Annotated in this window: 47 protein-coding genes and 2 pseudogenes (2 of these 49 only partly in view); 43 read left to right on the top strand and 6 right to left on the bottom strand. The window is 63.1% G+C overall.

Features of this window, described 5'->3' with window-relative positions:
* The 5 genes from BMZ79_RS11270 to BMZ79_RS11250 form a co-directional block, all read left to right on the top strand.
* Positions 1 to 570, top strand: partial view of an alpha-amylase family protein gene (locus BMZ79_RS11270; protein ID WP_090639869.1) — the 3' end only. It extends 2,613 nt beyond the left edge of the window; 570 of the gene's 3,183 nt are visible here — the last part of the coding sequence; its start codon lies beyond the left edge, outside the window; its stop codon occupies positions 568 to 570.
* On the top strand, positions 557 to 3,307 hold the full coding sequence (locus tag BMZ79_RS11265; RefSeq protein WP_090639866.1) for an alpha-mannosidase: 2,751 nt from the start codon (positions 557 to 559) through the stop codon (positions 3,305 to 3,307). Before BMZ79_RS11270 ends, BMZ79_RS11265 begins: the two co-directional genes overlap by 14 nt.
* A 298-nt stretch (positions 3,308 to 3,605) precedes the next feature.
* Complete coding sequence (locus tag BMZ79_RS11260; RefSeq protein ID WP_090639863.1) at positions 3,606 to 4,448, top strand: DNA-primase RepB domain-containing protein; 843 nt, start codon at positions 3,606 to 3,608, stop codon at positions 4,446 to 4,448.
* A 326-nt stretch (positions 4,449 to 4,774) separates the two neighbouring features.
* Complete coding sequence (locus tag BMZ79_RS11255) at positions 4,775 to 5,158, top strand: ArsR/SmtB family transcription factor (RefSeq protein ID WP_090639861.1); 384 nt, start codon at positions 4,775 to 4,777, stop codon at positions 5,156 to 5,158.
* Between the two features lie 14 nt (positions 5,159 to 5,172).
* On the top strand, positions 5,173 to 6,174 hold the full coding sequence (locus BMZ79_RS11250) for a cation diffusion facilitator family transporter (protein ID WP_143088931.1): 1,002 nt from the start codon (positions 5,173 to 5,175) through the stop codon (positions 6,172 to 6,174).
* 185 nt (positions 6,175 to 6,359) lie between these two features.
* Here the strand turns inward: BMZ79_RS11250 and BMZ79_RS11245 are convergent, their stop codons facing one another.
* The 3 genes from BMZ79_RS11245 to BMZ79_RS11235 form a co-directional block, all read right to left on the bottom strand.
* Complete coding sequence (locus BMZ79_RS11245) at positions 6,360 to 6,824, bottom strand: hypothetical protein (RefSeq protein ID WP_090639858.1); 465 nt, start codon at positions 6,822 to 6,824, stop codon at positions 6,360 to 6,362.
* Positions 6,825 to 6,829: 5 nt separating this feature from the next.
* A complete protein-coding gene (locus BMZ79_RS11240) occupies positions 6,830 to 7,621 on the bottom strand; it encodes a hypothetical protein (protein ID WP_090639855.1) in 792 nt (263 codons plus the stop codon).
* 148 nt (positions 7,622 to 7,769) lie between these two features.
* The gene (locus BMZ79_RS11235; protein ID WP_090639853.1) at positions 7,770 to 8,102 is read right to left on the bottom strand and encodes a YrdB family protein; all 333 of its coding nucleotides are present in this window, start codon (positions 8,100 to 8,102) and stop codon (positions 7,770 to 7,772) included.
* A 119-nt stretch (positions 8,103 to 8,221) separates the two neighbouring features.
* Between BMZ79_RS11235 and BMZ79_RS11230 the strand changes: the two genes are divergently transcribed.
* From BMZ79_RS11230 to BMZ79_RS11205, 6 genes are all read left to right on the top strand, one after another.
* Positions 8,222 to 8,551, top strand: a complete 330-nt coding sequence (locus BMZ79_RS11230) for a four-helix bundle copper-binding protein (protein WP_090639850.1) — start codon at positions 8,222 to 8,224, stop codon at positions 8,549 to 8,551.
* 308 nt (positions 8,552 to 8,859) lie between these two features.
* Positions 8,860 to 10,149, top strand: coding sequence for an ABC transporter substrate-binding protein (locus BMZ79_RS11225; protein ID WP_090639849.1), 1,290 nt, complete (start codon positions 8,860 to 8,862; stop codon positions 10,147 to 10,149).
* An 87-nt stretch (positions 10,150 to 10,236) separates the two neighbouring features.
* Entirely contained in the window at positions 10,237 to 12,063 is a 1,827-nt protein-coding gene (locus BMZ79_RS11220) for an ABC transporter permease (protein WP_090639847.1), read from the top strand.
* 1 nt (position 12,064) lies between these two features.
* Entirely contained in the window at positions 12,065 to 13,228 is a 1,164-nt protein-coding gene (locus BMZ79_RS11215; protein ID WP_090639844.1) for an ABC transporter ATP-binding protein, read from the top strand.
* The gene (locus BMZ79_RS11210; RefSeq protein WP_090639842.1) at positions 13,200 to 13,958 is read left to right on the top strand and encodes a PHP domain-containing protein; all 759 of its coding nucleotides are present in this window, start codon (positions 13,200 to 13,202) and stop codon (positions 13,956 to 13,958) included. Before BMZ79_RS11215 ends, BMZ79_RS11210 begins: the two co-directional genes overlap by 29 nt.
* Positions 13,955 to 14,839, top strand: coding sequence for a MurR/RpiR family transcriptional regulator (locus BMZ79_RS11205; RefSeq protein WP_256252663.1), 885 nt, complete (start codon positions 13,955 to 13,957; stop codon positions 14,837 to 14,839). The genes BMZ79_RS11210 and BMZ79_RS11205 overlap by 4 nt, the downstream gene beginning before the upstream one ends.
* Before the next feature lie 360 nt (positions 14,840 to 15,199).
* Here BMZ79_RS11205 and BMZ79_RS11200 read toward each other — a convergent pair whose 3' ends face one another.
* Positions 15,200 to 16,096 carry a helix-turn-helix transcriptional regulator gene (locus tag BMZ79_RS11200; RefSeq protein ID WP_090639840.1) on the bottom strand — a complete coding sequence of 299 codons (897 nt, stop codon included), beginning with the start codon at positions 16,094 to 16,096 and terminating at the stop codon, positions 15,200 to 15,202.
* 189 nt (positions 16,097 to 16,285) lie between these two features.
* Here BMZ79_RS11200 and BMZ79_RS35585 point away from each other — a divergent pair.
* The 10 genes and pseudogenes from BMZ79_RS35585 to BMZ79_RS11155 all read left to right on the top strand — a co-directional run.
* A pseudogene (locus BMZ79_RS35585) lies at positions 16,286 to 16,393 on the top strand (short-chain dehydrogenase); the annotation flags it as partial.
* A gap of 46 nt (positions 16,394 to 16,439) precedes the next feature.
* A complete protein-coding gene (locus BMZ79_RS11195) occupies positions 16,440 to 16,730 on the top strand; it encodes an SDR family NAD(P)-dependent oxidoreductase (protein ID WP_143088930.1) in 291 nt (96 codons plus the stop codon).
* Between the two features lie 83 nt (positions 16,731 to 16,813).
* Complete coding sequence (locus BMZ79_RS11190) at positions 16,814 to 17,911, top strand: mandelate racemase/muconate lactonizing enzyme family protein (RefSeq protein ID WP_090639782.1); 1,098 nt, start codon at positions 16,814 to 16,816, stop codon at positions 17,909 to 17,911.
* A 1-nt stretch (position 17,912) separates the two neighbouring features.
* Positions 17,913 to 20,324 (top strand): glycoside hydrolase family 95 protein, encoded by a 2,412-nt coding sequence (locus BMZ79_RS11185; RefSeq protein ID WP_256252662.1) that lies wholly within the window; start codon positions 17,913 to 17,915, stop codon positions 20,322 to 20,324.
* Positions 20,325 to 20,447: 123 nt separating this feature from the next.
* On the top strand, positions 20,448 to 22,748 hold the full coding sequence (locus BMZ79_RS11180; RefSeq protein WP_090639780.1) for a helix-turn-helix domain-containing protein: 2,301 nt from the start codon (positions 20,448 to 20,450) through the stop codon (positions 22,746 to 22,748).
* Positions 22,749 to 22,898: 150 nt separating this feature from the next.
* Positions 22,899 to 24,542 carry an extracellular solute-binding protein gene (locus BMZ79_RS11175; RefSeq protein WP_090639779.1) on the top strand — a complete coding sequence of 548 codons (1,644 nt, stop codon included), beginning with the start codon at positions 22,899 to 22,901 and terminating at the stop codon, positions 24,540 to 24,542.
* Positions 24,543 to 24,939: 397 nt separating this feature from the next.
* Complete coding sequence (locus tag BMZ79_RS11170) at positions 24,940 to 25,839, top strand: ABC transporter permease (RefSeq protein WP_090639776.1); 900 nt, start codon at positions 24,940 to 24,942, stop codon at positions 25,837 to 25,839.
* Positions 25,840 to 25,855: 16 nt separating this feature from the next.
* Complete coding sequence (locus BMZ79_RS11165; RefSeq protein ID WP_090639774.1) at positions 25,856 to 26,758, top strand: carbohydrate ABC transporter permease; 903 nt, start codon at positions 25,856 to 25,858, stop codon at positions 26,756 to 26,758.
* A 161-nt stretch (positions 26,759 to 26,919) separates the two neighbouring features.
* Positions 26,920 to 28,581, top strand: coding sequence for a type 2 periplasmic-binding domain-containing protein (locus BMZ79_RS11160; RefSeq protein WP_090640203.1), 1,662 nt, complete (start codon positions 26,920 to 26,922; stop codon positions 28,579 to 28,581).
* A gap of 276 nt (positions 28,582 to 28,857) precedes the next feature.
* Entirely contained in the window at positions 28,858 to 30,189 is a 1,332-nt protein-coding gene (locus BMZ79_RS11155) for an SGNH/GDSL hydrolase family protein (protein ID WP_177222104.1), read from the top strand.
* 669 nt (positions 30,190 to 30,858) lie between these two features.
* On the opposite strand, the gene BMZ79_RS11150 is transcribed toward BMZ79_RS11155, so the two are convergent.
* Positions 30,859 to 31,614, bottom strand: coding sequence for a DeoR/GlpR family DNA-binding transcription regulator (locus tag BMZ79_RS11150; RefSeq protein WP_090639769.1), 756 nt, complete (start codon positions 31,612 to 31,614; stop codon positions 30,859 to 30,861).
* 244 nt (positions 31,615 to 31,858) lie between these two features.
* Between BMZ79_RS11150 and BMZ79_RS11145 the strand changes: the two genes are divergently transcribed.
* The 19 genes and pseudogenes from BMZ79_RS11145 to BMZ79_RS11055 all read left to right on the top strand — a co-directional run bounded on the left by BMZ79_RS11145 (position 31,859) and on the right by BMZ79_RS11055 (position 53,506).
* Positions 31,859 to 32,959, top strand: a complete 1,101-nt coding sequence (locus BMZ79_RS11145) for an SIS domain-containing protein (RefSeq protein ID WP_090639766.1) — start codon at positions 31,859 to 31,861, stop codon at positions 32,957 to 32,959.
* Positions 32,960 to 32,973: 14 nt separating this feature from the next.
* Positions 32,974 to 33,834, top strand: a complete 861-nt coding sequence (locus BMZ79_RS11140; protein ID WP_090639765.1) for a class II fructose-bisphosphate aldolase — start codon at positions 32,974 to 32,976, stop codon at positions 33,832 to 33,834.
* Between the two features lie 4 nt (positions 33,835 to 33,838).
* The gene (gene pfkB / locus BMZ79_RS11135) at positions 33,839 to 34,768 is read left to right on the top strand and encodes a 1-phosphofructokinase (RefSeq protein ID WP_090639762.1); all 930 of its coding nucleotides are present in this window, start codon (positions 33,839 to 33,841) and stop codon (positions 34,766 to 34,768) included.
* A gap of 60 nt (positions 34,769 to 34,828) precedes the next feature.
* Positions 34,829 to 35,791, top strand: coding sequence for a carbohydrate kinase family protein (locus BMZ79_RS11130; protein ID WP_090639761.1), 963 nt, complete (start codon positions 34,829 to 34,831; stop codon positions 35,789 to 35,791).
* The gene (gene melA / locus BMZ79_RS11125; protein ID WP_090639759.1) at positions 35,788 to 37,089 is read left to right on the top strand and encodes an alpha-galactosidase; all 1,302 of its coding nucleotides are present in this window, start codon (positions 35,788 to 35,790) and stop codon (positions 37,087 to 37,089) included. Before BMZ79_RS11130 ends, melA begins: the two co-directional genes overlap by 4 nt.
* A gap of 12 nt (positions 37,090 to 37,101) precedes the next feature.
* On the top strand, positions 37,102 to 38,067 hold the full coding sequence (locus BMZ79_RS11120; RefSeq protein WP_090639757.1) for an ROK family protein: 966 nt from the start codon (positions 37,102 to 37,104) through the stop codon (positions 38,065 to 38,067).
* A 16-nt stretch (positions 38,068 to 38,083) separates the two neighbouring features.
* Complete coding sequence (gene nagA / locus BMZ79_RS11115) at positions 38,084 to 39,286, top strand: N-acetylglucosamine-6-phosphate deacetylase (RefSeq protein WP_090639755.1); 1,203 nt, start codon at positions 38,084 to 38,086, stop codon at positions 39,284 to 39,286.
* 38 nt (positions 39,287 to 39,324) lie between these two features.
* Positions 39,325 to 40,608, top strand: coding sequence for a Gfo/Idh/MocA family protein (locus BMZ79_RS11110; RefSeq protein WP_090639752.1), 1,284 nt, complete (start codon positions 39,325 to 39,327; stop codon positions 40,606 to 40,608).
* Positions 40,598 to 42,205, top strand: a complete 1,608-nt coding sequence (locus BMZ79_RS11105) for a gamma-glutamyltransferase family protein (protein ID WP_090639750.1) — start codon at positions 40,598 to 40,600, stop codon at positions 42,203 to 42,205. The genes BMZ79_RS11110 and BMZ79_RS11105 overlap by 11 nt, the downstream gene beginning before the upstream one ends.
* A 236-nt stretch (positions 42,206 to 42,441) precedes the next feature.
* A complete protein-coding gene (locus BMZ79_RS11100; RefSeq protein WP_256252660.1) occupies positions 42,442 to 43,716 on the top strand; it encodes an ABC transporter substrate-binding protein in 1,275 nt (424 codons plus the stop codon).
* Positions 43,717 to 43,780: 64 nt separating this feature from the next.
* Positions 43,781 to 44,734, top strand: a complete 954-nt coding sequence (locus BMZ79_RS11095) for a carbohydrate ABC transporter permease (RefSeq protein ID WP_256252658.1) — start codon at positions 43,781 to 43,783, stop codon at positions 44,732 to 44,734.
* Between the two features lie 11 nt (positions 44,735 to 44,745).
* The gene (locus tag BMZ79_RS11090; protein WP_090639743.1) at positions 44,746 to 45,579 is read left to right on the top strand and encodes a carbohydrate ABC transporter permease; all 834 of its coding nucleotides are present in this window, start codon (positions 44,746 to 44,748) and stop codon (positions 45,577 to 45,579) included.
* Positions 45,580 to 45,617: 38 nt separating this feature from the next.
* Positions 45,618 to 46,943 (top strand): ABC transporter substrate-binding protein, encoded by a 1,326-nt coding sequence (locus BMZ79_RS11085; RefSeq protein ID WP_090639740.1) that lies wholly within the window; start codon positions 45,618 to 45,620, stop codon positions 46,941 to 46,943.
* A 14-nt stretch (positions 46,944 to 46,957) separates the two neighbouring features.
* Positions 46,958 to 47,851, top strand: coding sequence for a carbohydrate ABC transporter permease (locus tag BMZ79_RS11080; protein WP_090639737.1), 894 nt, complete (start codon positions 46,958 to 46,960; stop codon positions 47,849 to 47,851).
* A gap of 10 nt (positions 47,852 to 47,861) precedes the next feature.
* Positions 47,862 to 48,689 carry a carbohydrate ABC transporter permease gene (locus BMZ79_RS11075; RefSeq protein WP_090639736.1) on the top strand — a complete coding sequence of 276 codons (828 nt, stop codon included), beginning with the start codon at positions 47,862 to 47,864 and terminating at the stop codon, positions 48,687 to 48,689.
* Between the two features lie 13 nt (positions 48,690 to 48,702).
* Positions 48,703 to 49,860: a hypothetical protein gene (locus BMZ79_RS11070; protein ID WP_090639734.1), complete on the top strand. Its 1,158-nt coding sequence runs from the start codon at positions 48,703 to 48,705 to the stop codon at positions 49,858 to 49,860.
* Positions 49,857 to 51,119: an MFS transporter gene (locus tag BMZ79_RS11065; protein WP_090639731.1), complete on the top strand. Its 1,263-nt coding sequence runs from the start codon at positions 49,857 to 49,859 to the stop codon at positions 51,117 to 51,119. Before BMZ79_RS11070 ends, BMZ79_RS11065 begins: the two co-directional genes overlap by 4 nt.
* Positions 51,120 to 51,722: 603 nt before the next feature.
* Positions 51,723 to 52,574, top strand: a pseudogene (locus BMZ79_RS11060) (RtcB family protein); the annotation flags it as partial.
* A gap of 5 nt (positions 52,575 to 52,579) precedes the next feature.
* A complete protein-coding gene (locus BMZ79_RS11055; protein WP_090639728.1) occupies positions 52,580 to 53,506 on the top strand; it encodes an ATP-binding protein in 927 nt (308 codons plus the stop codon).
* A 340-nt stretch (positions 53,507 to 53,846) separates the two neighbouring features.
* On the opposite strand, the gene BMZ79_RS35485 is transcribed toward BMZ79_RS11055, so the two are convergent.
* Positions 53,847 to 54,365, bottom strand: a complete 519-nt coding sequence (locus BMZ79_RS35485) for an SEC-C metal-binding domain-containing protein (RefSeq protein ID WP_090639726.1) — start codon at positions 54,363 to 54,365, stop codon at positions 53,847 to 53,849.
* Positions 54,366 to 54,569: 204 nt separating this feature from the next.
* Here BMZ79_RS35485 and BMZ79_RS11045 point away from each other — a divergent pair, with 204 nt between their 5' ends.
* From BMZ79_RS11045 to BMZ79_RS11035, 3 genes are all read left to right on the top strand, one after another.
* A complete protein-coding gene (locus BMZ79_RS11045; RefSeq protein WP_371263669.1) occupies positions 54,570 to 55,949 on the top strand; it encodes an MATE family efflux transporter in 1,380 nt (459 codons plus the stop codon).
* Positions 55,950 to 56,237: 288 nt separating this feature from the next.
* Complete coding sequence (locus tag BMZ79_RS11040) at positions 56,238 to 56,666, top strand: YciI family protein (protein WP_090639721.1); 429 nt, start codon at positions 56,238 to 56,240, stop codon at positions 56,664 to 56,666.
* Between the two features lie 2 nt (positions 56,667 to 56,668).
* On the top strand, positions 56,669 to 57,671 hold the 5' portion of the coding sequence (locus BMZ79_RS11035; RefSeq protein WP_090639719.1) for an RNA polymerase sigma factor. It continues 317 nt past the right edge of the window; only the first 1,003 of its 1,320 coding nucleotides appear in the window; it begins with the start codon at positions 56,669 to 56,671; its stop codon lies off the right edge, out of view.

The raw sequence follows: 57,671 nt of genomic DNA, 5'->3' as shown, positions 1-57,671 counted from the left end.
GAGCGGAAGCTCGGCAACGTCGTGCGGGAAGAGCGGCTCGCGATCGGCGAGCGGTCCTATCCGGTCTCGTACGGCCGCCGGCGCATCGCCGAGCTGTTCAAGGAGACCGCCTGCGGCCGCGGCGACGGCCCGGCGGGCGCGGACCGCGTGCTGGAAGCGGCCCATGGCAGGGGCCGGATCGTCTGGAGCCCGCTGCCGCTCGAGCTGAACGAGCGCGACGAGCCGATCGCGGCGCTGTACGCGCACGCGCTGGCCGCCTCCGGCGTCAGGCGGGAGCTGGAGTGGGTGAAGGGCGGCGACCTCGCCGGCGTCTACGGCCGGAGCCTCCGTTTCCAAGACGGGGAGCTGTTCGTGTTCGTATCCGAATACGCGCACGACGCGCAGGTCGAAGTGAAATCCGTCGCGACGGGCGCCTCGTATTCGTTCGTGCTGGAGCGCGAGCGCGCGGTGCTGTTCGCCGCCGACCGCGACGGCCGCGTGACGGCGGTGTACCGTCCGGACGAAGTGGACGTGCTGGCCCTGCCGGCGGACTTGGAATCGAAAGGAGACGATCGCCTTGGCGAACGCTGACAATAGAAGAACGGCCCATATCATCTCGCACACGCACTGGGACCGCGAATGGTATTTGCCTTACGAGAAGCACCACGTGCGCCTGATCGCGCTCATGGACACCCTGATGGACACGCTCGAGCGCGACAGCGAATACCGCAGCTTCTACCTCGACGGACAGACGATCATTCTCGAGGACTACCTGCAGGTACGGCCCGACCGCCGCGAGCGGCTGGAGCACTGGATCCGCGAGGGCCGCATTCACATCGGGCCGTGGTACGTGCTGCAGGACGCGTTCCTGACGAGCAGCGAGGCGAACGTGCGGAACCTGCAGATCGGCCACCAGGACGCCGCGCATTACGGCACGATCGCGAAGATCGGGTATTTCCCCGACACGTTCGGCAACATCGGCCAAGCGCCGCAGCTCATGAAGCAGGCCGGCATCGACAACGCGGTGTTCGGCCGGGGCGTCAAGCCGACGGGCTTCAACAACACGGTGTCGGACGCCGCCTACGAATCGTCCTTCTCGGAGCTGATCTGGGAAGGGCCGGACGGCTCGCGCGTGCTCGGCATCCTGTTCGCCAACTGGTACAGCAACGGCAACGAAGTGCCGACGGACGAAGCGGAAGCGAAGGCGTATTGGGACCGCAAGCTGTCCGACGCCGGCAAGTACGCCTCGACGGGCCAGCTGCTGTTCATGAACGGCTGCGACCACCAGCCGATCCAGACGGACCTGCCGGAGGCGATCCGCCTCGCGGGCAAGCTGTATCCGGACACGGACTTCGTGCATTCGAACTTCCCGGATTACCTGGCGTCGCTGAAGGCGTCGCTGGCGGACAAGCAGCTGTCGGTCGTGCGCGGCGAGCTGCGCAGCCAGCGGACGGACGGCTGGTCGACGCTCGTCAACACGGCGTCCGCGCGCGTGTACCTGAAGCAGATGAACCAAGCCGGCCAGACGATCCTCGAGAAGGTCGCCGAGCCGCTCGCGGCGTTCGCGCACGCGGCCGGCAAAGCCCAATACCCGCATCACCTGCTGAAGTACGCGTGGAAGACGCTCATGCAGAACCACCCGCACGACAGCATCTGCGGCTGCAGCGTCGACGAAGTGCACCGCGAGATGGTCACGCGGTTCGATAAGAGCCGCCACGTCGCCGAGACGATCGTCGACGACAGCAAGCACGCGCTCGCCGGCGCCGTCGATACGAGCGCGTTCGCGCGGCACGGCCAGAACGCGCTGCCGCTCGTCGTGTTCAACACGACGGGCTGGGCGAAGAGCGGCCCCGTGACGGTCGAGCTCGAAGTCGCGCGCGTGTATTACCGCGAAGGCATCGCGCCGAGCGAGATGATTCGCATGATGAAGGAATACCGCATCGGCGAGCGGACGCTCGTGGACGCGGAAGGCACCGCGGCGGCCTATACGATGGAGGATCTCGGCCTGCAGTTCGACTACGACCTGCCGGACGACAAATTCCGCCAGCCGTACTGGGCGCGCCGCGTGCGGCTGACGTTCGAGGCGGCCGGCGTGCCGGCGCTCGGCCTGAAGACGTACGCCTGGGTGAACGGCGCGGCCGAAGCGGCGCCGGCGCCGTCCCTCGTGGCCGGCCCGCGCGCGCTCGCGAACGCGAACCTGCGCGTCGAGATCGCGGAGGACGGCACGCTCGCGGTGACGGACCTCGCGACCGGCCGCGCATACCGCGACCTGCTCATCTATGAAGACGCCGGCGACATCGGCAACGAATACATGTTCAAGCAGCCGGACGGCGAGCCGGCGCTGACGACGAAAGGGCTCGCGGCGAGCATCCGCGTCGTCGAGGACACGCCGTACCGCGCGGCGTTCGAGATCGTGCACGAGTGGGCGATCCCGGCTTCGGCGGACGAGCTGTTCGAGCAGGAGAAGCAGGAAGCCGTCTACTATCCGGAGCGCAAGGCCGGACGGTCGAAGGCGCTCGTGCCGTTCACGATCCGCACCGTCGTCAGCCTGGATCGTTCCGGCCAAGGCGTCGGCGTCCGCACGACGTTCGACAACCGGGCGAAGGACCACCGCGTGCGCGCGCTGTTCCCGACCGACCTGACGGCGTCCGTGCACCGGGCCGACGCGATCTTCGAGGTGGCGGTCCGCGACAACGAGCCGGCCGCCGAGTGGGAGAACCCGAGCAACGCGCAGCACCAGCAGGCGTTCGCGGACGTCAGCGACGGCGCGCACGGGCTCACGGTCGCGAACAAAGGCTTGAACGAGTACGAAGTGCTGCGCGACGGGCGCAACACGATCGCCGTCACGCTGCTGCGCGCCGTCGCCGAGCTCGGCGACTGGGGCGTCTTCCCGACGCCGGAAGCGCAATGCCTCGGGGAGCACGCGACCGAGCTGCTGATCCTGCCGCATAGCGGCGACGGCGCGGCGGCGGGCGCGTTCGCGGCCGCGTACCAGTTCCAGACGCCGTGGACGGCCGTGCAGACCGGCGTGCACGACGGCGCGCTCGCGCCGGAGCACGCGTTCCTGGCGTGGGACGGCGAAGGCGTCGCGTTCTCCTCGGCGAAGATCGCCGAGGAAGGCGACCTCATGCTGCGCTGGTTCAACATGCGGCCGGAAGCGGCGGCGCTGCGCGTGCGGCCGAACGTCGGCCCGGTCGGCGCGGCGTACGCGAGCGACGTGCTCGAGCGCGCCGGCGAGCCGCTCGCGGCATCGGACGCGAACGGGGCGTTCGCGGCGGACCTCGGGCCGTGCGAGATTTACACGGCGGGCCTCGCGATCGCGCCGTAAGAGCTGCGCGAGCCGTTAACGGCATGAAGTATAAACGACAAAAAGGGATGGACCGGCCTGCGGCCGGTCCATCCCTTTTTTGCGTCCCGCACGCCGCGCCGCGGGAACCGAACCCGGCCGCGCGAGCCCGCGCCGCGCCGCGCGGACCGGCGCCTTCGCGCCGCCGGCGGGCTTGGCGGGCAACCGTTCCGGCCGCGCGACCGGTACGGGCGACCACACGCGCGGCGGCCCCGCGGAATAAGATTGGGTAAGCCACAATCGACGCGTGACGTCAGCCTACACAGAGGGATGTGATACCGTGGAGCAGCGCTTGAGCCTGCATGCCGCCCGCATGCGGCTGCGTTCCCGCCAATTCCGGCAGTATATCAAGAAGCTCGGGTGCAAACGAAACCAAACCCTGCATTTCACGCTCGTCCACGATACGATGTCGCGCAAGCCCGCGCCCACCTCGCAGAGCAAGGCGCGGGCGATGACGCTGCACAAGCCGATGATGCGGCTGGAGCGCCGGCTGTCGCAGGTCACGCTGTATACCCGCGCGAAGCGCCGCGTGCCGCTGCTGCAAATGAACAAGGAAGGCTACGCGGTGTTCATGACCGTCAATTACCGGGAACGGGACCGCGGCGACTTCCAAGGGGTCCGCGCCCATTTCATCGACGTCGACCTTAACAAGCTCGTCGAGACGTACCGGACGGGCGAGGAAGCGGAGCGCCGCATGCAGGAGCTGCAGGCCGATCCCGCGGAGCAGATCGAATCGGTGACCGTGACGCGCACGTCGCAGGAGCGCTACGTGCTGGTCGCCCTGCGGGGCAAACGGCGCGTGCGCCAGCTGAAACGGCGCTTTCTCGCCAAGCACCGGGAGCGCATCCGCGGCGCGATGATCGTCGAGACGAAGAACGGCTTCCACGTGTACTGGGCCATCCGCGGAGGGAAGCTCGGCCGGTTCGTGGCCATCCAGCGGGCGCTCGCCCGCAAGTTCAACTCCGATCCCAAAATCACGGACCTCGCCCGCGTCATGCGCGTGCCCGGCTTCCATCACCGGAAAAACCCGGCCAGCCCGTACCTCGTCCGCGTGAAGCGCTGGGGACGGAAGCGGCCGTATACGCAGGCCGAGCTGATCCGGAAGCTGTCCCTAACCCTTTAAGCGGCCGCCGGCCGGGCCCCCGCGGCCCGTTATCCGGGGCGGACAGCGGCGACAATTCTACCGCGGAGAGAAGCCCGGCCTCAGGCCCGCGCAGGCCTGGCCACAGGCGGCCCGGCTTCTCGCCGGTACCGTTTCGCGGATTCGCGGTACGATTTCAAGCGCGCGTTCATGTACGTATCGTTCGCGCCGCGGGACGGATGGACGGGACGGAATAGCGGCCGGCGAAATGGCAAATGCTTGAATGCCGGGCCTTCCTTATGCTACACTCAATATATGAATACTTGCTCATATATTAATCATAATGATTACGATTCGGGGTGACGGCGATGGAAGACCTGATCACGGCGGAAGCGAAGGATAAGGAGTGCTGCGACGTCACGATCATTCACGACGACGTGGTCGCGGAAGCGGCCAAAATCCAGCTGGGCCACGACATGGTGCAGCGGATGGCGAATTTCTATCAGGCGCTGAGCGATCCGACGCGGCTGCGCATCGTGCACACGCTGATCCACGCGGAGATGTGCGTCTGCGACCTGGCCGCCGTGCTGGAGATGACGCAGTCCTCGATCTCGCACCAGCTGCGCTATCTGAAGAACCTCGCGCTCATCAAGCGGCGCAAGGTCGGCCGCCAAGTCTATTACAGCATCGACGACGAGCACGTGCTGACGCTGTTCGAGACCGGGCTCGCCCACGCGTCGCATCAAGCCTAAAGGAGAATCCGCAGATGAGCCACAGTCATCACCATGCCCACGGGCACGGCCATAGCCACGGCCACGGCGACGTCTTTCATTCGCATGCGCCGATCGGCAAAATGAAACAGGCGTTCTTCCTCAGCTTCATCATCCTCGCGGTGGAGGTCGTCGGGGGCTTGATCTCGCACAGCCTGGCGCTGCTGTCGGACGCCGGCCACGTCCTGACCGACATCGCGGCGATCGGCCTGTCCTGGTACGCGATGAAGCAGTCGCTCAAGGCGCCGTCCGAGGGCTACACGTTCGGCTACCACCGCTCCGGCATTCTCGCGGCGTTCATCAACGCGGTCTCGCTCATCCTGATCGCGTTCGTCATCCTGTGGGAGGCGATCCAACGGTTTCAGTCCCCGCAGGAAGTCGGCAGCACGTGGATGTTCATCGGCGCGGGCGTCGGGCTCGTCATGAACCTGTACCTCGGGCTCGGCCTCAGCAAGGAGGACAACGTCAACGTCAAGAGCGCGGTGCTTCACATGCTCGGCGACGCGGCGGCTTCGGCGGGGGTCATCGTGGGCGGAATCGTCATTCACTTTACGGGCTGGTACGTCGTCGACCCGATCCTGAGCGTCCTGATCGCGTTCCTGATCGCCTACGGCGCGATCGGCCTCGTCCGCGACACGATCCGCATCCTTATGGAGGCGACGCCCAAGGACGTCGATCTGAAGAAGGTGGCGGAGGCGATTCAAGGCGTGGAGGGCGTCCGCGGCGTGCACGACCTGCACGTGTGGAGCATCACGAGCGGCAAAAACGCGCTCTGCTGCCACGTCACGCTGGACGGCACGGCCACGATCGGCGGCAGCCAGGCGATGCTGCGGGAAATCGAGCACCGGCTGCTGCATCTCGGCATCGGCCACTGCACGGTGCAGATGGAGGACGACGGGCATCCGCACGCCAAGACGATGCTGTGCGACGGCTCGGAGCCGGCGCACGACCATCATCATGCCCGCGTTGCCGAGACCGCTCACGGTCACGCGCATTAAGCGCCGGGGGCGGCAACGGACGGCGTGCACGGCAGGATCCGCGCGAGCTTGAATGCGGATATGCGCGCTATGGAGGCGGGACATCTCGACGCGGTCGAGGTGTCCTTTTTTTGTATGTTAGCGGGAAGGCAGCCTACGTCTAGGCACGCTAGGGTGAGGGGGATAGCGGGAGCGGCGCGTTCATGCTAGGATTGAATCCTTGCCAATCCGAAAGCAAAATGGTGCCACAGGATATGCTCCACCAGATCGCCTTGATCTTCCTGGCACTCCACGATCAGGATGACCTCCGAGTTTTTCCCCCGCAGCAGATGCTGTCTTTTCTTGATGACTTTGTAGTAAAACCAGTCGATCAGAAACCCTAACAGGAACCCGCCCGCGGTCCCGATCAATCCCCAGTAGATGGGGCCCCACGCCAGCCGGAAGCCCACGCTCGCTCCGACCACGGCGAAGGCGGTCCCTAACGCGGCCCCGGTACTGAGCAGGGAAATGCCGTCTTCGTTGTGCGTGCTGTCGAACAATCGTCTTTCCGCTTTGCGATTCGTCAACGGCACCGCGAAAATCCGTTCCTTGTTCACGCCGTTTTTCTCCAACGAGCTGATCGCGAGTTCCAAGCTTGCCGAATGCTCGAAGGTCGAGAAAATTTGCAGCATGTCGATTAATTCACCACGTTTCCTTTCTTGATCTTAAAGCCCGGCGATTGAAACTTTTTTTTGAGAAACGATTGCTGCTCCCATTCGAACAGTTTATTGTTCTCCACGGTGTTGATATACGAATCGTACACGGCAAACCCCCACATGGACGGCATGTAGAGCAGCCATTGTTTATCGAGCGCGGCCGTAGCGGTTTGAATCTCTCCGAGGAAGAGAAAATGGACGGCGACGAGCGTCTTCGACATGTATAAGAAAATAATGGTCCACACCAGCGAAAAAAAGGCGGTCAGCAAGCGGTGGATATGCAGCTGCCCGAGCCCGGGCATAAACAGCGACCACAGCACCGACATGAACGGCGTACGCTTGTCCAAGTAATTGATTTCAAGCGCTCCGATCGTGAACGTATTGACGGGGGCGTCTTCCCGTTCGGCGAGCAACGACACTTTGTTCATATCCATGCAGGTGCGGTAACTGTCCCAGATGCCGAATAGGTAAACCGGAATATACATTAACATCCATCGGGGTTCCAGGGTCTGCTTCGCCAGTTCGATGTCGCCGCAAAAGGATTGAACCATGGCCAGGTTGATTTTGGCGTTGTAATTGACCACGACCTCCCACATGAACAGCACCAGGCCGCGCAAATATTTGCTCAAGATCAGGTGGCCGAAGCCGGGGAAAGCCGCCGACCACCAGGCGATAATGTACGGGTTCCGCAGGTGGATCTGGGTCGTGCCGGCGATGCTGACATGCGCCTTGTAGCGGCGGAATTTATTTTCGAGATTCCGGTAGTTATCCATAACGGTTACGTCCCTCGCGGAGGATATTGGCAAGCTTTAGCGTTCCGCAACCGAGGGGAATTATTCCACATCGGGGTCCGACGGTTCCGTGGGGGTCTTAATATAGGGAACAACAAAAAACGACCGCGAATGCAGCCGTTTCGGTTCGCTATCCTTTTTTGAGTTTATGCGAGAGCACGACCTCGACGATCGCGACGAGCAGGAACAGCGTCGCGAGCTTCCGCTGCCCCGACCCGTGCAGCGCGGCGGCGGCGGCGGCGAAGACGAGCAGCTGCAGCGCGAAGCGGACGAGCGGCCGGACGGGGGCGCGCGCCTTCGGCGCGACGAACGTGCCCCAGAAGACGGCGACCAGCACCGGAGACCCGATGCCCGCCAGGGTCCGCACCCACGTCTCGGCGCCCTTCAGATGGAAGCCCCAGTAACAGAACGCCGCGAGGGCGCACAGCTCCAGCGCGAAAAAGATCAGATCGACCAGCAGCATGCCATGTCCTCCTTGAAAGGTGGAATTCTTGCAAACCGGACGGAGTTCAGCCGCTTCAATCGGCTCCGGCGGGGTAATAAAGCAATGAAAACGAACCGCCGAAGGAGGGCTTCCGCCACATGTCACGGGAACAAATCGAGCTTTGCATCGCGCAATGCCTGGCCTGCATGCAGGCGTGCAACCACTGCTTCGACGCCTGTCTGCGCGAGGAGGAGGCGCCGATGATGGCGGACTGCATCCGCCATAACCGCGAATGCGCCGATCTGTGCGCCTTCGCGGCGCAGGCGCTGGACCGCGGCAGCCCGTACGCGCGGGCGCTCTGCCGGCTGTGCGCCGACGCTTGCGAGGCGTGCGGCGAGACGTGCCTGATGCACGCGAGCGAGCACTGCCGCCTCTGCGCCGAGGCGTGCTTCGCCTGCGCGAAGGCGTGCCGCGGCATGGCCGCTTGACGGCGCGGGCCGGCGGCCGGGCGCGAGGCGCGGCCGCTACCAGTGTATGACGGGACATCCCCTCGGGATGTCCTTTTTTTGCGCGGGGCATGGCCTCCTCTACGATACCAGCCATTTGTGTACGCAGCGTGAACGCGGGCGGGCCGACAAAAATAAATTAAAATTACCATTTATCATATATAAATAGTTTTTTACCGAATATCCATGTGACGGTAACATGTCGCTGACAATACGGGCCTATAGTTCAGGGAGAGAAGACAACCATACGAGATGCGGCCGCGCGACGGCCCATCGCCTAGGAGGATATCATGAAACGGTTCAATCGGCCCCATCCCCGCAAGCCCGCGCAAGCCGCGCTCGTCTTCGCATCCGCCGCCTTGCTGCTGACGGCCTGCGGCCAGAACGGCGGCGCCGACGACGCGAATCATGCCGCGAACAACGCCGCGAACGCCGATACGTCCGCGAACGCGAACGGACAAGCGTCCGGCGGGAACGGCGGCAATGGCGCGGCCGCGAACGGCGGCGCAAGCGGCAACGCGGCTTCCGGCAGCGCCGGCGCGGCGGAGGATTCGCCCGACGCGCTGTACGCGAAAGCGAAGGAAGAGGGCAAGGTCATCGTCTATTCCACGTCCGGACGCGCCAACGACGCCGCGGAGACGTTCATGAAGCAGTACCCGGGCGTCAAGGTCGAGGTGAGCAAGGTCAAGTCCGACGAAATGATGGACAAGGTCATGAAGGAGCAGGATGCCGGCCAATTCAATCCCGACGTCATCATCACGAAGGAAGTGAGCGGGGCGGTCGAGGAGGAGATGGTGAAGCCTGGCCGCTACATCAAGTATCTGCCGTCGGACATCGCGCCGAAGGTCGACGAGCCGTACCGCACGCAGGCGGAAGGCTATGCCGACTACGTGGAGTTCCGGACGATCTTCTATAACGCCTCTCATTATAAGCAGGCGCCGGTGACCAACTGGTGGGACCTGACGACGCCCCAATTCAAAGGCAAGGTCTACACGGCGGATCCGCTCAGCTCGCCGGCGTTCATGGACCTGTTCACGACGATGGTCAACAACAGCGACGACATGGCGGCGGCGTACAAGGAGAAGTTCGGCAAGGACATCGAGCTGCACGGCACGGAGAACGCCGGCTACGAATACATCCGGGAGCTGTTCGACAACGGCCTGATCGTCCTGAAGGGCAGCGACGACGTCCTCGACGCCATCGGCAAAGCGGACAGCGGCGCGGTCGGCCTCGCGGTGTCGGGCGACGTCTCGAAGAACGAGGAGAACGGCTGGACGATCCAGCCGATCTACGACATCAAGCCGAAGACGGCCGTGCCGGATTCGGGCTACTTCTTCCTGGCGAACAAGGCGCCGCACGAAGCGGCCGGGAAGCTGTTCCTCCGCTGGATGATGGGCGAGACGGACGGCAAGGGCGCCGGGCTCGATCCGTTCAACGAGGTCGGCTCGTGGGTGCCGCGCTCCGACGTGCAGACGAAGAACGACATGCCGTACGAGCAGCTGAACCTGTGGGCGTTCGACGGCGAAGCGCTGTACAATGCCGCGCCGAAGGTGCGCGATTTCTGGATCAAGCAGAAGTAACGGGCAGAAGCATCAAGCAGAAGCAACGAGCAGAAATAACGAGCAGAAATAACGAGCAAAAAGTAACCGGCAGAGGTGGAGAGAGCATTGGCGAACAAACCGGCGCCGGCCGGCTACCGGGGGCGCCCGCTGAACCGGGCGCTCGATTGGCTGCGGCATCCCGTCCACGCGATCGGGACGGCCGCCCTTCTCTTTTTGGCCTATACGGTCGTCTGGCCCGTCCTGCGCATCGCCTGCACGACGTTCGTCTGGCGGCAGCAGGACGTCCGCCTGACGGAGGCGGCGAACCCGGGGCATTTCACGCTGTACCATTGGACCCGCGTGCTGGCCAGCGACATGAGCGCGTCGCTCTTCTATAAGCCGATCCTGAACTCGCTCGCGGTCGGCGCGGCCGTCTCCGCGCTCTCGCTGGCGCTCGGCTGCGGGCTCGCCTGGCTCGTGACGCGGACGGACATGCCGCTCAAGCGGACGATTTCGTTCCTCGCGGTCATTCCGTACCTGCTGCCCGCCTGGATTCTGTCGCAGGCGTGGCTGACGTTCTTCAAGAACGGCAGGATCGGCGGAACGCCCGGCATTCTGCAGTCGCTGCTGCACGTCTCGCCGCCGGACTGGCTGTCGTACGGCTTCGTGCCCATCGTCGTCTCGCTGTTCCTCCACGACAGCGTCTTCTTCTTCCTGATCGTCGGCGCCGCGCTGAACGCGATGAACGGCCAGCTCGAGGAGGCGGCGAGCGTGGCGGGGGCGAGGCGGCTGACCGTGCTGCGGCGGATCGTCCTGCCGCTCGTGCTGCCGTCGATCCTGTCGGGGTTCATCCTGATCTTCACGAAGGCGATCGGCGCATATGGGGTGCCGGCGCTGCTCGGCACGCCCGTCGATTTCTACATGATCTCGACCATGCTCTACTCCAGCATGCGCTCGCGGCTGACGACCGAGGCCAACGTGCTCAGCCTGACGCTGATGCTCATCTCGATGCTGGCGATCTACCTCAATCAGCGGGCCGTCGGGCGGCGGCGCAGCTACGTCACGGTGACGGGGAAAGGCGCCGCGCGCACGCTGACGCCGCTCGGCGCCTGGCGGAAGCCGGCCGCGGCGGCGGCGGGACTGGCCATGGCGGCGGTCGCCGTCGTGCCGCTGCTCGTGCTGCTCGCGCAGTCCTTCATGCTGAAGGAGGGCCACTACGGCTTCGGCAACCTCACGGCGCATTACTGGTGGGGCGGCTCCGACCCCGACATCAACACCGGGGAGAAGGGCGTCATGCGGAACCCGATCTTCCTGCTGGCGCTTCGCAATTCGCTCTATATCGCCGGCGCCGCGTCGGTCATCGCGGCGGTCGCGGGGCTCGTCCTCGGCTACGTCGCGGCGCGCGGCCGGCACACCTGGCTCGGCCGGGCCGTCGACCAGGCGTCGTTCCTGCCGGATCTTATCCCGGGCATCTCGCTCGCGGCGCTCTACATTTCGATGTTCGCGAAGCCGACGCTGTTCATTCCGGCGCTGTACGGCACGATCTCGCTGCTCGTGCTCATTACCGTCGTGAAGGAGCTGCCGTTCACCGTCAAGGCGGGCGGCGCCGCGATGATGCAGATCGGGGCGGAGCTCGAGGAGGCCGCGCAGATCGGCGGGGCGTCGTGGTTCATGCGGTTCCGGCGCATCCTGCTGCCCTTGACCCGCAAGAGCCTCGTGTCCACGTTCCTGCTCGTGTTCATCGGCGCGATGAAGGAGATGGAGCTGATCATCATGCTCGTGACGCCGCGAACCGAGACGCTGACGACGCTCACCTTCTACTATGCCGAGAAGGGCTACGAGCAGCTGACCAACGTCATCCTGATGATCATCATCGCGATCGTCATCGCGGTCTACGCGATCGCGGTCAAGTTCGGCAAGGCGGATCTGACGCAAGGAATAGGAGGTTCGTGACATGGCGGCCATCGAATTGACAGACATCCACGTGCGCCTGCAGCGCAAGCAGGTGCTGAGCGGCATCGACCTGACGATCGAGACGGGCGATTTCATCACCTTCCTCGGCCCGTCCGGCTGCGGCAAAACGACGCTGCTGCGCACCATCGCCGGCCTGCAGCGGGCGGATGCCGGAACGATCGCGATCGGCGGCCGGGAGGTCGCGAACGGCGCGACGGCCTTCCATCTGGAGCCGTCGAAGCGGGGGCTCAGCCTGGTGTTCCAGAGCTATGCGCTGTGGCCGCACATGACCGTGTCCGACAACGTCGCGTTCGGCCTGCAGGTGCGCCAGCTCGGCAAGGCGGAGATCAAGCGGAGCGTGCGGGCCGCGCTCGACGACATGCGCATCGCGGAGCTCGCGGACCGCTACCCGGGCGAGCTGTCCGGCGGGCAGCAGCAGCGCGTGGCGATCGCCCGCGCGATCGTGACGCGGCCGGACATCCTGCTGCTCGACGAGCCGCTCTCGAACCTCGACGCGAAGCTGCGCGTGGAGATGCGCGCCGAGCTGAAGCGGCTTCATCAGGAGCTGAACACCACGATTGTCTACGTGACGCACGACCAGCAGGAGGCGCTGTCGCTGTCGACGCGGGTCGCCGTGTTCTTCGGCGGGCGCATCGTGCAGACGGACAAGCCGCGGGAGCTGTACCGGCATCCGCGCACGCTGGAGGTGGCGGACTTCCTCGGCAGCGCCGGGCTGCGCCTGAACCGGCTCGACGGCGTCATCGCCCGCGAAGGCGGCCAAGCCTGGCTGAGGACGCCGGTCGCGGCGATCCCGCTCGCGCAGAGCGGCCTCGAGGACCGCCAGGAGGCGATCGTGACGATCAAGCCGGAGGACGTCCGGCTGCACGGCCGGCCTGGCGAAGGCCGCGTGGCCGCGCGGGTGGAGGCGGCGTTCCCGTCCGGCGCGGAGACGCTCGTGCAGCTGCGCGCGGGCGAAGCGTCCCTGACGGCGCGCGTCATGGGCGACGCGGAGTACGAGCCCGGCGACGTGCTGTACGCGGACCTGCGCAGGTCCAATCTGAATTTCTACGACAAACGGACCGGCATGCGCCTCGCGCATGTCGCGCCGATTCCGAACCCGATGGAGGAACCGCACCATGAAGATCGACTTTCACATTCACGTTAAGCTGTCCAAGAAAACGAATTTCGAGCGCGAGCATTTCGACAGCATGGTCCGCGAGGCGCGGGCGCAGGGGCTGGACGCGATCACGCTGACGGAGCATTTCAACACGCATCGGTTCGCGGACGTGTACGGCACGCTGGACGGCCTTTACCCGTGCAACGATCACTATTACGATGTGGAGGGCTTCCGCATTTTCACGGGCATGGAGGTCGACGTCGCGGAAGGCGGCCATATTCTGGTCAGCGGGCCTAAGGACAAGCTGCTGGAAATCCGCGAAGCGCTGGAGCCGCATACGGCGCCGGGCGGCTTCATCGGCCTCGGGCGGCTGTTCGGGCTGTGCGAGCCGCGGGGCATGCTGGTCATCGGCGGCCATCCGTTCCGCGCTTCCAACCCGCTGCATCATATCGGCCGGGACCTGCTGCGGCGGTTCGACGCGTTCGACCTGAACGGCAAGGATCTCCACGAGATCGGCATTCAGGAGAACATCGCGAAAGTCCTGACGCTCGGCGAGGAGCTGGGCGTGCCGGTCGTCGCGGGCAGCGACGCGCACCAGCTGTTCCAGGTCGGCTGCGTGCATAATGAATTCGCCGGGACGTTCGAGACCGTGGCGGAGCTGAAGGCCGCCATCCGGGCGGGCGCGTACAAGCGCGTCATCTCGCCTTCGCTCGACCTGCAGGTGCGGGCGGCGAACACGGTGAAGAAGCTGCTGAAGAACAAGAAGGAAGTCGTGTGACCGGCCCGCGCGAAGCGGACGGGGACCGGAAGGGGAAGGCGGGAGTGGAGACGTTGTTCGCGGACAAAAAATTCACGCGGGGCCATCAGCGGCTCGCCGACTATATCAGCAAGCACATGGACGACATTCCGTTCATGGTCGAGGATGATCTGGCGCAGGCGTGCCAGGTCAGCATCTCGACCGTGTCGCGGTTCTGGGCGGAGATCGGCTGCCGGAACATGAAGGAGTTCAAGCAGCGGGTGAAGGACGAGGTGCTGCTGTCGCCGTCCCGGAAGCTGCAGTCGGCCTTCGACAAGGCCGGCGGCGGCCACGGCGCCGGGGCGAACGTGCTGGCGACGGCGGATTACCTGCGGCAGACGGCGGACCGGCTGGACCAGGCGGCGTTCGACGAAGCGGTCGGCCTGCTCGGCCGCGCGGGCTGCGTCCATCTCTACGGGCCGGGGTCGGCGGAGAGCCTGGCGGCGCTCCTGGACTTCCGGCTGACCCGGTTCGGCGTGCAGGTCCGGCGGCTCGACCGCGGCGGCCACGAGCTGTTCGACCGGCTGCTGCACGTCAAGCCGGCGGACGTCATCGTCGTCTTCGGCTTCGTCTCCGAATCGCCGGAGATGGCGGTGCTGTTCGACTTCGCGAAGGAGCGGGGCTGCAGGACGCTGCTCGTGACCGATCTCGTCGTGAGCGCCATGCCGGAGAAGGCGGACGTCATGCTGTACACGGCCCGCGGCGAGCTGTGGGAGTTTCACTCCATGGTCGCGCCGGTCGCGATGATCGAGGCGCTCGTCGCCGCCGTCGGCAAGCGGCGGGAGGACGAGGCGCTGCGCGGCGGCGACGAGCTGCACCGGCTGCGGCGGCAGTACCAGAAGTGGCTGCCGAAGAAGGCGTAGCCGCCGGGCGCGGCTTGATTGAAAGGCAAAAGGTTGTTCAAGGCCGCCTGCGGCTTTGGACGGCCTTTTTTGCGTTTTGGAGCGGGGAGGCCGCGCGGGCGGCGGAAGCGATACGGTGCGGGCGGAGCGGAGCGGTACGGCGAGGAGCTGTGCGGCCCGTGAGGGCCGGCGTGGTGCGGGCATTGGTGCGGCCACGGGTTGGCCGCCGACCTCCGCGCGCCGGCCGTCACGGCTTTCCGCCCGCAGCCGCCGGCCTCCGCGCGCCGACCGTCACGGCTTTCTGCCTCGCGCCTCCGGGCCGCCCGCGCCGACCGTCACGGCTTTCTGCCTCGCGCCTCCGGGCCGCCCGCGCGCCGGCCTTCACGGCTCCCCGCCACGCACTTCCGGGCCGTCCGCGCGTTCGCGGCGCGGGTTGAGCCGGTACTGCTTCGGGCTGACCCCGTAGTAGGCGCTGAAGTGGCGGGTGAACGGGTGAATCGACGGATAGCCGAGCCGCTCGGCGATCGCCGTGATGCTGAGGTCGCTCTCCTGCAGCAGGCGCAGGGCGCGCCGCATCCACAGCCGATGCTGGTACGCCTTCGGCGTCATGCCCGTTTCGCGCAGGAACAGCTCGTGGAAGTACGTCCGCTTGAGGCCGCAGAGCGTCCACCACTGCTCCACCGTTTCGCGGCGCTCGGGGTTCGTCTCCAGCTGCTCCAGCAGGCGGACGATCCGGTAATCCCGGGGGCGGCGCGCATGGACGGCGTTGTGCCAGCTGAGCATCCACGCGTACAGCAGGCTGTTGACCGTTTCGGCGCGGTAGAAGTTCAGCTCGTTGTACAGCTTCACGATATGCAGGAACGCGTCGTACAGCTGCGGATGCGGCTGCAGCGAGAATACGCCGGGCAAGCCGTCCAGCTCCGCGCAAAGCTCCGAGGCCGACTGCTCGGGCAGCCGGAAGGGTTGGGGCGCGTAGATGAACGTCCGATGCGTCGACACCGGGGCGCGGTCGTCCCACAGGTCGCAGTACAGGTTGTGCGAGGCGAGCGGGTGCGACGGCGAGATATGGAACGCGTGCGGCTGGCCGGGACGCAGGAAGACGAGCGTGCGATTGCCGATGGGATAGCGGACGCTGTCGATCTCCATCTCCCCCGGTCCGTCCGTGAAGAGATGGAACGCGTAGACGCTGCAGACGCGCAGCCCTTCGTTGGAGCTGCCGTCGTAGAGGTAGGGCATGGAGTCGCCGACGAAGGGGGTCAGCTCCGCCAACGTTTTCATAAGCAGGATCCTCCGGCGCATGGCATGAGTGGTGGTGAACGATCAGACTAGCGGATGAATCGTCAACTTTTTGGATCGGCGTGCAAATACGGCCGCTACCGTCCATGATACGATAATCGGACAAGGAAAAAAAGCACGCCGCGGGCCGTCCCGGCGCTAGTGGAGGACGGCCCGCGGCGAAAGGAGGGGATGGCCATGCGGTTCGCGGGCCAAATCGCGATCGTGACCGGCGGAGGTTCCGGCACCGGGGAGACCGCCGCGATGCGCTTCTCCGAGGAAGGGGCGTCCGTCGCTGTCGCGGACTGGAACGAAGCCGACGGCGAGCGCGCGGCGGAGCGGATCAATGCGCAACTGCCGGAGGCGGCTGACGGCCGGCCGCGGGCCGTCGCGGCGCGCGGACGTCTCGCGGGAGGACGACGTCAAGCGGCGGATCGAGACCGTCGTCGCGGCGTACGGCAGGCTCGACGCGCTGTGCGACAACGCCGCGGTCATCCGCCCGGGCTCGCGCGAGGACATCGACGATCCCGCTTTCGACCGGCTTTCCTCGCGAGCACCTTTCGGCGTTCGTCACCGGCGTCGCGCTGCCCGTCGAAGGCGGCGCTTCTTTAAGGCGATTGACGATTCGCGCGCTTAACCGTTAACGGCCAGTTTTCTCCCGCGAGAGCGGACGGCCGGATCATTCCCCCATTACACGCATGCGAAAAAGGAGAATCCTTCATGATCATTACCAAAGTCGAAACGTTCGTGCTGCACGTGCCGATCACGCCGCCGATTACCGACGCCATCAACGTTGCCACCCACTGGGGGCTGTCCGGCGTGCGGATCCACACCGACGAAGGGATTACGGGCTGCGGCTACACGGGCACGTGCGCGCAGGGCGACGAGATGATCGTCGACACGATCGACCGCTACTACGCGCCGGAGCTGATCGGCAAGGATCCGTTCATGGTCAAGGAGCTGTGGGACGCGATGCGCTTCGGCAAAATGCACTGGATCGGCCGCGCCGGCGTGACGCACATGGCGCTCGCCGCCGTGGACATCGCGCTCTGGGACATCATGGCGAAGGCCGCGAACAAGCCGCTCTGGCAGTACCTCGGCGGCCATAAGAGCAAGGGCATCAAGGCGTACAACACGAACGGCGGCTGGCTGAACTGGTCGAAGGACCGCCTGCTGAAGGACGTCGTGGCGATCGTCGGGCAGGGCTTCGCCGGGGTCAAGATCAAGGTCGGCAAGCCGGATCCGCGCGAGGACTACGACCGCGTCAAGGCGGTGCGCCAAGCGATCGGCGAGGACCCGATCTTCATGATCGACGTCAACCAGCAGTGGAACGTGAACACGGCGATGACGTGGGGCAAGCGACTGGAGGAGTTCAACCTGTTCTGGCTCGAGGAGCCGCTCAACCCGGACGACATCATGGGCCACAAGAAGCTGGCCGACGCGCTGAACGTGCCGATCGCGCTCGGCGAGCACGTATACACGAAGTACGCGTTCCGCGATTACATCCACAACGGCGCGCTGGAATACTGCCAGGTCGACGTGACGCGCGTCGCGGGCGTGACCGAGTGGCTGCAGGTCGCGGGCCTCGCCGCCGCGTACGACGTGCCGGTCTGTCCGCACGTCGGCGACATGGGCCAGATTCACCAGCATCTCGTGGCGGCGACGCCGGGCGCGTTCATGCTGGAGTACATCCCGTGGATCCGGCATATTTTCGAGGAGCCGGCGACGGTCAAGAACGGCTTGTACGTGCTGCCGGAACGGCCGGGCGCGTCCACGGACATCATCCCCCGCTATTTCGACGAATACCGGGTGAAATAAGATGAGCGACAAGATGAGCGGGATGAAGCTTCGGTACGACGGGCCGGCGGACGGCTGGAAGCAGGGACTGCCGCTCGGCAACGGCCGGCTCGGCGCGGTGGCGCACGGGGGACATGAACGCGAGACGTGGTGCGTGACGGAGATCACGTACTGGTCGGGACAATCCGAGCCGTCGCCGACCCCTTCGCGCGGCCGAGCGGACCTCGACGCGATGCGCGAGCGGTTCTTCGCGGGCGATTATGCCGGCGGCGAGGAGATGGCGAGCCGGCTGCTGCAGGCCGAGAAGGGCAACTTCGGCACGAACCTGCCGCTGTGCGACGTGCGGCTGAGCTTCGGCGCCGGCGCGGATGCCGCGGGCGGCGCGGCCGGCGCGGGCGGCTCGCAAACGGACGCCGTCGGCGGCACGGCGGGCGGCGACGCTGCCGCCGCGCAAGGCGCCGGCTTCGCCCGCGAGCTGTGCCTCGAGGAGGCGCTCTACCGCGCCGGCGGCGAGGCCGGCGGCATCCGCCGCGAGCTGCTCGCCTCGCATCCGGACGGCGTGCTCGCCGCGCGGCTGTGGCGCGACGAAGCGGGCGGCGTGTCGTTCGCCCTCCGGCTGGAGGGCCGGACGGATCGCTTCGCCGTCGCCTCGCCGGCTGCCGGCGCGCTCGCGTTCGAGAGCCGGGCGACGGAGACGATGCACAGCGACGGCGCCTGCGGCGTGCGGGCGCGCGGCGCCGTCCGGGTGGTCGCGACGGGCGGCGCGGTCGCCGCGGACGGGGACGCGATCGTCGTGCGCGGCGCCGACGAGGCGCATGTCTACTTCGCCGTCGAGACGGATTACCGCCAGGACGGCGACGGATGGGCGCGGGCGGCAGAGGACCGCGCGGCGCGCGCCGCGGCGAAGGGCTACGCGGCGATCCGCGCGGCGCATATCGCCGACTACCGCGCGCTCTACGCGCGCGTCGCCGCCGACTTCGGCGACTCCGGCGCGTCGGCGCTGCCGCTGGACGCGCGCATGAAGCGCCTCCGCGAAGGCGGCGACGATCCGCAGCTGTTCGCGCTCTTCTTCCAATACGGGCGCTACCTGACGATCGCGGGCTCGCGGGCCGATTCGGCGCTCCCGATGCACCTGCAGGGCATCTGGAACGACGGCGAAGCGAACCGGATGGCGTGGAGCTGCGATTACCATTTGGACGTCAACACGGAGATGAATTACTACCCGACCGAAGCGGTCAACCTGGCGGAGAGCCACCTTCCGCTCCTGCGCTACGTCGAGCGCCTGGCCGAGGCGGGCCGGGAGACGGCGCGCGCGTACTACGGCTGCGAGGGCTGGACCGCGCACGTCTTCTCGAACGCCTGGGGCTTCACCGCGCCCGGCTGGCATTATTCGTGGGGGCTGAACGTCACGGGCGGCCTGTGGATCGCGAACCAGCTGCGCGAGCATTACGCGTACGGGCTGGACGAACGGTTCCTGCGCGAGACGGCGTATCCGGTGCTGCGGGAAGCGGCGCGCTTCTTCCTCGATTACATGACGGTGCACCCGGACTGCGGCTGGCTCGTGACGGGGCCGTCCAACTCCCCGGAAAACAGCTTCTACGCCGCCGGGGACGAATCGCGCGCCTACGCGCTCTCGATGGGCCCGACGATGGATCAGTCGCTGGTCCGCGACCTGTTCGCGTTCTGCCTCGAAGCGGGCGAGCGGCTCGGCGCCGACGAGGCGCTGCGGGAACGGCTGCGCGCGGCGGCCGACCTGCTCCCGCCGCTCGCGATCGGCGCGAACGGCCGGCTGCGGGAATGGCTGGCCGATTACGGCGAAGCGCAGCCGGACCACCGCCACCTGTCGCATCTGTACGGCCTGTATCCGGGCGCGCAGATCACGCCGTCCGGCACGCCCGAGCTGAGCGAGGCGGCGCGCCGGACGCTCGTCGCCCGGATGCGCGGCGAAGGGCTGGAGGACGTGGAGTTCACGCTCGCCCTCTTCGCGGCCAACTTCGCGCGGCTGCACGACGGCGACCGCGCGTACGACCAGCTCGGCTACTTGATCGGCGAGCTATGTTTCGATAACCTGCTGACATACTCCAAAGCGGGCATCGCGGGCGCGGAGACGAACATCTTCGTCGCGGACGGCAACTTCGGGGGCACGTCGGCCATTGCGGAGATGCTGCTGCAGAGCCATGCCGGCGAGCTTCGCCTGCTGCCGGCGCTGCCGGCGCGGTGGGGCACGGGGCGGGTGACGGGGCTGCGGGCGCGCGGCAACGCGGAGGTCGACCTGGCGTGGCGGGACGGCGAGCTCGTCGAGGCGACGGTCCGGGCCTGCTCGCCGCTGCGGACGACGGTCCGTCTCGGCGGGACGGCGATTCCGCTCGCGCTGGAGGCGGGCGGAAGCCTGCGGCTCGACCGGGCATCCTTCGCGGCCGGGGAGCCCGCGTAAGCACGGCGTCCGCAAACGGACAACCGCGGGGCTTCGGCGCCAAGCGGTTGTTGCGCCCGGGATTGCATACGGCGAGAGAGGCGATATAATGTATGGAGATACGGGTTAGTGGGGGGACGACGCGTGAACAGGCACTCCAGGATTTTCCGCAGCTTCTTGACATCGTATATCGTCATCCTGATCATTCCGAGCCTCGCCGGGTACATGTCGTACCGCACTTCGATCGCCGTGACGCAGTCCGTCTCCATCGAGAACAGCGTGACCCAGCTTCAGAACAGCAAGCAGATCCTGGAGCGCCGGATGGCCGAGGTCGAGGGCTTCACGCGGCAGCTCGCGCTCAATCAGGACCTGTACGTGCTGATGAACCAAAAGAAGGACATCGACGACGGCAACGTATACGGGATTTGGAAAATCATGAAAGAGGTCATGGTCTTCAGCCAGACCAACGATTTTTTGAAGAACTACTACATTTACCTCCGCAACGAAAACGTCGTCCTGACGCCGGGTTCCGCGTATTTCCGGCCGGAGCATTACTACGAGTACGGGCATTACGACGACATGGATCAAGCGCAGTGGCAGCAGCAGGTGCTGGACCGGACGCACAGCCGCGAGATCCTGCCGATGAAGCCCTTTACCATGAACGGCACGCAAACTTCCGTCATCTCGTATATGCAATCGCTTCCACTGGACAGCTTCGGGTCGCAGGCGCCCGCGACGGTCGTCGTGCTCATCGACCAGAAGACGGTCGCGAGCCTGCTCTCCGGGGTGAAGGACCGCTACGGCGGCGGCTGGACGTACGTCAGCAACGCCGAGGGCGATCCGATCAGCATGGCCGGCATCGACGAAGGCGAGATTAAGGCCATTAATGCCGACGGGGCGTTCGACAAGGCGAAGCAGAGCCAATTTTACCGCGACGACCTCGTGATCACGATCCGCTCGGCCGCGACCGGCTGGGTGTACCGGGCGGGCATTCCGCGCAAGGCGCTGATGGAGAACGCGAACACGATCAAGTACATCACGTGGTCGGTGACGGGCGCGGCGCTCCTGATCGGCCTGGCCGTGGGCTGGATGCTGTCGCACCGGAACAGCGCGCCGATCAACCGGCTGCTCGGCGTCGTGCGGGAGCAGTTCGGCAAGGACGAGCCGATCGGGCGCAACGCCTACGACTTTCTGCAGGGCAACATCGCGACGATCATCACGAGCAACCGGACGCTGGAGCAGGAGCTGACCCGGCAGCAGCCGCTCATTCGCGACGCGTTCCTGAAGCGGCTGCTCGCGGGCGAATTCCAGACGCGCGAGGAGATCGAGGCGGCCGCCGCGCAGGCGGACACGGGCCTCGCGCTCGGCCGCGGCAGCGTCGGCATCCTGCACATTCACGGTTACGCGGGCCTTGATTCGGTCGATATCCTGAACGAGCTGAGCGCCGCGCGGCTCCTCTTGAAGCAAAGCCTGCGCGACATCGACGGCCGGATTCTGATGACGGACCTCGGCTCGGACCGGGTGGTCGCGATCTTCCCGGCCGAAGGCGGCGACGCGGACGCGGAGGCGTTCCGGACGGCCGTCCAGGCGCTGCTCGACCCGTTCGCGGCGTACCTGTTCAGCGAGTACAAGATCACGGTGACCGGCTCGTTCGGCGAGCGCTTCGACTCCGGCATGGAAGTGAGCCGCTCCTACGAGCAGGCGAAGGAGACGATGGGCTACGCCGACTACACGCAGCGCAAGGGCATGCTCTGGTACGCGGACATCCGCCAGGAGAGCACCACGTATTATTATCCGCTCGACATGGAGCTGCGCCTCATCAGCACGATCCGCGCGGGCGACGAAGAGGAAGCGAAGCGCATCGTCCAGTCGGTCATGCAGCAAAACACGGAAGACCGCGAGCTGTCGCCGGAGATGGCGAACCAGCTGATCGGGGAGCTGAAAGGCACGCTGCTGAAGCTGCTCGACCAGAAGGCGTTCGCCGAATCCGACCGGTTCGAGGACGCGAAGGACCGGATCCTGGCGGTCCAGCTGGCGGGCTCGATCGAGGCGATCCGCGGCGAGCTGAACGGCATCATCGAGACGCTGTGCGGCATGATCACGAGCAAGAAGAACGATCTGCACATCCGCACGGTCGAGCAGATCAAGCAATTCGTCGCCGAGCAATATTCCGACGCCGAGCTGACGCTGTACCGGATCGCGGAGCAGGCGGAGCGGCCGGAGAAATACATCTCGCAGCTGTTCAAGGAAGTGACGGGCACGAACCTGTCCGACCACCTGGAGAAGGTGCGGATGGACCGGGCCGCGGAGCTGCTGCGGGGCAAGGCGCTTACCGTGGACGAGATCGCTTCGCAGGTCGGCTACAACAGCTCGCACTCGTTCCGACGCGCGTTCAAGCGGGTCATGGGCGTGGCGCCGAGCGCCTACCGGCAGTCGTTCGACTGACGGAAGCGCGATTCGCCGGCCGAACCGGACGAGACCGTCCCGCGCGAGCGCGGGCGATCCGGCGACGAAGACCGCACTCATTCCATTTCGATCCCACCAGCCGTACCCCATCCCATTCGCCGGAAAGGCAAGAAAGGAGCGGACATGCTTATGAAGCTTCGCCTCGGTATCCTCCTCCTCGCGATCGGCCTGCTGCTGGCCGCATGTTCGTCGTCGCCCGAGCAGCCTCCGGAGGAGAAGACGCCGGAATCGGGCGCGATTCCGATCCGCGTCTTCGCGCAGCAGGATGCGGGTCAGAACCTGCAGACGAACGCGTTCTCGAAGTATTTGGAACAAACGTACGGCGTCAAGTTCGACTGGGACGTCATCCCGTACGAAGGCGCCAAGGAGAAGCGCCAAATCTCGCTCGCAAGCGGCAATTATCCGGATACGTATATTTTGACCGCGTACATCGATCAATTCTCCAAGGCGGAGGAGCTCCGTTACGGCAAGCAGGGCATTTTCCTGCCGCTGAACGACCTGATCGACAAGTACGCCCCGCACATCAAGGCCGCGTTCGAGCGGAACGAAGCGCTGCGGGAGCTGAACACGGCGCCCGACGGGAATATCTACGGGCTCGTCAGCTACAGCGAATGCTTCCACTGCTCGTACCCGAACAAGATGTGGCTGAACCGGAAGTGGCTGGACAAGCTGGGCTTGTCCATGCCGAAGACGACGGCCGACTTCAAGCGCGTGCTCGAGGCGTTCAAGAAGGACGACCCGAACGGCAACGGCGCCGCGGACGAAATTCCGCTCAGCGGCTCGACCGAGGACTTCGGCGTGCGCATCGTGCCGTTCCTCATGAACGGCTTCGTCTACGACGACGACCGCGACTATCTGATGCTGAAGAACGGCAAGGTGGACACGGCCGCGAACAAGCCGGAATGGCGCGAGGGGCTCGCCTATATCAAATCGTTGTATCAGGAAGGCTTGATCGATCCCGGCGCGTTCACGCAGAGCGCGGAGGCGTACAAGAAGCTCGGCGATAACGACGGCGTCGAGATTCTCGGCGCCGGGGCGGCCATGCACCCGGAAATTTTCGTGGGCGGCGAGACGGGCAGCAACCGCTCCCGCGACTACGCGCCGGTGCCCCCGCTGACCGGCCCGCACGCGTCTTATGCCGTGCACGACGAAGGGGGCATCAATCCGGGCGCGAAGTTCGTCATCACGAACAAGGCGACGCCGGAAGCGCAGGTCGCGCTGATCCGGATGATCGACTACATCCACACGCCGGACGGCCAGATCCACGCCGAATCCGGAGAGGAGGGCGTCGGCTGGCGCAAGCCGCTGCCCGGCGAGCAGGCGCTCGGCAAGGGCGTCAAGCCGTTGTTCGCCGGCGTGGTCAAGCCGGAGGGCAGCCCGCCGACGAACACCGGCTGGGTCGGCACCGGCCACTTCTACATGCCGAAGTCGTACCGCGACAGCTGGGTGCAGGGCACGGACATGTACGCGCCGGACGGCTACGAGCGCCGCTTGCAGGCGGCGACGGAATTGTACGCCGGCAAGGAGCCGAAGAACCTGTTCCCGGCCTGGAACGTCTGGGTCGACGACGCGTCCGCGCAGCAGGCCAACATGCTGGAGACGAACCTCAAGAACTACATCGACCAGAACACGCTGCAGTTCATCACCGGCGCGCAGGACTTGGACGCCGAATGGGACGCCTACGTCCGGGGCTTGGACGACATGGGCTTGTCCGCGTACCTGGCGATCATGCAAAAAGGGTACGACGATTATCTCCATGCCCGTTCCAAATGAGTCCCATCCCGGTCCGCTTCGGCGGCCGGGATTTTTTTATGCCGGCCCGCCAAATGGAAGATGAAAGGGTTTTCGCCGCTTACGGACGCGGCGGAGGCCCTTTTTCGTGAAAAGCGCTGAAAATGGCCGCGAAACGGCCGATTGTCCCCCGGAAAACGGGGCAACTGTACGTTCAAAACCGCAAATGTACCTATCCCGATAGCGGCGGCGGACGCTATGATCGGTCTTGCGGAAAGCGCTGTCAAGTCGTTCGGACGACGACGCTTTCCGGGATCGAACGCTTGCATGCACCAGTGGGATTCGCTTGGGAGGGATTGGTTTGAACGTGGAAATCGCAGTAGAGAAACCGGTGCGGACGCCGGTACCCGCAACGAGGAAAAAACGGAGCCTGGCGCGCATGGCCGGCCGCAGCTTCGCCAAGCACTGGCAGCTGTACCTGATCGTGACCCCGCCGCTGTTGTACTTTCTGATCTTTAAATATTACCCGATGCTGAACGCGGTGCTCGCGTTCAAGGACTACAACGTCACGAAGGGCATTTGGGGCAGCCCGTGGGTCGGCATGAAGAACTTCAACCTGTTCTTCGACAATCCGATCTTCTGGACGCTCATCAAGAACACCGTCATGCTAAGCGGTTACCTGCTGCTCGCGGGCTTTCCGATTCCGATTCTGCTCGCGCTGATGCTGAACGAAGTGCGCAGCAATCGATTCAAGCGGTTCGTGCAGCTCGTCACGTTCGCGCCGTATTTCATCTCCACGGTCGTCATGGTCTCGATCATCATGCTGTTCCTGGCGCCGCGGCTCGGCTTCGTCAACGTGCTGATGAACCATCTGGGCCTCGATTCCGTCAACTTCCTCGGCGAGCCCGGCTTCTTCCGCTCCATCTACGTCTGGTCGGACATCTGGCAGACGGCGGGCTACTCCGCGGTCATCTACCTGGCGGCGCTGGCCGGCATCGACCCGACGCTGTACGAGGCGGCGAAGGTGGACGGCGCGTCCCGGTTCCAGAAGATCTGGCACGTCGACCTGCCGGGCATCCTGCCGACGATCGTCATCGTGCTGATCCTGAACGTGGGCAACGTCATGGCGATCGGCTTCGAGAAGGTCTACCTGCTGCAGAATCCGCTCAACCAAGTCAATTCGGAAATCATCTCGACGTACGTGTACAGCATCGGCCTTTTGAACGCCAACTACAGCTTCGCGACCGCGGTCGGCCTGTTCAACTCGGTCATCAACTTCGTGCTGCTCATCCTCGTCAACGGGTTGGCCAAACGGCTGACGAACAACAGTCTGTGGTAGAAGGAGCTTGAAACGCATGACAACAACAACCGTGAACCGCAAAATCCGGGAATCCGCGGGCGACCGGGCGCTCATGATCGCGATCTATACGATCCTGACGCTCGTGCTGATCGCCGTCATCTACCCGCTCATCTATATCGTCAGCAGCTCGATCAGCAGCCCGGCGGCCGTCACCTCCGGCAAAGTATGGCTGTGGCCGGTGGACATCTCGTTCAAGGGCTTCAAGACCTTGTTCGACACGCCGGCGATCATGAAGGGCTACGGCAACTCGCTGTTCTACACGGCGGCGGGCACGTTCATCAGCGTGGCGCTGACCGTCATGCTGGCGTATCCGCTGTCCCGCAAGACGTTCTTCGGCCGCAGCCCGATCATGGTGATCATCACCTTCACGATGATCTTCAGCGGCGGCCTCATCCCGACGTACCTCGTCGTGAAGAGCCTGCACCTGATCGACACCCGCTGGGCCTTGCTCATTCCGAACGCCATCTGGGTGTGGCAGGTCATCATCGCGCGGTCGTTCTTCCAGTCGTCCATTCCGGAGGAACTGATCGAGGCGAGCGAGATCGACGGCTGCAGCGACCTGCGCTTCATGCGGAGCGTCGTCATCCCGCTGTCGAAGCCGATCATCGCGGTGCTCGTGCTTATGTACGCGGTCGGCCAATGGAACGCCTACTTCGACGCTTTGATCTACCTGAAGTCGGCGAACCTGTTCCCGCTGCAGCTCGTGCTGCGGAGCATCATCATCCAGAACAACAGCTCCGGCATCATGGACGCGATGAAGCAGGTGGAACGCCAGCAGCTCGCCGAGCTGCTCAAGTACGCGCTGATCGTCGTCGCGACGCTGCCGGTGCTGATGATCTATCCGTTCGTGCAGCGCTTTTTCGTCCAGGGGATGCTGGTCGGATCGGTGAAAGGCTGACGCCTTTCCCGGTCCCGGGCCGTCCTCCATTGAAAGGGGAGATGTTTATGTAATGTGGGGGGTTCGCCCGGCAAAACAGCGTACAACATACCAAAAAGGGAGCGATCAGTGTGAAAAAGAGAAAAATCGGATCGGCCGTCGCCATTCTCGCCGTCTGCTGCATGATCCTGGCGGCGTGCGGAAGCCATAACGGAGGCAATTCCAACACGGCGGATAACGCGGCGAACGCGGGCAACGGCGGCAACGCGGCGCAAGCGGCCGACAACGGCGGCAGCGGCGAGACGAAGGCCGACCCGGTACCGGTCAAAATCTTCTCCATCCAGGAAACGGGCATCGACCTGCCGACCAATAAATTCACGGCGTTCGTCGAAGACAAATTCAACATGAAGATCAACTGGGAGCTGAACCCGTCCGACGGCGCGAAAGAGAAGCGCCAAATCTCGCTCGCGAGCGGCGACTATCCGGACGCGTACATGCTGCCGGCGTACATCGACCAATTCTCGCAGGCCGACGTGCTGAAGTACGGCAAGCAAGGCGTGCTCCTGCCGCTGAACGACCTGATCGACCAATACGCGCCGAACATCAAGGCCGCGCTTGAAAAAGACCCGGAAATGAAAGCGTTTAATACCGCGCCGGACGGCAACATTTACGGCCTCGTGGCCTATGCGCAGTGCTTCCACTGCTCGTACCCGAACAAAATGTGGCTGAACACGACGTGGCTCGATAAGCTCGGCCTGCAAATGCCGAAGACGACCGACGACTTCAAGAAAGTGCTCGAAGCGTTCAAGACGAAGGACCCGAACGGCAACGGCAAAGCCGACGAAGTGCCGCTGAGCGGCTCCACCGAAGATTTCGGCGTGCGCGTCGTTCCGTTCCTGATGAACGGCTTCGTGTACGACGACGACCGCAACTACCTGAACCTGACGGGCGGCAAAGTGGAATCCGCCGCGGTCAAGCCGGAGTGGAAGGAAGGCCTGAAGTACATCAAATCGCTGTACGACGAGAAGCTGATCGACCCGGGCGCGTTCACGCAAAACGCCGAAGCGTTCAAGAAAATCGGCGAGAACGCGGACGCCCAAATTCTCGGCGCCGGCGCCGGCATGCACCCGGCCATCTTCGTCAACATCGACAAGGGCAACAAGTATTCCAAGGACTACAACCCGGTTCCGCCGCTCCAAGGCCCGCATGCGCAGTACGCGACGCATGACGCCGGCGGCGTGGCGCCGGGCGCGAAATTCGTCATCACGAACAAAGCCAGCAAGGACGCGCAAATCGCCCTCATCAAGCTCGTCGACTACATGTTCACGCCGGAAGGCCAAACGAACGGCGCGTCGGGCATGGAAGGCATCGACTGGGAGAAGCCGGGTCCGGACGACGTCGCGCTGGGCGAAGGCGTGAAGGCGCAATTCAAACCGATTCCGGGCAAAGAAGGGGAAGCGCCGCATAACGCGGGCTGGAGCGGCGTCGCTCACTTCTACATGCCGAAAGAATACCGCGACAGCTTCGTGCAGTCGACCGACATCTACGACTCGACGGGCTACGAGCGCCGTCTGTACAACGCGACGCTGCTGTATCAAGGCAAAGAGCCGCAGGAGTTGTTCCCGGCGTGGTCCGTCTGGATCGATCCGTCCGAAATGGACGAAGCAAGCATGCTGCAAACGAACATCAAGAACTACATCGAGCAAAACGAGCTGCAATTCATCACGGGCAACAAGGACCTGGACAAAGACTGGGACGCGTACGTGAAAGGCTTGAAGGATCTGAAGCTGGACCGCTACCTCGAGATCCTGCAAAAAGCGTATGATTCCTCCAACCAAAAATAAGCGGTAACGCGATAGGCAAGGGCAAGGCGTTCTGGCGAGCCAGAGCGCCTTTCGCCTGCCCCGGGGCGCCCCGGGGCGGGGCCGCGGGAGGTGCAGGAGCCGAAGGGCGGGGACCGCGGGAGCCGACGAATGCGGACGGCGGGCAATTCGTTCTCGCCCGGCGAGGGTAATGAAGGGAGGCGCCGCGCGTCCGGCGAGAGGCGCGCCGCCTTGGAAGACGGCGAGCCCGTTCGATCGGCTTCGGAAGGGCTCGTTCATACGAAAGGACGTGAGCGCATGACGAAATTGGATGCAGCACATAGCAAGCTGCGGGAAGGGCTGCCGCGCTTCGCGGCCAAGCTGCTGCGGGGCGAGCCCGCGGCGGTCGCGTATTTGGGCGGCTCCATCACGGAGGGCGCGGGCGCTTCCGTGACGGACGAGACGAGCTGGCGGGCGCTGAACGGCCGGTTTTTGCGCGAACGCTTCGGGGACTCGGCGTGGACGTTCATCAATGCGGGGGTCGGCGGGACGACGTCGACGTTCGGCGCGCACCGGCTGCGGGCGCATGCGCTGGACCATGGCCCGGTCGATCTGCTGTTCGTGGAGTTCAGCGTCAACGACGGGGAGGACCGCGACGAGTCGATCCGCGGCATGGAAGGCATCGTGCGGCAGTGCCGCCGGCTGTCGCCGGAGACGGAGCTGGTCTTCGTCTACACGGCCGCGGACAAGAACCTGACCGACGGGGTGCCGTTCAATATCGCGGTCCATGAAGAAGTCGCCGCGCATTACGGCATTCCGTCCGTCAGCTTCGCGGGCGGCGTCCGGGATCTGATCCGCGCGGGCGAGACGACGTGGGAGGCGCTGGCGCCGGACCGCGTTCATCCGAACGACGAGGGGCACGCGCTGTACGCGTCGTACGCGAACGCTTTTCTGGAGCAGGCGGTGACGGCGGTGGCGGAAGCGGCCGAAGCCGGCGAGCGCGGCCATGATCCGGTGCTGGTGCCGGCGGAGATTCCGAACGCCGCCGTCGTGCCGGCGCCCGGGCAAGCGGCTTCCGCGGCCGCGATCCGGGAGGCCGAGGAACGCGCGGGCCTGGCCCTGCCGCCGAAGACGGAGACGGCGGCAGGCGTCGGCGGCAGCGGTGAGCCGGCCGATGGCGGCGTGGATACGCGGCCGGCGGACGAGCTGCCGGTGCCGCTCGACGCGCGCAATTACGAGTTCGCGACCATGGCGGACGTCGGACAGGGCGTCCTCGCGGAAGGCTTCGCGCCCGCCGAGCTCGGCCCCGACGATCCGCTCATGAACTGGCGCTTCGCGACGGCGCATCTGGCGGCCGCGGGCGGCAAGCGGGAGCGGCTGTCGTTCGCGATCGCGGGGCGACGCGCGGGCATCGTGCTGCTGCACGGGCCGGACAGCGGCATCCTCGAGTATTCGCTCGACGGCGGCGAGAGCTTCGCGGAAGTGAACGTGTTCGACGAATGGTGCCCGCTGGCGTACCGGCCGATTCTCGTGTCGTTCCCGTTCCAGCCGGAGCGCAAGCTCCAGCAGGTGACGATCCGCTGCACGGGCACGAAGGATGCGCGCAGCAACGGGACGGGCATCCGCGTGATGAAGCTGCTAAGTTCGTAGGCGGCGGGAGCGTCTGGCCGGCGGGACTCGGCCGCGGAGGCGGCGTGCCGGTGCGGCAAGCCGGTGGCGGAGGCTGCGCCTGCGGCCAAGGCCGAGGCGGCGTGCCGGTGCGGCAAGCCGGTGGCGGAGGCTGTGCTTGGGGCCAGGGCCGAGGCGGCGTGGCCGACGGTGCTGCGGTGAAGCCTGCCGCGAGGGGGGCTCCATATTGGGCGCGACGAACCCAGCCCCCTGCCCCATAACGCTGCACTCGGTGCGAACGGGTTATGACAATCCTTGCGCGCACACCGCCGCTTTCGGACCAACCATGCCAAAGGCTCTCGATATCCACGAAACGCGGACATCGAGGGCCTTTTTTGGCCTTCGGCAAGCGCGACCGGGGGCGGCGGGCGAGCTGCGCGGACAGGAGATCCGCTAATTCGCCGAAAAGCGGCGATTTCGGATTTTGGCGGCCACAGGAGCCGTTATTTACCGAAAAAGGCGGCTATAAGTCAGTGGTAAGCACCGATAACGGAACGTGTGTCCGCGAAACTCTCCAAAAAGCGCCTATGACTCAAATAGCGGCTTCTGTGTCCGGCTTTGACGCGATCCGGCGCAACGGATGTCACCGCGCGCCGCTGCGCGCCGCTTTCCGCCCGGGGGGCAGCGCGCCCGCGCGGGTTCGAGAGCTCATCAATTGAACGAAATGCCCGCTTCCCGGTAACGGCGGACGATTTCGGGCGAGACGCCGTCATCCGTAATGATCCCGTTCACGCTTCCGAAATCGTTGATCACGAAGAGGGAGCTGTTGTTGAATTTCGTATGGTCGGCGACGATATAGTTCTGAAGCGATTTTTGCATCATGACCCGGTTCGTTTCCGCCTCCATTTCGTTGAACGTGGTGATCCCCCTCGAAAGGGAGATGCCGTCGACGCCCACGAACGTTTTTTGAATGCTGAGCCGGTTCAGCGTGCCGTCGGCGAGCGGTCCGGACAGCTCGTAACTTTGCGTATTGATCGTCCCCCCCGTCACGATAAGCCGCAGCCCCGGCTTGCCGATAAGCTCGTACGCGATATTGATCGCGTTCGTTACGATCGTCAGCCCCTCGAACTGATCCAGCCGTTTGGCTATGAAATAATTCGTCGTGCCGCCGGTCAAGCCGATGATATCGTGGTCCCGGATCAGGCCGAGCGCTTTTTCCGCGACTTGCTTCTTCTCCTCCGCGTTGATCTCCAATTTCTTAAAGAACGGCGTTTCCATCTTCATAATTTCGAGCACGGCGCCGCCAAGCGTGCGAATGCATTTCTTCTCGTTCTCCAGCACCTCGAGATCGCGGCGGACCGTCGCTTCGGAGACGGAAAACTGCTTCACGACCTCGGCGACCTGAATCGATCCTTTATCCTTGAGCTGCTCCAAAATCCAACCCCGTCTTGCATCTATTTTGCTCATATCGTACCTCCATTTGAAAAATGCGCAAACATGATTATCATCCTACCATGTTTCGTGAGGTTTATGAAATCGTTTTTTTGCGTCTCGAGCAAATTTTTGCGCGAAGAATCTATTTTTTAAATATTTTTTTGTTTTATGAATAAAAACTGAATATTTTGATTTACACGATCAAATTATGGTGGTACATTGTTCTTGTCAATCATTTTTATGTCGTTGGCGAAAGAAATCACCAGGAGGTGAAGTCATGGAATCGAAGCAACGGACGGAGGAACAGGATTCGAAAGAAGCGGCGTTACGGGCGGAAGAAACGTTAACGTACAAGGAAATCGGGGAGCAGGCGGAAGCCGTCGAGACGGCGTTCCGTTCCGCGCTTCAATCCGGCGGCTGGGTGGAGAAATACGTTCGGAAGGGCGGCGAGCAGGCGATCTTTATCGGGTCGGGCTCCTCTTACTACCAGGCGCAGACGATGGCGGCCGTTTACCGGGCGTGGCTCGGACGCCCCGCGATCAGTCTTCCGTCGTCGGACCTGCTGCTGGTTCGAAAGCAATCCGCGGTGGAAGAACGGACGGCCGTCGTGTTCGGCGTCTCCCGCTCGGGCGAATCGACGGAGGTGCTGCTCGCCCTTAAAGCGGCGCAAACGGTAACCGGCTGGAAGACGGCGGGGGTGACCTGCTACGCGGACAGCGAAATGGCGAAGCTGGCTCCGTGCCTCGTCTCCGAGAAGGGCAAAGAGCGCAGCACGGTGATGACCAAATCGTTAAGCAGCATGGTGACGGCCGCGCAAACCGCGATCGCTTCGGCATCGGGTCAGGCGAAATATATCCAGGAGCTGGAGCGGACCGTCGGCGAGGTAGGCGCGGTCGTCGATAAGGCGAAGGCGCTGGCTTCCGGCATCGTGCGGTCGGCTTCGTTCAACAAAACGATCTTTCTCGGCATGGGCGCTTTGTTCGGGATTGCCCAGGAGGGCTGCCTCAAGCTGAAGGAGATGTCCAACGTATGGACGGAAAGCTTCGGTACGTTGGAATTCCGGCACGGGCCGAAGGCGATCGCGGACGAAGGCACCTGCATCGTCGTGCTGCTGTCCGAGCAGGCGCGCGAACAGGAGCTGAAGGTGGCGGCGGAGATGAAGGATTACGGCGCTTATATCGTACTTATTGCCGCATCCGCCGGCCCGGACACCGCGTTCGCCGACCAGGTGCTGGAGGTAGGGCTGCCGGACGTCTCCGACGAAGCCCGCAGCATTCTCTACCTGCCGCTGCTTCAATATTACGGCACGTTCACGGCCGTCAAGCTGGGGCTTAATCCGGACCATCCCAAAAATTTGACGCAAGTCGTCGTCTTGTAGGGAGGGGGAGAGACGTGTCGCTCGTATCATCGACGTCCATTCTCCGCCAAGCGAGATTGGAAGGGTATTGCGTGCCGGCCTTTAACGTCCACACGCTGGAGATGCTTCAGGCGGTGGCGGAAGCGGCCGAAGAATCGAAGTCCCCGGTCATCCTGCAGTCGACGACGGGAACGGTGAAGCATCTCGGGGCGACCTATATCGCCGCCGCCGCGAAGACGGCGGCCGAGCTCGTCTCGGTTCCGATCGTTCTTCATCTGGACCACTGCAGCGATTTCGACATCATCGCCAGATGCGTGAGAGCGGGCTATACCTCCGTGATGATCGACGCTTCGATGCATCCTTTCGAGGAGAACGTGCGTCAGACGCGCAAAGTCGTCGAATTGGCGGACGCGGTGGGCATTAACGCGGAGGCGGAGCTCGGCAAAATCGGCGGCGTGGAGGACGGAGTTTCCGTCGGGGAAGACGAGGCCATGCTGGCGGACCCCGAGGAATGCGCCCTGTTCGTGGAACGGACCGGCGTTCATACGCTCGCGCCGGCGATCGGGACTGCGCACGGCATTTACAAAGGCGGCCCGAATATCGATTTCGACCGGATCGGCTTGATTGCCGGGCTCACCCGGGCGCCTCTCGTCCTTCACGGGGGCTCCGGCATCCCCGACGACCAGGTGCGCAGATGCATCGGATCGGGCATGGCGAAGATGAATATCGCGACCGAGCTGCGGATGGTGTTTACGGAAGCGATTAAGGCCGTGCTGGACCGGAATCCGGACGAGAACGATCCCCGGCAATACATGAAGCCGGCCAAGGAAGCGACGAAGCGGTTCGTCAAGCGGAAGATGGAATTATGCGGATCCGCGGGCAAAGCGGGAAGGTGACGGCGTGATCGTTACGGTAACGCTAAACCCTTCGGTGGACAGGAGAATATGCGTCCCGCAGCTGGCGCTCGGCCGCGTGCAGCGCGCGGTGTCCGCGCATGCCAGCGCCGGCGGCAAAGGGCTGAACGTGGCCCGGGTCGTCCGCCAGCTCGGCGAGGAGGTCGCGGCGACCGGATTTCTGGGCGGCCGGAACGGCGAGTGGATCGCGAAGAAGCTCGAGCAGGACGGCATTTCGGGCCGCTTCGCTTCCATTGCGGGGGAGACGAGAAGCTGCCTCAATCTGATCGATCCGTCCGACGGATCCTCGACCGAGGTGCTGGAGCCCGGTCCCGAGGTGACGGAAGAGGAGATGGCGGCGCTGCTGGACCGGATCCGGGAGCTAGCCGCGCCGGAGACGTGGATGATCGTTTCGGGAAGCCTTCCCGGGAAATGCCCGCCGGATTATTGCGGCCGGCTGGTCGAGATCGCCTCGTCGCGGGGCGCCCGCGTCGTGCTCGATTCGAGCGGGGAGGCCCTTCGGTCAGGCATGCTTGCCGGGCCTTACGCCATCAAGCCGAACGAAGAGGAGTTTCTGCAGCTAACGGGAGCGGACCGCTTCTCGGAAGAGGGGCTGGCGGCGCTGGCGGATGATTTGCGGCGGCGGGGGGTTCGGCATACGATCGTTTCCCTGGGCTCGGAAGGCTGCGCGGCAATGCTGGGCGGCCGGCTTTACCGGGCGAAGCCGCCGCGGCTGAAGGCGGTCAATCCGGTCGGCAGCGGCGACGCCTTCGTCGCCGGATTGGTCGTCGCTTGGCGGAGGGGCGCGGACGACTCCGGCGCGCTGCGGTTCGCGGCGGCCGTCGGGGCGGCCAACGCTTTGTCGGAGGCGACGGGCGACGTCCGCCAAGCGGATATCAAGGCGCTTTGCGAACGGGTCGCGGTCAGCCGGTTGTAAAGGCCCGTTCGAAACGCTGCATTATGCATCGTACTCGTATCGAGCGGGAGAGATGGGAAGATGGCCAAAACGGTCTATGTACTGGGAGAATTAAACGTCGACGCAATCATCTCGGGAAGCCGCATTCATCCGGAGCCCAACAAGGAGAAGTTCGTAGACGATTTCTCGATTACGCTCGGCTCGTCTTCCGCCATTACGGCATGCCGGCTTTCGCAGCTCGGACTGAACGTCTGCTTCGTATCCGTGGTCGGCGATGACGATTTCGGCAAGTATTGCATCGAGCGGCTGAAGCGCTTTGGCGTCAACGTAGAGCATGTGCGAACCGATCCGCGGGAGAAGACGGGAGTGACCGTCTCCCTCTCTACGCCGTCGGACCGCGCCCTGCTGACCTTCATGGGGGCCATCCCCAAGCTGGCCGTGCCGATCATGCCCGACTCGATGATGGAGCGGGCCGATCATCTGCATTTCGGTTCCTTCTATCTGCAGCTCGGCATGCAGCGGGAGTGGGCTGCTTTATTCGCGCAAGCGAAGGCGTGCGGCATCACGACCAGCTTCGACGCCGGATGGGATCCGGAAGAGAATTGGCGGCGTCCGCTCATCGACGGGCTGCTGCCCGTGACGGATCTGTTCGTCCCGAGCGAGGAAGAAGCGCTGCGCATCTACGGCTGTTCCGATCTGGACGAATTGGCCGAAGCGCTGCCGAAGCGGCGCGGGAGCGTCGCGGTCAAGTGCGGCAAGCGGGGAGCGCGGATGCTGACGCCGGAAGGAGAATGGCTGCATGAGCCCGGTTTTGCCGTTAAGGCGGTCGATACGACGGGAGCCGGGGATTCGTTTAACGCAGGGCTGATTTACAGCTTTTTGGAAGGAGAGCCGCGGCGGGAACAGCTGATCTTCGGCAATGCGTGCGGCGCGCTCTCCGCGCAGGAGATCGGCGGAACCGGCGGAGCGCTGGATGTCCGGCAAGCGAGAGCGCTCATCGCGGCGCAGCGGCCGGAAAAACCGGGGAAGGTGGCGATGGAATGACGAAAGTCGCGATTATAGGCGCAGGCAGCTTTTTTACGGAAAAGCTGGTGATCGACATGTTGAATATCGAGGGGCTGGAGGAAGGCGAATTCGCGCTGGTCGACCTCGACGCGGAGCGGCTGGAGATCGCCCGCAAGCTGACGGAACGCGTCGTCCAATTGATGGGGAAGCGGTTTAAGGTGTCAGCCTCCGTTAACCGCAGGGACGTGATCGCCGGCAGCCGGTTCGTCATCAATCAGATTGAGGTTGCCGGGCTGCAGACCGTCCGCAACGAGTTCGAAATTCCGCTCAAATACGGCGTGAAGCAGTGTATCGGCGATACGATGGGGCCGGGCGGCCTGTTCAAGATTTTGCGGACGGTGCCCGCATGGCTGGACATTCTGAAGGATATCGGGGAGCTGTGTCCGGACGCGCAAATCCTGAACTACACGAATCCGATGTCGGCCGTTACGCTCGCTACCGTCAAATCCGCGGATATTCCCGTGGTCGGGCTGTGCCATTCCATCCAGAATACGTCCAGGCAGCTGGCGGATTATCTGGATGTCCCGTACGGGGAGCTGAAGTGGCGGGCAGGCGGCATCAACCACATGTCCTGGTTCGTGGAGCTCAGCCGGGACGGGAAGGACCTGTATCCCGGGCTTAAGGCGAAGGCGGAGACGCCCGAGCTGCTGGCCAAGGACCCGGTAAGGCTCGACTTCATGAAATATGCGGGGGCCTTCGTCTCGGAATCGAGCGGGCATTTCTCCGAATATTTGCCCTATTACCGCAAGCGCCAGGATTTGATCGACCTGCACTGCGGCGAAGGCTATCTCGGCGGTACCGGCTTTTACGCGAGCAATTGGCCGAACCGGCGGAGCAGGCTCGACGAAGAGCTCCTCGCCAAGGTGGAGGGAACGCGGGAGCTGTCTCTGGAGTCCAGCAGCGAATACGCGGCTGTCATTATCGAGGGCATGCTGAAGAACGAGCCGAAGATCATCTACGGAAACGTGCCGAACGGCGGCCTGATCGACAACCTCCCGGCGGACGGCATCGTCGAGGTCGCCTGCCTGGTAGACCGAAACGGCGTGCAGCCTACCGCGTTCGGCCGGCTGCCCGAGCACTTGGCCGCTTTATGTCGCAGCAATATGGCCTTCTTCGACCTGGCGGTAAACGCGGTGCTGGAGAACAGCAGGGAGATGGCCTATCATGCGCTGCTGATCGATCCGCTCAGCGCCGCCGTCTGCTCGCCGGCCGAGATCAAGAGCATGTTCGACGAGCTGTACGAGGCCGATAAGCCTTACATTCCCGATCTCCGTTAAGCGCCGCGCGGCATGATGAACCAGGTACATATCGGCGTGGATATCGGCGGCACGAACACGGCCATCGGATTGTTCGATCAAGAGCTGGCCTTGCGGGCGAAACGGTCGTTCGTCACTTCGCTGCCGCATTACCCGGGCAAGACGGACCGTCCGATCCCCTTTTTGGACGAACTCGCGGAACGGATTTTCCGGCTGATCGGAGAACATGCGCCAGGAGCGAAATTGGCCGCGGTGGGCATGGGAGTGCCGGGCAGGGTCGATCCGGTTAACGGCATCGCGCTGGCCGCGTCGAATCTCGCCTGGGCGAACGTGCCGGTCGCCGCGGAAATGTCGGAAAGGCTCGGCGTCCCGGTGTACATCGACAACGACGTGCGGATCTTTATGCTGGGCGAAGCGATGGCCGGAGCGGCCAAAGGGAGCGGGAGCGTCATCGGCGTCACGCTCGGCACCGGGATGGCGGCGGCCGTCATGGTGGACGGCAAAATGTGGGAAGGACATCGCGGGTTCGCGGGCGAGCTCGGGCATGATCAGGTTCCCGGCTATCATGCGCGCTGCAATTGCGGCGGATACGGCTGCCTCGAAACGATCGCTTCGGCTACCGGCATCGCCCGCTTGGGCGCCGAGGCGGCGGCGAATGGGAGGATCCCGCTTCTTCATTCGCCGGACGGCCGGATCACCGCCCGCGACGTCTATCTGGCGGCTATGGCCGGCGATTCCGCCGCGGCGGACATCTTTCGGTTTGTCGGAGCGACGCTCGGCAGCAAATTAACGACCGCCGTTTACCTGCTCAATCCGGAGATGATTATCGTCGGCGGCGGGGCGGCCGCCGCGGGCGAGCTGCTGCTCGGACCGCTTCGGGAAGCGATTTACGGCAAGTATAGGTTTGAAGTCAAGCCGGCTGTCGTCGCCGCCGCGCTCGGGGATAGCGCCGGATTGTACGGCGGCGTTCATTACGCGATCGGCCGGGGGGGCGAGTAGGGAAAGGAGGACGGGGATGGCGAACGGCGATCGGAAGCCCGCGTTATGGATCAATGCCGACATTTACGCGCCCGACGGAATCATCAAGCGGGGGAGGATCCTGGTCGACGGGGAAGGAAGGATCGGGGACGTTGGCGGTCCCGATACGGTATACGGGGACGACATCCCGGTTTTTGACGCCGAGGGGCTGAAGATCGTGCCGGGCTTTATCGACGTGCACGTCCACGGCGGGAACGGATTTAACGCGATGGAGGGAACGTACGAGGATCTGGACGGGATCAGCCGGTTTCATGCCCGGCACGGAACGACGTCCTTTCTGGCGACGACCGCAACGGCATCGAACGAGAGGATCACGAAGGCGCTGGAGGCCGCCGCCGACGCGATGCGAAGAGGCGTGTCCGGCGCCGAGCTCCTCGGCATCCATCTGGAAGGGCCGTTCTTGAACGTCAAGCGAAGCGGGGCGCAGAGCAAGGACGACATCCGTCCTCCCGACCTCGGCGAGATCGAGAGATTCATGCGGTCCGCCGGGCAGCGGATCAAGCTCGTCACGCTGGCGCCCGAGGCGGAGGGAGGACGGGAGGCCGTCCGTTATTTCGCCGAACGCGGAGTGACCGTATCCGCCGGCCATTCGGACGCGACCTACGAGCAGGCCGCGGAGGCAATCGCATGGGGCGTGAGCCATACGACTCACCATTTTAACGGCATGAGCCCGCTGCATCACCGGGAGCCGGGTCTTGCCGGCGCGGGGCTGACGCGTCCCGAGCTTACGACGGAGCTTATCGCGGACGGCATTCACGTGCACCCGGCGGCGGTGAAATTGCTGTTCGACGTCAAATCGCCGATGAACGTGTGCATGATTACGGACGCGGTCGCCTGCTGCGGATTGCCGGACGGCGATTACGGCCGGGTGGTCATGACGGGCGGCCGGATTTATTTGAAGGACGGCTCGAGCCTGGCGGGCAGCTCGCTGACGATGCTTCAGGCGCTGAAGAACGCCATGTCCTTTACCGGCCTGCCGATGGAGCGCATTCTCCCGTCTTTAACCCGGGTACCCGCCCGTCAAATCCGCATGGATCGCCGTAAAGGCGCCCTGGAGGCCGGAAAAGACGCCGACTTTCTAATCCTGGACCAAGAGCTGAATCTGATCTCGACCTTCGTTGCCGGCCGCGAGGCGTATCGTTCCCAAGAAAGCGGCACTATTATCAGAAAATTGAAATAACGATCTCGAAACGATCATATCGGGTGAGGTGAGAAACCGTGATTAAAGCAGCTTTGCTTGGCGCGGGCAGCAGAGGGATGTTCGCCTACGCTTCGTATGCGTTAAGAAGACCGCTCGACATTCAATTCGTCGCCGTGGCGGAACCGAACGAAGAGCGCAGACGGCGATTTGCCGCCGAGCATCGGATTCCCGAGGATAGGCAATTCGCCTCCTGGGAGGAGCTGCTCGAGGAGCCGCGGATTTGCGAAGCGCTTCTGATCTGCACGCAGGACAGGGATCATTTCCGTCCGACGATGAAGGCGCTGGAAGCGGGTTACGACATTCTTCTGGAGAAGCCGATGTCTCCCGACCCGCTGGAGACGATCCGGATGGCGGAGGAGGCGGAACGGCGGAAGCGGATTCTCACCGTGTGCCACGTCTCGCGGTACTCGACCTTCTACAGCGCGGTCAAGAAGCTGTTGGAGGAAGGCCGGATCGGCCGAACGATGACGGTTCAGTGGACCGAGAACGTCGGGTACTGGCATCAAGCGCACAGCTTCGTCCGGGGGAACTGGCGGAATTCGGCCGAATCGAGTCCGATGCTGCTGCAGAAGAGCTGCCACGACATGGATATGCTTCAGTGGTTGATCGGAAGCCGCGTGACCAGCGTATCGTCTTACGGCTCGCTCTCTTATTTCAAAGAAGAGAACGCTCCGGAAGGATCGACCGCCAGATGCACGGACGGCTGTCGGGTCGAGCATGAATGCGATTATTCCGCGCTGAGATTGTATTTGACCGATCAGGATACATGGCCCGCGAGAGTCATCAGCCTGACGAACAGCGTCGAAGCGCGCTTGAAAGCGCTGCAGGACGGTCCTTACGGACGCTGCGTGTACAGATGCGATAACGACGTCGTCGACCATCAGGTCGTTAATTTGCTGTTCGACAACGAGGTGACGGTTGCGTTCACCATGACGGCCTTCACGCATGACGTCAGCCGCTCCTTCAAGATTATGGGCACGAAAGGCGAGCTCAGAGGCCACACCGGCAAAAACGAGATCGAAATCGTTTCTTTCGACGGCCGGCGGGAAACGATTCGCCCCCGGGAAGTCGAAGGCGGGCACGGCGGAGCCGATACGATGATCATGCAAAGCTTCGTCCGGCAGGTCGAGGATCGGCAACCGGCGGGAATCTCTTCGGGGATGGAATCCGCCGGCAGCCACCTCATCGTATTCGCCGCGGAAGAATCGAGACTTACGGGCAAGACCGTGGCGATGGACGAATTCGTAAGCCGGCTGAAGGATCTAGGCTCCGGGACGGGAGGCCTCCTCCATGAAGTTTGACGCCATGCATCACCCTTATCCGTCCAAACGGATGACGCTGTACGGAAAGAACGGCATGGTCGCTACTTCGCAATCGGCGGCGGCGCAAGCCGGCCTCGATATGCTGAAGAAAGGCGGGAACGCCGTTGATGCGGCGATCGCGGCGGCGGCCTGCATGATCGTCGCGGAGCCGACTTCCAACGGCTTGGGAGGAGACGCGTTCGCCATCGTCTACATGGACGGCAAGCTGCACGGCCTGAATGGAAGCGGTTCTGCTCCCGCGGGCATCTCGGCAGACGCCGTGAAAGCGCTTGGGCACAAGCGCATGCCGGCGGTCGGTTGGCTGCCCGTGACGGTGCCGGGTGTCCCGGCATCATGGGCGGCCTTGTCGGAAAGATTCGGAAAACTCCCGTTCTCCGAGCTTCTCCGTCCCGCCATCTCCTATGCGGCTGAAGGCTGCCCGGTCGCGCCCGACCTGGCACGCGAATGGAAGCGGTATTACGACCGGTACGCGGAGCAACTGCAGGGAGAGGAGTTCGAAGAATGGTTCCGCGTTTACGCGCCGGAAGGAAGGGCGCCGGAAGCCGGCGAAGTATGGCGGTCGCAAGACCATGCCCGTTCGCTCGCGGCCATCGCGGAGACGGGAGCGCGGGCCTTCTACGAAGGCGATTTGGCCGACCGAATCGATCATTATTCCCGGAAACAAGGCGGCTTTATCCGCAAGAGCGATCTGGAGGCTTACGCTCCTCAGTGGGTCGACCCGATTTCGGTCAACTACCGCGGGTACGATATTTGGGAGCTGCCGCCGAACGGGCAGGGGCTGGTTCCCTTGATCGCGCTGAACCTGTTAAAGGGCTTCGACCGGAGCGAGCGGGATCTTGCCTCCTATTACCACAAGCAGATCGAAGCGATCAAATTGGCTTTCGCGGACGGGAAGGCGTATATCACCGACCCGGAGCACATGAAGATTTCCGTTCGGGAATTGCTGTCGGACTCGTATGCGGAAGAGAGAAGGAAGCTGATCGGGAAGGAAGCGCTTCTGCCGCTGCCCGGGCGATTGCCGAGAAGCGATACCATCTATCTGTGCGCCGCCGACGGGGACGGCAACATGGTGTCCTTCATTCAGAGCAACGCCGACGGATTCGGTTCGGGCGTGGTCGTTCCGGGAACGGGAATCGCGCTGCAGAACCGCGGCTCCGGCTTCTCGCTCGATCCGGCCGACGCCAATTGCCTGGAGCCGGGCAAAAAGTCGTACCATACGCTCATTCCCGGCTTCATCACCCGGAACGGCGAGGCCGTCGGTCCTTTCGGCGTCATGGGCGGTTATATGCAGCCTCAAGGGCATGTTCAGGTCGTGTCCAGCCTCGCCGATTTCGGATTCTCCCCCCAGGCCGCGCTGGATGCGCCGAGGTGGCAGTGGCTTCACGGCAGAACGGTAAAGCTGGAACGCGGATTCGCCGAGCCCGCCGGCCTCTCCCTGCTGCGAATGGGGCACGATATTCAGTGGGCCGTCGATCAATATACGTTCGGCAAAGGACAAATCATTCTCCGGAACAAAGAAGGCGTGCTGGCCGGCGCGACGGAACCGCGCTCCGACGGCGTCGTAGCGGCCTGGTAAACGGTCTTTGCGCATTCATTCCTCGCCTCCATCCGCTTCGCGCGAAGCGTACTTCCCGCCTTAAGCCATAAGCAGACGACGCTCCGCTTTTATGGCTTGCATCTCATAGATAGATCGACGCATGTCTTCAAATCGTACCGAGCGAGCCTAGTACATCATCGAAACCGCGGCAGCCATGAACTCGGCCTTAAAATCGATTGAGGGGGATTCATATGAAAAAGCTGTTTTCCTTACTGATGGTTGCGTTGATGGTCGTTCTGACCGCCTGCTCCGGCGGTTCCGGCGCGGAGGAGGGCAACGCGGGAGGCGCGAATGCGGGCGCCGGCTCCGGCGACAAGGTGAAGCTGCGCTACGCGATCTGGGATAAAAACCAGGAGCCCGCCATGCAGGAAATCATCCGGAAATTCAACGAAGCGAATCCGAATATTTCGGTAACGGTGGAAGTGACGCCGTTCGACCAATACTGGACCAAGCTCGAAACGGCCGCGGCGGGCAAGAGCCTTCCCGACCTATTCTGGATGAACCCGGCCAACTTCCTGAAGTATGCCAGCAACGGCCAGCTCGCCCCGATCAGCGATAAAATCGCGGCCGATCAGGTCGATATGGCGAATTACCCGCAAGCGCTTATCGATCTGTACACGTTCGACGGGAAGGTGTATTCGTTCCCGAAGGACTTCGATACGATCGGCTTATGGTATAACAAAGAGCTGTTCGACAAGGCCGGCGTTCCGTATCCGGACGACACGTGGGACTGGAACAAGCTGGTGGAGGTATCCAAACAGCTGACGGATCCCGCGAAGGGCATCTTCGGTTTTGCCGCTCCGATCGATTCGCAGCAGCAGCTCGGCTACAATTTTATATTCCAGAACGAAGGGTACGTCATTTCCGAGGACAAAAAATCGCTCGGCTACGGCGAGCCCGCGACCATCGAAGCGATGCGGTTCCTGAACGATCTCGTGCTGAAGTACAAGGTGTCTCCGTCGCTTCAGCAAATGACGGACAACACGGTCAACGTGCTGTTCGAATCGGGCAAGGCGGCCATGATTACCGCCGGCTCCTGGAACCAGATCGAATTCTCGCAGAACGAATATACGAAGGACAAAGTCGACGTCGCTCCGCTGCCGCAAGGCAAGAAGAGAGCCACCGTCATCAACGGGCTGGGCAACGTTATCGCGGCGAACGCGAAGCATCCCGAAGAAGCATGGCTCTTCTCGAAATTTCTCGGATCGAAGGAAGCGGCCGATATTCAAGCCGCATCGGGAGCGGTCATACCGGCGTTCAACGGAACGCAGGCCCCGTTCGTGGAATCGAATTCGGCCTTCGACCTGCAGGTATTCGTGGACGCCGCGAAATACGCCGTGCCTTATCCGATCTCTCTCGAGACGCGCAAGTGGCAGCAGTTCGAAATCGATTATTTCAAGAGAGCGTGGGCCGGCGAAATTTCCGTCGAGGAAGCCGCCAAGATGGTGAACGAAGCAGGCAACAAGGTGCTGGCGGAAGAGCGGCGTTAGCCTGTGCATCAAGCCGCGGTACCGGCCGCCCGGGCGGCCGGTGCCGCCATTAGGAGGAATGGGAATGAACGCCTTAGGATCGAATGCCCCGACGCAATCGGCCATCCCCCTGAAACAAACGAAGAGGACGGGGATGGGCAGGCTGCGCCGCAACGATTATTTCTGGGCCTATCTTATGATCGCCCCGACCATGATCGGTACCGCCGTTTTCAGTATTTGGCCGCTCATTCAAACGCTCTATCTCGGCTTTACGAAGTGGGACGCGTTCGGGAATTACGAGTGGACGGGTACGGAAAACTATCGGCGCATGGCAAGCGATCCGGAATTATGGCTTTCTTTGAAGAATACGGTGGTGTTCACGATCTGCACGGTGCCGGTCAGTCTGATGCTCTCCACGATCGTCGCGATTTTATTGAACCAGAAAATCCGCGGGATTCCGATATACCGTACGCTGTATTTCCTGCCGGTGGTGACGATGCCGGCGGCCGTGGCCATGGTGTGGAAATGGCTGTATAACGCCGACTTCGGACTGCTCAACTATGCGCTGGGGTTCTTCACCGATCTGCGGCCCGGTTGGGTATCCGACCCGTCGATCGCGCTGTATTCCATAGCCGTCGTGTCCGTATGGGGCGGCATCGGGTATAACATGATCATTCTCATTTCTGGGCTTCAGGGAATCTCCTCGACCTTCTACGAAGCGGCTTCCATAGACGGGGCGAGCACGATGACGAGGCTGTTCCGCATCACGCTGCCGCTTCTGACGCCTACTTTCTTCTTTCTGACCATCACTTCGCTGATCGGCTCGCTTCAAGTATTCGAATTGATCTTCATGATGATCGGACCGAACAGCATTGCCATCGACGCGACGCAAACGATAGTCTATTACTTCTACCAGACGGCGTTCCTCGATAACGATAAAGGCTACGCGACGGCCATTGCCCTGCTGTTGTTCGTGATCATCTTGCTTGTTACCGTCGTCCAATTTATTTTCCAGAAGAAATGGGTCCATTACGAATAGGGGGCCAAGCCATGCCTACGCAAAAGCGTTTCCGTATGAAGCTCGCCGCAACGCATCTCGTACTCCTCGCCGGAGCGCTTGTCATGACCGTTCCGTTCGTCTGGATGGTGCTTACGTCGGTGAAGACGATGGGGGAAGCGACCCGCATTCCGCCGGTCATCTTTCCGAAGGCCATCCAGTGGCGCAATTATGCCGGCGTTTTCGACACGCTTCCTTTTCTCGCCTTCTATTGGAATACCGTCATGACGACGGTCGCGAAGACGTTCGGGCAGCTGGTCTTCTGCTCGCTTGCCGCGTACGCGTTCGCCCGCATCGACTTTCCGCTAAAAAACGTACTGTTCATCCTGCTGCTATCCGTTCTCATGGTGCCGAACCAGGCCTATCTGATCCCGCAATATTTAATCATGGTCAAATTCGAATGGCTGAACACGTTGACCGCCTTAATCGTACCGGGACTTACAAGCGCTTTCGGCACCTTCCTGCTCCGCCAATTTTTCCAATCGATGCCTAAAGAACTGGAGGAGGCCGCGAAAATCGACGGCTGCAACCATTTCCGAATCTACTTCCGGATTTTGCTGCCGCTGGCCAAACCGGGCCTGATCGCGCTGGCCATCATGACCGCGCTCTGGTCCTGGAACGATTTGATGTGGCCGCTGATCGTCAACAGCTCCCCGGAGAAGATGCCGCTCTCCGCGGGCCTGGCTTCCCTTCAGGGGCAGTATTTGACCGACTACCCGCTGCTTATGGCGGGATCGCTGCTCGCGATCCTGCCGATGATTCTCGTCTTTAGCGTCTCGCAGCGCTATTTCGTCGAAGGCATCGCGCTTTCGGGCACGAAAGGCTGAGCCGTAACGATTATCAAAAAAATGGGAGGGGTTATAAGATGAAGAAATCCGGTATTTTGGCTTTCATGCTGGCCTCGATCCTGCTGCTGGCGGGCTGCTCGGGCAACAACGCGGCAAATCCGGGAAGCCCTGCAGGAGAATCCGGCCGTTCCGCCGAGCCCGGCGGCGGCGATTCCGGCTCGGACGGTCCGGTTACGCTGACCTGGTGGACGATGGATACGCCTTCTTTCGTCGAGGCCAACAAGAAATGGATCGAGGCGTATAAAAAAGCGAAGCCGAACGTCACGATTAACTACCAATATTTCCCTTACGATATTTTTATCCAGAAGCTGAAAGCGGCCTATGCCTCGAATACGCCGCCGGACGTCGCCCAAATGTTCGGCACCTGGGTCACGGATTACGCGAAGAACGGCCATCTCCTGGCGCTGGAAGACGATTCGGTCAAGAACGATATCTACGACGCTCCGCTCGGAGGATATACGTACGAGGGCAAGCTGTACGGCATCCCTCACGAATATAATATCGAGAATAACGGCGCGCTGGCCCATAAAAAAATGTTCGACGATAGCGGAATCGCCTATCCGCCGAAAACGTGGGCCGAATTGATGGACGCAGCGGGGAAACTGACCGTCCGGGACGGGAATAAAATCGCGGTCCGCGGCTTTGACTTTACGTCGACCGACGCGATTAATTTCCTGTTCCTCGCCATGATCCTGCAGCAGGGCGGAAACTATTGGACCGAAGACAACGACGTCGACTTCAATACGCCGGAAGCCGAAAAAGCGTTCGCGGCGATGAGCGATATGATCCTTGCCGGAAAAATAAGCGATATGACGTTATTCGGCACCGACGAAGAGCCTTATATGACCTTCTTCAAAGGAAATTCGGCCATGACGATGGCCGGTCCCTGGGTCATCGCGGAGGGCACGGGTACCTTCGGCGTGAACGACTTCGATTATATGCCGATCCCTCCCTTTGCCGGAGATGCGCCCGTCTTCGCCGCGGAATCCGGTTGGGGCGAGGTCGTATCCAAAGCGAGCGGGCATCCGCGGGAGGCGCTCGACTTCATCCGGTTCACGGCGGATCCGGAGCAGGCGAAAATGTGGAACTTGGCGACGTTTACCGTGCCGGCCAATAAAGCGGTAGCCGCGGACCCCGATTTTACCGGCCGGGTGGCGTTAATGAAGGCTTCGCTGGATTCGCTCGAATACGGCAAGTGGATCGGACCGGTCGGCGACCGCGATTTCTGGTTCAAGACCGTATCCGACAACTTCTACGCCGTCGTTTCCGGCAAGCTCGCCGCGCAGGACGCTTTAAGGACGATAACGGATTCGGTCAACGAAATGCTCGCGCGGCATAAGTGACGGGGGGAAGGCCCATGAACATAAAGTCCAACCGGAAGTCGGCCGAGAGGCGGTTTATCGCGTTCTCCCTGACGCCCATTCTGATTATATTCGCGGTATTTTCGGTCGTCCCTATCGTATGGGGAATCCTGCTCATGTTCTATAATTACAGCCCGCTGAACGCGAATTCGCCTTTCGTCGGCTTCGCTAATTTCAAGCAGATGCTTCATAACGAAATCTTCCTCATTTCCTTCAAGAATACGTTTAAGTTCGTTCTGATCGCGATTCCGGTCAATCTCGTCCTTACGCTCGCGGTAGCTCTGGGCATTAAGGGCATACGCAGCCGTTTATGGAGGAACGTGTTCCGCACCTTCTTTTTTCTGCCGTGCATCGCGCCTCTGTCGGGATCCGCCCTGATCTGGACCGCCATGCTCAAGCAAAACGAAGGCTTGTTCAATATCGTGCTGGAGCGAATCGGACTGGACGCGGTCAATTGGCTGAACGATCCTTCCATGGCGATGATATCCATCATTATGATGACCCTGTGGGCGGATATCGGCTATAACATCATCTTGTTCGGGGCGGGCCTCGATTCCATCCCCGACATGTTCTACGAAGCGGCCAAGCTGGACGGCGCGGGGCCCTGGCGTTCGTTCGCGAGCGTCACGCTGCCGCTGCTCAGCCGGACTTCCGTATTCGTCGTCATTATGACCAGCATTTCGTATTTTCAAATGTTCCCGCAGTTCCAGATCATGACCAACGGCGGTCCCATGAATCAGACCAGCGTGCTCGCCCTCGACATCTTCAACAACGCTTTCTCCTATATGAATATGGGTTACGCTTCCGCGATCGCCTTCGTCCTGTTGGTCATGATCCTGATCGTCACGCTCATACAGCTTCGGCTGGGCCGCGTCCAGTGGGAATATTAGGGGGATTCGTATGAAGAGCAAAAAACTGGATATTCCGTACATTCTTTTGTTTACAACGATGCTTATCGCCTCCGCCCTCATGTTTATTCCTTATCTATGGATGGCGCTCTTATCCGTTAAGAGCAATATGGAAATTATGATGAATCCGACCGCGCTCGTTCCGGAAAATCCTACCGTGGAGGGCTATCGCACCGTTCTCCAAGAAGCGCCGTTTATGCGGTGGTTCATGAACAGCGTCATCACGTCGGCCATCATCACGATCGGCTTGCTCTTCTCCAGCTCGCTCGCGGGCTACATCTTCGCGAAGTTCCATTTCCGCGGCTCGAAGACGATACTGGTCGTCATCATGGCCACGATGATGGTCCCGTTTCAAGTCGTGATGATTCCGATCTACCTGATTATATCGAGGCTCGGCCTGATCAATCATCTCGCCGCGATCGTCATTCCGTCCCTGGTGGGCGCGTTCGGCATTTACTTGTGCAAGCAGTTTATCGAAGGCATTCCGAAGGACCTGATCGAAGCGTCGCGGATAGACGGCGCTTCCGAAACGAGGACCTACGCGTCGCTCATTCTTCCCCAGATTACGCCGGTGCTTTCGGCGCTCGGCATCTTTACCTTCATGGGAGCCTGGAACAATTATTTGTGGCCTTTAATCGTTCTGAACGACGAGAGCAAAATGACCGTTCCTCTGGCGCTCGTTTTCTTCAACAGCCGCCATACCGTAAACTACAACGTCGTCATGTCGGCCGCCGTACTCATTATGATTCCGGTCATTATCGTGTTCCTGATCTTCCAGAAACAATTCGTGAAAGGGCTGACCCTTACGGGGATCAAGTAAAGGACGGGTTCCGATGAATAGCATAAGCATCCCTCTTTCCATCCAGATCGTCATCGACGACGTAGGCTGGTGGACCGGCAAGGACGGCTCCAAGGAAAACGGGCCGTTCCGGACGGGAATCGCCCGCGACCATCATCCGGCGGATTACGAGGCCATCGCGGAGCTCGGCAAACGGCTCGGCATGCGTCCGCAGGCCGCCTTCATCATTAGCGAGTGGGATCGAACCGATCGCCTGCGATCGCTTCCAGATGCTACGCATGGGGGAGAACGCTGGAACAATCCTTGGAAATCGTCTCCATTATTGGACGAGGCGGCGAAAATCCTGAGAAACGAAAGCCGTCATATCGAATTGGCCCTGCACGGGATCGGCCATGAATATTGGGGCTCCGGCGCCATGGACCGGGCGGAGTGGCATGACGGGAACGGACGGATGAGACCGGAGGGCAGCGTGACCGGACATTTGGATACATTCGCCGCGCTGCTGGAGGAGAACGATCTGGGCCTTTTCCCGGAATCGTTCGTCCCCACGGCGTTTTATCATCGTTTCGGGGGCGAGGGCGGAGGGCTTTCCGGTATTTTGGAGCGATACGGGATCAAGTATATATCCACGCCGTTCTCCATGATGCATCGGTCGAAGCGGCCCGAGACGGAGCTGTTCGGGGTGGACGGCTCCTTGATCACGGTTAACCGCGGAGACGATCTATGCGGCTGGAACCGCATCGCTCCGGACCCGAGAGGAGAGATCGAGGGTCCGGTCTGCGGCATGCACTGGCCGAATGTGCTGCATCCCGATCCGGAGAAGAACGGCGACGTCGTCCGCCGATGGGTCGATCTGCTCGAGCCCTATCGGCAGCGGTTCGACACGATGCTGGCCGCGAATACCGCGGAAGGCTTCAGCCAGCTCATTTATCGCCGGGGCGTCGCCTTGCGGGAGGAGCCGTCCGGCTGCGTGCTCGATTTCTCCGGGCTTTCCGGATGCAGGCCGCCCGGGCTGCTCGATTATTTTACGATCAAGGTCAAGCGGGATAAGCATATCGTTTCGTCTTCGTCCGAAATCTCTTTGTTCGAGAACGCTTCCTTGTCTACCCCCGAGTACAGGACGATAGTCGTCAAGAGGCGCGGCTCCGAGAACTCGGCGCTTATCCGGATGGCGAACGGCGGCGAGCCGTGAAGGAGACGAATCGGGATCGGCGGCGCAATTCGTTCCTATTCGTCCTGGATTCGATCTTATTCAATAACGCGATGACGTTCCTGTCCGTCAACGCCGTCATTACGCTATTTCTATCCGATTTGGGGGCCGGCACGGGGGAGATTGTCCTGGCAAACGCTTTGGTTTACATCGGCACGTTCGTCAGCCAGCCGTTCTTTGCCAAGAAAGTGATGAACCTCGCCTATAAAAAGAAAGTTTTCAAAAATATTTTGCTCGTCCAACGGTTCTTTTTCCTTGCCTGCGTGCTGACGATTCCTTTGTTCGCCGAGGCCTACCCGCGGCCGATGACGCTGCTTTTTCTGGTAAGCTGGGGGATATTCAGCCTGTTCGTCGGCTCGTACGCGCCTTTTTATATGAGTCTGTTCGCCAAGCTCGTGCCCGAGCAGCATCGCGGCCGGCTGCGGGGATACGGCGGGGGCGCCGCCAATCTGATCGCTTTGGGCGCCGCCGCGCTGGTCGGCGTCATTCTTCGAGAGATGCCGTATCCTTATAATTACACGCTCATCTTCGCCATCGGCGTCCTCCTGCTGATCGCCGACGGGCTTTGCTTCGCGTGGATGAAGGAGAGCGCTCCGGACGAAGCGGTTAAGGCGGACTTCAACTACTTCCAATACTTCAAGGCGATCCCGGACATGTTTCGCGGCTTCAAGCCGTTCAAACGGACGGTCATCGCTTTTTGCTTCATGATGACGGCACAGGCGAGTTTGGCCTATTATGGGCTTTATTCCGTTCGGGCCTTCCAGGCGGGCGGATCCGATATCGCTTTGTTTCCGGCCATTACGGGATTGGCCAACATTATCAGCAGCATCGCGTTCGGGATTATGGCGGACCGGCTGGGGCACCGGTCCGTGCTGGTCGCGGCTTCCGTATCGGGCGGATTGGCGGGCTGCTTGATCTTCGCTTACCCGAGCGTATGGACGGTCTACGCGGCGTTCGCGTTGACCAACTTTTGCCTGAACGGGTACAACATCAGCAGCGGACTGTTCATTATCGAGCAAATTCCGCGGGAGCGGCTTCCGATGGGGATCAGCATCAATACGATGATTACGCTGATCGTCTCCTCCGTCGCCACCGTCGGAAGCGGCGTGCTGGCGGATCGGATTTCCTTCCTCTCCGTATTCGCGATCGCAAGCGCGTGCGGGTTCCTCGGAGCGATCGTATTATGCCGCAAGCCCAAATCCTTCGAGCGGGTATCGGCCGAGGCCGGCGGCAATCCGTGACAGCGCCTTTGCGGCGCGGTTTAAACATCGTAGCGCGTCCTTCGGGACGACGGGAGCTTCCCGTCGTTCCGAGACGCTCTTTTTTTTTCATCGACATTTGGCTTAAGGCCGATTTGCTGTTGAGAGGTAAGAGATGACGATAATTCCAAACCATATCCAACGCTACGCGTTATACCCAAGCCCGATAAAAAAACATTATGATGCCGATCACTTATTTTAATTCATGTATTGACAATCATTCCCTCGGCAGGTAGCATTACCAGCATCTGATTCAGAAGGGAGGCCGAGGGCCATGACCGTACGATTCAACCTACTACGCAGCCTGACCGCACCGTCGCAACCGAATAGTTCGCTCATTGTCCATCGGCCTCTACGGGCCCGGCTCGCGTAAGACCAGGATCGATTGCCCTCCGGCCGCCGGTGCGTTCAACGCACGGCCGCTTCGCCGGAGGCCGGTCCGGCGCCTTGCGCCCGGCATGAAGACCGTAAGCGATGTACGCTTGCGGTCTTTTTGCGTTTTCATTTTCGTCCCGCCGCGGCCAGCCGGCCGCATGATGATGCATGCATGATTATTTTACAAACGAGAGGAACGACCCTAATCATATGTCAACAACCCCTTACCGGCGAATCGATCTGCCCGCCGGCGATCTGCACGTCTTCGCCGCCGACGATCTGTTCCATGCCATGGGCGCCAAGGTGCTCGAGATGGCGAACAACAATTTGCAAATTCCGAATATCCGCTACATGAGCTACACGCCGGACGCCCACGTCGGCGTCGGCACGTGCATCGGCACGACGGCGGTCTGGGGCGCCGGGGACGGCTTCGTCTCGCCCTCCATCGTCGGCAGCGACATCGGCTGCGGCATGCGGGTGCACCTGACGAACCTGGACGCGGCCGACCTGCGGGACGTGAAGGTCCGGCGCAAGCTGGTCAAGGCGATCGAGAAGCGCATCCCGGTGGAAAACCACGCGCGCGGCTTCTTCTCCGACATCCGGCTGGACGACGTCCTGCGCAAAGGGCTGCACGGCCTGCCGAACAAGTACGTCCCGGACGGCTACACGCCGCGCAAAGCGACCTCGCTCTCGCACGTCGAATGCAGCCGGTTCCGCTACGACGAGGACGCCCTGAACCGCATTCCGGAGCCGCTCTGGCACCGGGCGCACCGCCAGCTCGGCACGCTGGGAGGCGGGAATCATTTCATCGAGATTCAGGCGCTCGAGACGGACGAGGCGAACCGCGGCATCGCGGAACAATGGGGGCTGCGGGACGGCCAGGTCGCGGTCATGATCCACTCCGGCTCGCGGGCGTGGGGCGGCGCGGTCAACCAGTACAGCGGCTCCGAGGTCGCGAAGACGATGCACCGGCTCGGGCTCGGCACGGGCGATCCGAAGCTCGCGTTCGCCCCGCTCGGCAGCGACGCCGGACGGACGTACACGGCTATCTGGAGCACCGCGTCGCGATGGCGCGGGTGCCCCGCGTGACGCAGCACGGGCTGGGGTACGAGGACCTGATCTTCGGCGAGCACGACGAAGCGATGCTCCGCTTCCTGGAGGCGATGCGGGAACGCCAGCTGGCCAGTCCGAAGATCATCGTGTTCACGGACACGAAGGACGGCCTGGAGCAGACCCGCGAGCCGGCGTCCGCGCCCGTCACCCGCAGCGACGTGTTCATGGACGAGGAGCTGAAGACGCAGATCTACCGCTCGGTCGACGAGTTTTTCTCGCGGGACCGCGCGTTCTTCCTCACCTACGGCATTCCGTACAAGCGGGGCATCCTGCTCTACGGCAAGCCGGGCAACGGCAAGACGACGCTCGTCAAATCGATCTCGTCGACGGCCAGCGCGCCGATCGCGTACTGGCAAATCACCGAGTACACGAGCAGCGGGTCGATTCAGGAGGTGTTCGCGGCCGCCGTGCAGCTGGCGCCGATGGTGCTCGTCATCGAGGACATCGACTCCATGCCGGATTCGTGCCGCTCGTACTTCCTGAACACGCTGGACGGCGCGAACTCGAAGGAGGGCATCTACCTCATCGGCACGACCAACTATCCGGAGAAAATCGACCCGGCCCTCATGAACCGCGCCGGCCGCTTCGACCGTGCCTACGAGGTGAAGCCGCCGAACGAGGCGATGCGGCGCGCGTACCTGGCATACAAGGGGCTGAACCGCCTCGTCGACGAGGACGCGGTCGGCCGCGCGGCCGCCGCGACGGAAGGGTTCACGCTCGCCCAGCTGAGCGAGCTCTATGCCTCCGCCGCGCTGCAGATGCATTACGAGCGCGCCGTCCACCTGGAGCGGGTCATTCGCGACATGCGGACGGATTACGACAAGGGCCGCAGCCGCGAGTGGATGTCGGACGCCGCGTCCCGGAAGCTCGGCTTCATGTAAAGGAGCGGAAGCGCCGCCGGAAGGCGGAATGCGGTCGGGAAAGCGGAACGCGGTCGCGAAGGCGAAGCGAGGCGGGGGAGCGCTGCTGCGGTCCGCGCCGGGCGGCAAGCCCGCGCGCAAGGAGCCGCGCGCGTCGCCTCGTCCGCCTCGCCCGCGTTGCCGCGCTGAGCCGGTCCGCCCGCGTTGCCTCGCCCGCGCCGGCAATCCGCGTCGCCGACGCAAAAAAGAACCGCCCCGCAGGTCATGTTGCCATGACCTGCGGGGCGGTTCCTTGCCGGCGGCGGCGTCCGGCGCCTTCCGGGGCGCCTTCGGCCGGCCGCTCGCGCGAGCCGATTCGTTCTCAGCTCGCCAGCGCTTCGAGCGTGCGCGCCACGTACGGATGCAGCTCGCCGATCCGCTTGGACACGCTGCCCGCGGAGACGTCGTACCGCTTCGCGACCTCCGCCTTCGTCACGTTCGGGCGGCCGGTCATGACGGACAAGCTGTATTCCAGGGCGGCGAAGACGACGCCCGGCTTTTGCACGACCGGCTCCTGCTCGCGCGAATACGCGAACCAGAGCAGGGTCGTGGCGTTGATTTCGTCCCACGTGAAGCGCTCCGCCAGATGCGTCACCAGTTCCTTGGCGATGTCGCCGTACTGGGGCTGCGTCCAAGTCAGCCGTTCGACGGCGGCGTTCATGTCCGCCAGGGATTCCGGCACGGCGACGGCGATGCCGCCCGCTTGTCCGGCCGGCGCGTCCGCCCCGGCTTCGCGGCCCGCGAACCGGGCGGCCGCGTCCTTCTCCAGGCAGCACTTCTTGTATTTGTTTCCGCTTCCGCACGGACAGGGGGCGTTACGGCCCACTTTCGACTTTTTCATCGGGTACACTCGCTCCTCTCACGCTACCCATGGTAACAGAAAGCCGGCCCTTACATCAAACGTCCAAAACACATAAATATTGGACAAGCGGAGCGGAAACGGGTTATGGCATAATGAGTAACGGCATTGTTTTATCCAACTTAGCGATTACGGGAACGGGGATTACGCAAGCTTATGAACATCGGGGAACAAACAACGGGGGCCGTGCCCACCTGGAAAACATTAAGTCTCTTCGGCCTGGCGTGGCCGATTCTGGTCGACTCCGTGCTGCGGATGATGCTGGGGACCGCCGACGTCTTCATGCTGAGCCGCATCTCGGACGGCGTGGCCGGCGCGGTCGGACTGGCGAACGAAATCATCGTATTCTGCATTCTCATGTTCGGCTTCGTCGGCATCGGCACGAGCGTGGCGATCACGCAATATTTGGGCGCGGGGCGGAAGAAAACGGCGAGCCGCATCTCGGCGCACGCGATTTCGCTGAACGTCCTCTTCGGGCTGCTCGTCGGCCTGGTGCTCTTCGGCTTCAGCGAGCAGTGGATGCGGATGCTCAATCTCGATCCGGGGCAGATCGCCATCGCGAACACGTATCTGAAGGCGATCGGCGGCTTCATCTGGCTCGAGGCGATCTCCTACGCGGTCTCGTCGATCATCCGGGCGAACGGCCGCACGCGGGACGTCATGTTCGTCACGCTCGGCGTCAACGTGCTCCACGTGACGGGCAATTACCTCTTGATCTTCGGCCACTTCGGCTTCCCGGAATGGGGCGTGACCGGCGCGGCCGTGTCCACGATCGTCAGCCGGGCCGTCGGCGTCGCCGTGCTGCTGATCCTGCTATACCGCCGCGTGCCGAGCCCGATCCGGCTGAAGGATTACGTCCGCTTCGACAAGGCGCACGTCAAACGGATTCTCGGCGTCGGCCTTCCGGCGGCCGGGGAGCAGATCGCGTGGCAGTCGCAGTACATGACGGTCATGAGCTTCGTGAACCTGATCGGGGCGCAGGCGCTGAGCGCGCATATCTACGTATTCAACGTCAGCACGTACTTCATGGCGTCGTCCACGGCGATCGGCATCGCGACCGAAATCATCGTCGGCCACATGGTCGGCGCGGGCGAGAAGAAGGCCGCGTATTTCCGGCTGATGCGGAGCCTGCGGCTCAGCATCGCGGTGACGGCGGTCGTCGTGGCGGTGACGGCGCTGTTCCGCTATCCCATCATGGGGCTGTTCACGGACGATCCGAAGATCGCCGCGATGGGCGCGGGCATCTTCCTCATCTCGATTATTTTGGAGCCGGGGCGGGTGTTCAACATCGTCGTCATCAACTCGCTGCGCGCGGCCGGCGACGCGAAGTTCCCGGTGCTGATGGGCGTGTTCTCCATGTGGGGCGTCTGCGTGCCGCTCTCGTATTATCTCGGCGTGCATCTGCATTGGGGGCTGCCGGGCGTCTGGATCGCGTTCACCGTGGACGAATGGCTGCGCGGGCTCATCATGCTGGCGCGCTGGAAGAGCGGCGTCTGGGCGCGAAAATCGTTCGTGCAGCCGGCGAAGCCGCCGGCGGAGCAGCCCGCGGCGGCGGTCGGCGCGTGACGGGCGCGTTCGGCCCGGCCGGAGCGGCGGCGCGGATAAGGGCATGAATCGTTAGCGGCGCGAATGGTTCGCGGCGTTAACCGGCGGCAGCCTCGGACTTTGCGGAGTCCGGGGCTGCTTTTTTTGGCGGTTCGGATGCCGCGGTTTCCGCCCTGTATTATAATGGCACTAGCTTATCCCGATCTTTTTTGCGCCGCGCGTCGATTTGGCGCGCCCGCGTTCGTCGCGTGAATAGAGGCCGAATTTTCGGCCGGCATTCCAAAACCGAATTTCAGGAGGAGATGTACGATGCGTTTCATGCTGGTCGTGAAAGCAAGCAAGGATTCCGAGGCCGGCGTCCTGCCGTCGCCCGAGCTGGTCGCCGCGATGACGAAGTATAACGAGGAGCTGGCGAAGGCCGGCGTGCTGATCGCCGCCGACGGGCTGCACCCGAGCTCCGGGGCGATCCGGATCTCGTATCCCGAGCCGGGCGGCAAGCCGCAGGTGGTCGACGGCCCGTTCGCGGAGACCAAGGAGATCATCGCCGGATATACGCTGATCGAGGTCAAGTCCCGCGAGGAAGCGGTCGAGTGGGCCTTGCGCATGCCGGACCCGCACGGCTTCGGCGAAGGGGAGATCGAGCTGCGGCAGGTGTTCGACTTCGCGGACATCACCCCCGACGCGGAGCTGCAGGCCCGCGAGGCCGCCGTACGGGCGCGGCTCGGCCGGGGTAACTGACCATGGCGCGGACCTCCGGCGCGCACCGGACGATCGACGCGATCTGGCGGATCGAATCGCCCAAGCTCATCGCCGGGCTCGCGCGGATGGTCCGCGACGTCGGGCTGGCCGAGGATTTGGCCCAGGACGCGCTCGTCGCCGCCTTGGAGCGGTGGCCCGAGAGCGGCATTCCGGACAATCCCGGCGCCTGGCTCATGACGACGGCGAAGCGCCGCGCGATCGATCTGCTTCGGCGCAACAAGACGCGCGACCGCAAGTATGAAGAGTGGGGACGCGCGGCGGGGACGTTCACCGAGGACGACCTGGAGCGCGGGCTGGACGGCGAGATCGGCGACGACCTGCTGCGGCTCATCTTCACGACCTGCCATCCGATGCTGTCCCGGGAGGCGCGCGTCGCGCTGACGCTGCGTCTGCTCGGCGGTCTCGCCACCGACGAGATCGCGCGGGCGTTCCTCGTCGCGGAAGCGACGGTCGCGCAGCGGATCGTCCGGGCGAAGCGGACGCTCAGCGCCGCGCGCGCGGCGTTCGAGGTGCCGGAGGGCGAAGCGCTGAAGGAACGGCTGGCGGCGGTGCTCGAGGTCATCTATCTGATGTTCAACGAAGGCTACGCGGCGACCTCCGGCGGCCAGTGGATGCGTCCGCTGCTCTGCCGGGAAGCGCTGCGGCTCGGCCGGATGCTGGCCGAGCTCGCGCCGCGGGAGCCGGAGGCGCACGGCCTCGTCGCGTTGATGGAGATCCAGTCCTCCCGCTTCAAGACCCGGGTGGACGCGAGCGGCGAGCCGGTCCTGCTGCTCGATCAGAACCGCGCGCTGTGGGATCATCTCCTGATCCGCCGCGGCCTCGCCGCCCTGGAGCGGGCGCGCAAGCTGGGGCGGCCGCTCGGCCCGTACGCGCTGCAGGCGTCGATCGCGGCCTGCCACGCGTCGGCGCGGACGGCGGAGGAGACCGACTGGGTGCGCATCGCCGCGCTGTACGAGGCGCTGTCGCGGGCCGCGCCTTCGCCGG

The organism is Paenibacillus sp. UNC496MF, from assembly GCF_900113915.1.
Lineage (GTDB): Bacteria > Bacillota > Bacilli > Paenibacillales > Paenibacillaceae > Paenibacillus_Z > Paenibacillus_Z artemisiicola.
Note: the sequence above shows the minus strand (reverse complement) of the source record. Positions and strands in the feature narration are given on the sequence as shown.

What these genes read in the sequence shown, in the direction of transcription:
- BMZ79_RS11255 (WP_090639861.1), top strand. Translation starts at nt 4,775, where the DNA reads ATGGAAGACCTGATCACGGCGGAAGCGAAGGATAAGGAGTGCTGCGAC.
- BMZ79_RS11250 (WP_143088931.1), top strand. Translation starts at nt 5,173, where the DNA reads ATGAGCCACAGTCATCACCATGCCCACGGGCACGGCCATAGCCACGGC.
- BMZ79_RS11245 (WP_090639858.1), bottom strand. Translation starts at nt 6,824, where the DNA reads ATGCTGCAAATTTTCTCGACCTTCGAGCATTCGGCAAGCTTGGAACTC.
- BMZ79_RS11240 (WP_090639855.1), bottom strand. Translation starts at nt 7,621, where the DNA reads ATGGATAACTACCGGAATCTCGAAAATAAATTCCGCCGCTACAAGGCG.
- BMZ79_RS11235 (WP_090639853.1), bottom strand. Translation starts at nt 8,102, where the DNA reads ATGCTGCTGGTCGATCTGATCTTTTTCGCGCTGGAGCTGTGCGCCCTC.
- BMZ79_RS11230 (WP_090639850.1), top strand. Translation starts at nt 8,222, where the DNA reads ATGTCACGGGAACAAATCGAGCTTTGCATCGCGCAATGCCTGGCCTGC.
- BMZ79_RS11225 (WP_090639849.1), top strand. Translation starts at nt 8,860, where the DNA reads ATGAAACGGTTCAATCGGCCCCATCCCCGCAAGCCCGCGCAAGCCGCG.
- BMZ79_RS11215 (WP_090639844.1), top strand. Translation starts at nt 12,065, where the DNA reads ATGGCGGCCATCGAATTGACAGACATCCACGTGCGCCTGCAGCGCAAG.
- BMZ79_RS11210 (WP_090639842.1), top strand. Translation starts at nt 13,200, where the DNA reads ATGAAGATCGACTTTCACATTCACGTTAAGCTGTCCAAGAAAACGAAT.
- BMZ79_RS11200 (WP_090639840.1), bottom strand. Translation starts at nt 16,096, where the DNA reads ATGAAAACGTTGGCGGAGCTGACCCCCTTCGTCGGCGACTCCATGCCC.
- BMZ79_RS11195 (WP_143088930.1), top strand. Translation starts at nt 16,440, where the DNA reads ATGCGCAACTGCCGGAGGCGGCTGACGGCCGGCCGCGGGCCGTCGCGG.
- BMZ79_RS11190 (WP_090639782.1), top strand. Translation starts at nt 16,814, where the DNA reads ATGATCATTACCAAAGTCGAAACGTTCGTGCTGCACGTGCCGATCACG.
- BMZ79_RS11185 (WP_256252662.1), top strand. Translation starts at nt 17,913, where the DNA reads ATGAGCGACAAGATGAGCGGGATGAAGCTTCGGTACGACGGGCCGGCG.
- BMZ79_RS11175 (WP_090639779.1), top strand. Translation starts at nt 22,899, where the DNA reads ATGAAGCTTCGCCTCGGTATCCTCCTCCTCGCGATCGGCCTGCTGCTG.
- BMZ79_RS11170 (WP_090639776.1), top strand. Translation starts at nt 24,940, where the DNA reads ATGGCCGGCCGCAGCTTCGCCAAGCACTGGCAGCTGTACCTGATCGTG.
- BMZ79_RS11165 (WP_090639774.1), top strand. Translation starts at nt 25,856, where the DNA reads ATGACAACAACAACCGTGAACCGCAAAATCCGGGAATCCGCGGGCGAC.
- BMZ79_RS11160 (WP_090640203.1), top strand. Translation starts at nt 26,920, where the DNA reads ATGATCCTGGCGGCGTGCGGAAGCCATAACGGAGGCAATTCCAACACG.
- BMZ79_RS11155 (WP_177222104.1), top strand. Translation starts at nt 28,858, where the DNA reads ATGACGAAATTGGATGCAGCACATAGCAAGCTGCGGGAAGGGCTGCCG.
- BMZ79_RS11150 (WP_090639769.1), bottom strand. Translation starts at nt 31,614, where the DNA reads ATGAGCAAAATAGATGCAAGACGGGGTTGGATTTTGGAGCAGCTCAAG.
- BMZ79_RS11145 (WP_090639766.1), top strand. Translation starts at nt 31,859, where the DNA reads ATGGAATCGAAGCAACGGACGGAGGAACAGGATTCGAAAGAAGCGGCG.
- BMZ79_RS11130 (WP_090639761.1), top strand. Translation starts at nt 34,829, where the DNA reads ATGGCCAAAACGGTCTATGTACTGGGAGAATTAAACGTCGACGCAATC.
- melA (WP_090639759.1), top strand. Translation starts at nt 35,788, where the DNA reads ATGACGAAAGTCGCGATTATAGGCGCAGGCAGCTTTTTTACGGAAAAG.
- BMZ79_RS11120 (WP_090639757.1), top strand. Translation starts at nt 37,102, where the DNA reads ATGATGAACCAGGTACATATCGGCGTGGATATCGGCGGCACGAACACG.
- nagA (WP_090639755.1), top strand. Translation starts at nt 38,084, where the DNA reads ATGGCGAACGGCGATCGGAAGCCCGCGTTATGGATCAATGCCGACATT.
- BMZ79_RS11105 (WP_090639750.1), top strand. Translation starts at nt 40,598, where the DNA reads ATGAAGTTTGACGCCATGCATCACCCTTATCCGTCCAAACGGATGACG.
- BMZ79_RS11100 (WP_256252660.1), top strand. Translation starts at nt 42,442, where the DNA reads ATGGTTGCGTTGATGGTCGTTCTGACCGCCTGCTCCGGCGGTTCCGGC.
- BMZ79_RS11095 (WP_256252658.1), top strand. Translation starts at nt 43,781, where the DNA reads ATGAACGCCTTAGGATCGAATGCCCCGACGCAATCGGCCATCCCCCTG.
- BMZ79_RS11090 (WP_090639743.1), top strand. Translation starts at nt 44,746, where the DNA reads ATGCCTACGCAAAAGCGTTTCCGTATGAAGCTCGCCGCAACGCATCTC.
- BMZ79_RS11085 (WP_090639740.1), top strand. Translation starts at nt 45,618, where the DNA reads ATGAAGAAATCCGGTATTTTGGCTTTCATGCTGGCCTCGATCCTGCTG.
- BMZ79_RS11080 (WP_090639737.1), top strand. Translation starts at nt 46,958, where the DNA reads ATGAACATAAAGTCCAACCGGAAGTCGGCCGAGAGGCGGTTTATCGCG.
- BMZ79_RS11075 (WP_090639736.1), top strand. Translation starts at nt 47,862, where the DNA reads ATGAAGAGCAAAAAACTGGATATTCCGTACATTCTTTTGTTTACAACG.
- BMZ79_RS11070 (WP_090639734.1), top strand. Translation starts at nt 48,703, where the DNA reads ATGAATAGCATAAGCATCCCTCTTTCCATCCAGATCGTCATCGACGAC.
- BMZ79_RS11055 (WP_090639728.1), top strand. Translation starts at nt 52,580, where the DNA reads ATGGCGCGGGTGCCCCGCGTGACGCAGCACGGGCTGGGGTACGAGGAC.
- BMZ79_RS35485 (WP_090639726.1), bottom strand. Translation starts at nt 54,365, where the DNA reads ATGAAAAAGTCGAAAGTGGGCCGTAACGCCCCCTGTCCGTGCGGAAGC.
- BMZ79_RS11040 (WP_090639721.1), top strand. Translation starts at nt 56,238, where the DNA reads ATGCGTTTCATGCTGGTCGTGAAAGCAAGCAAGGATTCCGAGGCCGGC.